We start from the raw sequence: 50,904 nt of genomic DNA, 5'->3' as shown, positions 1-50,904 counted from the left end.
CCCGCTCGCCTGGAGGTCGAGCAGGCGGCGCTGCACCTTCGGGTCAGCCTTCACGTCGGGGCTCCTTGTCGTCCGGCCGGGGCGCGGCGGCGTGAAGGCCCACGGGTGCAGGCGGCGGCGGGGCCGCGCCGGCTCGGTACCGCCGGTGTGGCGGGCAGCGTCGTCCCTGGACATGGTCAAACCCCCGCTCTGGCGCGGACGCGCCCTCGCCAGGAACAACGAGCCCGGTGCCGGGGAGGTCGCTGTCGGCCACCCGTCCGGGTCACCGGACCCGCTGTGACCAGGGAGAACGCTCGGCGTCGGAGCACGCGTTGCGGAAGCACCGGCCGGGTGCTGGGAGGTCAGCGGCCGCGGCGGGGCAGCGGGAGATGACCGGGGAACAGGTCGGCGCCGAGCGTCACCCCGGCCGCCCGTAACGCGGCGATCAGCGCGTTCTGCACCAGGTACGAGTCGGGTAGCTGCCACCGGGCCTGCTCGGGCGCGACCACCCAGCGCACCGTCCCCTCGGGCAGCCGGGTCGGTGGCGCGGGGATCCACGAGCCGGGTCCGTGGCGTACCACGTGGAAGCAGTGCTCCAGCTCGGGCCGCAGCGGGTCGCCGGGGCGTACCAGGAACATCCAGCGGCCGGTCGGGGTGACCAGCGCAGGGCCGCGTACGCCGAAGCCGGCGGGGTGGGTGGCGACCGCTTCCAGGACCTGCCGGCCCAGGTGGGCGGCGACCTCCAGGACGTCGAAGGCGCGGCCGGTGGGCAGCAGGATGCCGTGCGGGCGGTTACGCCACCAGGTGGCCACCCGGGCCGGGTCGGCGCTGGCGGCGTGTTCCCAGTCCTCCAGTGCCGGGTGGCAGCCCACTGTGGGACAGCCGGCCCGCCCGCAGACGAAGCGGCTGTTCGCCAGGCAGGCGCCGGGGGTGACCGGCCAGCCGTGCAGCGCGTACCGCACCGCGACGCGGCGCAGCCGGACCCGTTCCAGCGGCGAGAGGTGAGCGACGCGCGGTCGGACGTTCCTCCACATGTCTGTCGTCCCCTCTGGTCCCGCCGAACCGTCCACAAGCCACACGTCGAAAGCCGTCACTGCCGTAACCCACGCTCGTTGAGGTGACTAACGGTCGGTGCAACTTGCACGAAAACTACGAGAACTGGCTGGACGGTGGACGCACAACCTGTGCGATCGGCGCGAGCCTGAGGGACGTGGGGGGACCGGCCGGCGCCGTGAGGGGGAGGGAGCGGGAATGGACGAACTGCCCATAGGCCGGCGGGTGGCGTACTGGCGGAGCCGCCGCAAGATGTCCCAGCAGGTCTTCGCCGACCGGCTCGGCAAGTCCAAGAGCTGGGTGGACAAGGTGGAGCGCGGCGTCCGCCGGCTGGACAAGTTCTCCGTGCTCTACGAGATCGCCGACATCCTCCAGATCGACGTGCAGTTGCTGCACGGCAAGGACCCGGAGCGGCGTACCGACGCGCTCAACTGCATCGACCAGGTCGAGGTGGAGGAGATCCGCACCGCCCTGGAGCGGTACGACTCGATGAGCGCCTACTTCGACGCGGCGCCCTACCCCCCGCCGCTGGCCGACATGCGCAAGGCGGTGAACCACGCCTGGCTCACCTACCAGTACGGCCGCTACGGCATGCTCACCCGCGCGCTGCCCAAGCTGCTGCGCGACGCCCAGGCGGCGGACGCCGGCTACGCCGCCGGTGACCAGGTACGCGAGGCCGCCCACCTGCTCGGGCAGGTCTACCAGATCGCCTCCTCGGTGCTGCGCAAGCTCGGCGAGTGCGACCTCGCCTGGCTCGCCGCCGACCGGTCGATGGCGGTGGCCCAGCGGGCCGACGACCCGCTGCTGGCCGGCATCGCCACCACGCGCGTCTGCAACGCGCTCGTCGCGATGGGCCGCCCCCGCCCGGCGCTGGAGCTGAACGTCCGCATCGCGGGGCGGCTCGCGCCCGGCGGCGACAACGACGTCCGGCCGGAACGGCTCTCCGTGTACGGGATGCTGCTGCTCCAGGGCGCGATGGCGGCCGCCCGGATCGGTGACTCGGCGACAGTGGACGACCTGCTGGCCGGCGCGGGCGAGGCGGCCACCATGCTCGGCGGCGACCACAACCACTACTGGACCTCCTTCGGCCCGACCAACCTGGAGCTGCACCGCGCGGCGGCCGCGGTCGAGCTGGGCGACGGCGGCCGGGCGGTGGAGACCCACATGCGGCTGTCCGAGCCGGCGTTCAACGCGCTGCTGCCGGAGCGGCGCGCGCACCACCTGCTCGACCTGGCCCGCGGCTACTCCCAGATCGGTGACGTCGCCAACGCCGGGGACATGCTGCTGCGCGGTGACCGGCTCGCGCCCTCCGAGATCCGGTGTCGGCCGATAGCGCACGAATTGATGTCCGAGATTCTCCGTCGCACACGTGGTGCGCCGCCTCCGCCGATCGCGGAGTTGGCTGAGCACATGGGAGTCGGAGTATGAGCGGTCCGAAGACCGCCAACGGGCACCGGCGGGTGCTCTACGTCATCGCCTGCGGTTCGCCGCTGGCCCGTCACGTCGGCCGGCTGGTCGACCTCGCCCAGCGTGAGGACTGGACGGTCTGTGTGGTCACCACGCCGGACGGCGCGAAGTTCGTCGACCGGACGGAGCTGGCCCGGCAGACCGGCCACCCGGTCCGTACGCACTACAAGAACCCGGGTGACCCGGACGTGCTGCCCCCGGCCGACGCCATGCTGGTGTGCCCGGCCACCGTCAACACGATCAACAAGTGGGCGGTCGGCATCACGGACACCCTGGCGCTGGGCCTGCTGATCGAGGCGCAGGGGATGGGGGTGCCGATCGCTGCCGTCCCGTACACGAACGAGGCGATGGCCGCGCACCCGGCGTTCCGGGCCAGCCTGGACCGGCTCGTGCAGTGGGGCGTCCGGATGGTCTTCGGCGACCACGTCGTACGCCTGCACCCGCCCGGCACGGGGGACCGGCGCGCGGACGCCTTCCCCTGGGACGCCGGCCTGGCCGCCCTGCGCGGCGCGGACCGGCCGGTCGCCCCGGTCGGCTGAGAGGCGCGGTGGGCACGGCCCTCGGCAGACGCCGGGGGCCGCGCCCGGCGACGGTCGGCGTGTACCGGCCCGGACGCCGGTAAGCTGGCCGCCCGTGAGCACAACCGGATCGCCGCACACCGTCGCCGACGTGGTGGCCGCCCTGGACCGCCGTTACCCGCCCGCGTGGGCCGAGGAGTGGGACCGGGTCGGCCTGGTGCTGGGCGAGCCCGACCACCCGGTACGCCGGGTCGCCTGCGTGGTGGACGTGGTCCCGGAGACCGTGGACGAGGCGCTCGACGCCGGCGCGGACATGATCGTCGCGCACCACCCGCTGCTGCTGCGCGGCGTCTCCTCGGTGGCCGCCACCACGTACAAGGGCCGGATCGTGCACCGGTTGATCAAGGCGGACGTCGCGCTGCACGTGGCGCACACCAACGCCGACGTGGCCGACCCGGGGGTCTCCGACGCGCTCGCCGCCCGGTTCGGGCTCACCGGGCTGCGTCCGCTGCACCCGCCCCGCCCCGGCTCGCCCGCCGCCGGGCCCGGCCGGGGCATCGGCCGCATCGGCGAGCTGCCCACCCCGATGACGCTCGCCGAGCTGACCCGGCTGGCCGCCGCCGTGCTCCCGGTCACCGCCTGGGGAGTTCGCGCCGCCGGGGATCCCGGGCGTATGGTTCGTACCCTCGCCGTCAGCGGCGGCTCGGGGGACGGCTTCCTCGCCGAGGCGACCGCGGCCGGGGTGGACGCGTTCCTCACCGCGGACCTGCGCCACCACCCGGCCGGGGAACACCTCGCCGCCGGTGGCCCGGCGCTGCTGGACGCCGCCCACTGGGCGACGGAGCGACCCTGGCTGGACGACCTGGCCGCCTACCTGGCCGCCGAGCTGGACGTCGAGACCGTGGTGTCCGACCTGGACACCGACCCGTGGACCGTGCACGCCGCCGCGCCCCGGCCGGACGACAAGGAGCCCCGACGTGAAGGCTGACCCGAAGGTGCAGCGCCGCCTGCTCGACCTCCAGGCGATCGACACCGCGCTGGCCCAGCTCGCGCACCGCCGCCGCACCCTGCCGGAGCGCGCCGAGCTGGAGGCCCTGGCGCGTGAGCTGTCCGCGCTGGAGGACGAGCGGGTCCGCGCCCAGGTGGCAGTCGACGACCTGGACCGGGACATCGCCCGGATCGAGAAGGACGTCGACCAGGTGCGCGCGCGCAAGAGCAAGGACGAGGCCCGGCTGGCCTCGGGCAGCGGCCCGGCCCGCGAGCTGGAGGCGATCCAGCACGAGCTGGTCTCGCTGAACCGCCGGCAGAGCGACCTGGAGGACGCCGAGCTGGAGCTGATGGAGCAGCGGGAGACCGCGCAGGGTGTGCTCGACGGCATCGAGAGCCGGCTCGCCGAGGCCCGTGAGCGCCGCGCCGCGACCGAGCAGCGCCGCGACGAGACCCTGGCGGAGATCGCCAAGGAGGAGGAGTTCAAGCGCACCTCCCGCCAGCCGCTCGCCGGTGACCTCCCGTCGGACCTGGTCGGTCTCTACGACAAGATCCGTGAGGACACCGGCATGGGCGCCGCGCTGCTCACCGGAGGCCGCTGCGGCGGCTGCCGGCTGGAGCTGTCCGGCGCCGACCTGGCCCGTATCCGCAAGGCCGACCCGGACGACGTGGTCCGCTGCGAGGAGTGCCGGCGGATCATGGTCCGGACCAACGAGTCGGGACTGTAGCCGTCGTGGCGGCGCGCGCGGTCGTGATCGAGGCCGACGGCGGCTCCCGGGGCAATCCCGGCCCGGCCGGCTACGGCGCCGTGGTCCGCGACCCGGAGACCGGTGAGGTGCTGGCCGAACGGTCCGAGGCGATCGGTACGGCGACGAACAACGTGGCCGAGTACCGGGGCCTGATCGCCGGGCTGGAGGCCGCCGCCGAGCTGGGCGCGGCCGAGGTCGAGGCGCGGATGGACTCCAAGCTGGTGGTCGAGCAGATGTGCGGCCGCTGGCAGATCAAGCACCCCGGGCTGCGTCCGCTCGCCGCCCAGGCGGCCGGGCTGGTCAGCCGGTTCGCCGCCGTACGTTTCACCTGGGTGCCCCGGGAGCGCAACCGGCACGCCGACGCGCTCGCCAACGCGGCGATGGACGCCGCCGCCTCCGGCGCCGCACCGGCAGCGGCGGCGGCCGAGGCGCGGGAGGCGACTGTCGTGCGCGCCACCGGCACCGACCCGGCCACCATGCCCGCCTCCTGGGAGCCGCGCCCGACCGAGGAGGCCACCCGGCTGATCCTGGTGCGGCACGGCGAGACCGAGCGCACCGTGCAGAAGCGCTACTCCGGCCGGGGCGACGTGCCGCTCACCGAGCGCGGCCGGGCCCAGGCCCGGGCCACCGCCGCCCGGGTGGCCGCGCTGGCGCCGTCCGTCGCCGCAGTGGTCAGTTCCCCGCTGTCGAGGTGTACGGCCACCGCCGAGGCGGTCGCCGCGCAGGTCGGCAACCCGCCGGTACGCACCGACGACGACCTGATCGAGTGCGACTTCGGCGTCTGGGAGGGGCACACGTTCGCCGAGGTACGCGAGGGCTGGGCGGCCGAGCTGGACGCCTGGCTCGCCTCCACCCGGGTCGCGCCGCCGCGGGGCGAGTCGTTCGTGACAGTCGCCGAGCGGACCGGACGGGCGGTCGACCGGCTGCGGTCGGCGTACCCGGGGGAGACGGTCGTGGTGGTCTCCCACGTCTCGCCGATCAAGCTGGTGCTGCGCGACGCGCTCGCCGCCGGCGACGCGTTCCTGCACCGGCTCTACCTGGACACGGCCGGCATCTCGGTGCTGGACCTGTACCCGGACGGCGGCGTCGCGGTCCGCTCGGTCAACGACACCTCGCACCTCACGGACGTCTGACGGCCGCTCGGCGCATGCTGGCGGCCGTTCGGCGCATCGACATCACCCGATCGGACGTGACCCCCGTCACAGGGTCGTAGCCTCCGGCCGTCACATGGCCCGCTACGAATGCCCGGAGGGGTGTCACATGTCCGCACCGGAACCGGAGGCGCTCGACACGGCGCGATCCAGGGCGAAGGACAAGAGTCCCTGGAACTGGTTGCTCTTCATCCCGATCGTGGTGCCGCTGATCCCGGCACTGTTCAACGCCGACTCGCCCCGGCTGTTCGGCTTCCCGCGTTTCTACTGGCTGCAACTGGCCTGGATCCTGCTGGGCGTCGGCACCACCACGCTCGTCTACCAGATGACCAAGAAGCGGGGTGACCGCTGATGTGGCGGGACCACCTCACCGAGATCATCGTCTTCACACTGCTGTTCCTGCTGGTCAGCGCCATGGGATTCGTGGCGGCCCGATGGCGCAGACCGACCGACATGGCCCACCTGGACGAGTGGGGACTGGGCGGGCGCAGCTTCGGCGGCTGGATCACCTGGTTCCTGGTCGGCGGTGACCTCTACACCGCGTACACGTTCGTGGCGGTCCCGGCGCTGATCTTCGGGGCCGGCGCGGCGGGCTTCTTCGCGGTGCCGTACACGATCGTCATCTACCCGCTGGTGTTCCTGGTGCTGTGCCGGCTCTGGTCGGTCTCGCACCGGCACGGATTCGTCACCCCCGCCGACTTCGTCCGCAACCGGTTCGGCTCGCCGATCCTGGCGCTGCTGGTCGCGATCACCGGCATCGTCGCCACCATGCCGTACATCGCGCTGCAACTGGTCGGCATCGAGGCGGTGCTCAAGACCATGGGCGTCACAGGGGACAGCGCGCTGGCCCGGCACCTGCCGATCATCATCGCGTTCGCCATCCTGGCCGCGTACACGTACCAGTCCGGGCTGCGCGCCCCGGCGCTGATCGCGTTCGTCAAGGACTCGCTGATCTACATCGTGATCCTGGTCGCGGTGATCTGGCTGCCGTACAAGCTCGGCGGCTGGGGCGCCATCTTCGACGCGGCAGACGCGAAGTTCCAGGCGTCACCCGCGCCCGGCGACGGCATCCTGCTCAACCAGAACAACCAGATCCAGTACGTGACGCTGGCGTTCGGCTCGGCGCTGGCGCTGTTCCTCTACCCGCACAGCATCACCGGTGTGCTGGCCAGCCGGAACCGCGACGTGATCAAGCGGAACATGTCCGCGCTGCCCGCGTACAGCCTGCTGCTGGGGTTGATCGCGCTGCTCGGCTACATGGCCATCGCGGCGAACGTGAAGCCGTTGCCCGGCGCGAAGGAGGGTACGACCGACGGCAACACTGTGGTGCCGCTGCTGTTCGACCAGCAGTTCCCGGACTGGTTCGCCGGGGTCGCGTACGCCGCAATCGGCATCGGCGCGCTGGTGCCGGCGGCGATCATGTCGATCGCGGCGGCGAACCTGTTCACCCGCAACATCTACAAGGAGTACCTGAAGCGGGACGCCACCCCGGCGCAGGAGGCGAACGTCTCGAAGATCACCTCGCTGGTGGTGAAGGTCGGCGCGGTGGCCTGCATCGTCTTCCTCGACCCGCAGTTCTCCATCGACCTCCAGCTCATCGGCGGCGTGATCATCCTCCAGACGCTGCCCGCGGTGGCGCTGGGCCTCTACACCCGCTGGTTCCACAGGGGCGCGCTGATCGCGGGCTGGGCGGCCGGCATGGGCCTGGGCATGTGGATGCTCTACCAGATCGGCAACCCGGCGACCGGAAAGAAGCACTTCGCCGGATCGGCGTTCCCGCTGGAGAAGTTCGGTCTCGACACGCCGAAGACCATCTACGTGGGCATCGTTGCGGTGCTGGTGAACCTGGTGGTGGCCGCGCTGCTCACGCTGGTGCTGCGCGCCGCCAGGGTGGCCGACGGGCCGGACGGCACCACGCCGGACGACTACTTCGCCGACGAGGGCGACCCGCGCGTGACGGCGACCGCCGACCGCGGAGACTCCGCGCGGGAGCCGGTGGCGTGAAAGGAAGGGCCCCTTATTAACGCATTCTGCATAATAAGGGGCCCCTCCTAACACCTCAGCGGCGGCGGTTGCGCGCGTCGAGCGCCTCGTTGAGGCGGTGCAACATGTCCGCCAGCGTCTCCCGGTCCGCCTCGGGCCAGGCGGCGAGGATGTCGCCGTACAACCGGGTGCGGGCCGCCCGGACGGCGGCCATCCGCTGGAGCCCGGCCGCCGTCGCGGAGATCACCGTGCCGCGCCCGTCGGCCGGGTCGGGGGTACGCGAGATCAGCCCGTCGCGCTGGAGCGCGGAGACCTGCCGCGTGACGGTGGAGCCGTCCAGGTTCAGCCGCGCGGCGAGCGCCGAGACGTTCTGCGGGCCGGCCGCGTCCAGGTGGCGCAGGATCACGTACGCGGCGCGGTCCAGCAGCCGGTGCTCCATCGTGCCGGTGCCCCGGCGGGTGGCCTCACCCAGGCGCATCAGCAACGCGACCTCGGTTTCGATCCGGCCGAGGGTGACCTCGGGAGCGTGGACGTCGTCACTCATAGCTGTATGATACAAGAAAAATACCTGTACGATACAGCTATCTGGGAGGTTGCGGAGTGGATCACCGATCCGAGCCCAACCGCAGTGCCATCTACGCCACCACGCTCGTGGCGTTCCTCGCGATCGCCGGCATCGCCGTGGTCGACCCGATCCTGCCCGCCATCGGCGAGGCGATCGGCGTCACCGCCTGGCAGGTCGAGCTGCTCTTCACCGCGTACATCGCGGTCATGGCCGTCGGCATGATCCCGGCGACGCTCGCCAGCGGGCGGTTCGGTTTCAAGCCGGTGCTCGTCACCGGCGTCTCGGTCGTCGGCCTGGCCGCCATCGGAGCCTCGTTCAGCAACGACATCGTGCAGCTCTCCGTGCTGCGCGGCGTCTGGGGCCTGGGCAACGCGATGTTCTTCGCCACCGCCATGGTCGTGCTGGTCAACCTCGCGAACGACAGGGAATGGGTGGTCGGCCTGTTCGAGACCGCCCTCGGGCTCGGCTTCGCGGTCGGCCCGCTGATCGGCGGCCTGCTCGGCGAGGTGAGCTGGCGGCTGCCGTTCTTCGTCTGCGGCGTGTTCATGGTGCTTGCGCTCGGCGTCGCCGCCCGCAAGCTGCGCGAACCGGCGAACAAGCAACAGCCGGTACGCCTCGGCCAGATCTTCGCCACCTACCGCAGACCCGCGTTCGTGACGCTGTGCGTGGTCACCGCCGCGTACAACTTCGTCTTCTTCGTCGTGCTCGGCTACACGCCGCTGTTTCTGCGCCTCGACGTCATCCCGCTGGGCCTGGCGTTCACCGGCTGGGGTCTCGGCCTGGCGGCCGGCATCCTGCTGATCGGGCACCGGCTGGCCCACCGCATCGGCGCGGTGCAGACAGTCGGCGTCGCACTGCTCGGCCTGCTGGTCTGCATGGTCCTGTTCGCCACCTCCACCGGCACCGCCATGTCGCTCGTCGTCCTCGTCGTCGCCGGCCTGTTCATGGGCCTCGCCAACGCCAACCTGACCGACCTGGCGCTCGGGCTCGGCTCCGCCGACCGGCGCGTCGCCACCGGCGCGTTCAACCTGGTCCGCTGGGGCGCCGCCGCGCCCGCGCCGATCATCTCCGGCAAGCTGGCCGAACACAGCCTCGCGCTGCCGTTCTGGGTCGGCTTCGGGGTGCTCGCCGCCGGCGTGCTCGCGTACCTCGCGTTCGGGCACCTGATGGCGGCCGGCTACGGCGAACGGGTCATCTGGAACCGGGCCGCCCGCCGCGCCGAGCACGCACCGGAGGAGCCGGTGGGGGAGGCCTACTGACGGGTCCGGTCTTGCCGGGTGGCGTCAGGTCAGCGCGCGCCACAGCAGGTAGAACCCGATGGCGGTGCCGAACACCACGATCACCGTCTTCAACACCACCTGCGGAAGCCGGCGGGCCAGCCGCGCGCCCGCGTACCCGCCGAACAGGGTGGCCGGCGCGACCACCGCGACGGCCGCCCAGTTCACCGGGCCGAACAGGGCGAACACCACGAGCGTGGTCAGCCCCACCACTGCCGAGAGCAGATTCTTCACCGCCGACACCCGGGCCAGCGTCGCGTCCAGCACCAGCGCCAACCCGGCCACCAGCATCACCCCGAGGGCCGCGCCGAAGTAGCCTCCGTACACAGTGCCGAGCGCGACCATGGTCTGGACCGTGACGGTACGGCGGCGCGCGCCCAACCGTTCCGGATGGCCGACCAGCCGACGCAGCGGACCCTGGAACGCGAGTACGGCGGTCGCGCCCAGCACGAGGAACGGCACCACCAGCTCGAACGCGCGCGCCGGAGTCGCCAGCAGCAGCGCGCACCCGGCGATCGTACCGAGGACGGCGGTGGGCAGCAGCGACCACAGCTCCCGCCCGCGCGGCAGGTCCACCCGGCTGCCCGCCACGCTCGCCACGTACCCGGGGAAGACCGACACCGAGTTCGAGACGTTGGCCGCCACCGGCGGCAGGCCGGTGGCGATCATCGCCGGGAACGTGATCAGTGAGCCACCACCGGCCACCGCGTTCACAGTGCCCGCGGCGAGACCGGCGGCGAGCAGGAGCGCTGCGTCGGAGAGATCCATGGTCCCCCGAGGCTAGTCGGTCGGGCGGCGAGCGCGCACCGCGCCAGTTCGGACGCGCACCGCGCCAGTTCGGACGCGCACCGCGCCAGTTCGGACGCGCACCGCGCCAGTTCGGACGCGCACCGCGCCCGTTCGGGCGCGCATCGCGCCAGTTCGGGGAAGTGGCGGTATCCCGGGCCGGTTGATGCCGCCACCTCCCCGAAGTGGCGGACGAGATGGTGGGCGGGGTGGAAATGGGCGCGGCGGGTCCGTCGTTAGGATGAGGGCGCGACGGACGAGTCGACCGGGCGGTCGCGTCGACGGGCTCCGGCCCGTCGCCGAGGAACGTCCGGACTCCACAGGGCAGGGTGGTTGCTAACGGCAACCCGGGGTGACCCGCGGGACAGTGCCACAGAAAACAGACCGCCGGCCCGTAACGGGACGGTAAGGGTGAAACGGTGGGGTAAGAGCCCACCAGCACCCCGGGTGACCGGGGTGGCTCGGTAAACCCCACCCGGAGCAAGGCCAAGAAAGGGCCGTCACCGCAAGATGACGACCCGCGCAGACGCTTGAGGGCTGCCCGCCCGATGTCTGCGGGTAGGCCGCTGGAGCCTGCCGGCAACGGCAGGCCGAGATGGATGGCCGCCGCCGGTGCGCCTACGGGCGTGCCGGGCACAGAATCCGGCGTACAGGTCGACTCGTCCGTCGCCCACCAGCTCAGAGACCTGATCAAGGCTCTGGGCTGGTTCTTTGTCTGGTGCCGTTGGTTGACCTTGGTCATCGTTGGGTGGCGTTTGACGGCCTGGCCACGGCCTGGGACGGCCTGGAGACGGCCTGAGTGCTGGCTCAGCTGGCCTCGGCTTCGGTCCGGTCGCTGTGACGTCGTGGCCATCTCCCGGCCTGGGCTCGATGGTCTCGGGAGTCGAGCCGGCGGCTGTGGGGGAGGGGCGGGCACCTCCTGGCGGTGGAGATGGCGCCGCGACCCGGTGACTCGGTGGCAAGCCAGTCCCGGGGTTGGACTGGCGCGGCAGCCGGAAGCCATGACGCACGACCAGGCCGACCCGCTGGCTTCCGTAGCGGCCTCTGGTGGTCCCATTCGTGGATGCGGTGGGATGAGTGCGTGCCGGAGCTGCTGGAGCACCTGGGGGAGATGGGTCTGGTCGGGCTGGTCAAGATTGATGGCGAGCGGGAGCGCAAGCCCTGGACCGTGGTGATCTCGGGTCAGCGGCTCGCTGGTGCCTCGATCAGGGTCGACGGTCACAGCCTCGACTACTGCCTGAAGCATGCGGTTGCCGCGCTACACGAGCGCTTCCCGGACGAACTCGCGCTGAGCTGAGATCTCCGACCCGTGGGGCGGTGTCCCGGCGGCTGTCGGTGGCTCACCGCCCCGGCGCCGTAGGCGGCCGGGGCGGCTTGCCGCCGGCCGGGCTTGCCGCCCCGCACCGCGCGGCGCGGTGCCTTGATCACCCTGCCCTGGGAGGACCCGTTCAGCGACGAGAGGGCGACGGTGCCTCTGATCTTCACCACCACCCGACGAGGTGCGATCAAGCGGGCCACCTTCGACGGCAAGAGCTGGCGTCCAGCGGTGGAAGCGGCCGGCATCGTCCCGACCCGGGCGACCGGGATGCACGCGCTTCGCCACTTCTACGCCTCGGCGCTGCTCGACGCGGGGGAGAGCATCAAGGCCCTCGCCTCCTACCTCGGGCACTCCGACCCCGGCTTCACGCTCCGGGTCTACACCCATCTGATGCCGCCAGCGAGGAACGCACCCGGAACGCGATCGACAGCCTGTTCGGCTCGGCTGCTGGGGAAACGCGTCCGTGACAGCGGCCTACCCCGGGCCCAGACTCATCCGGGTGGAACTCGTTGAGTTGGGCGCCATCGCGGCCCCATCCGGTGTGCTGGTTCTCGCGACGGTCAGTCACCTCGACTACATCTGGCCGGACGTCGCAGAGCGGCTCTCCGATCGCGCAAGGGCTGTCGCTGCCACCGGTGGTGGTCACATCCACGAATGGCTGTTCGAAGCGGTCGCCGTACCTGTCGACCCCGGGCGTCGTCTCCCCGTGCTGGCGGCTACCCAGCCGTCTCCGTGGTTCGGCGCGCCGGCCATCACGATGCTTGAGGTTCGGCTCGGCGGAGATACGTCCAGCCGGCTGCTCGGTGACCTGCCGGCCGATCGATGCGGCATGGTCCTGGGCGACGCCGTCGCCTTGGATTCGTGGGTCGACCGGGACTTCGACAACTTCGTTCGTTCCGCCGCAAACCATCCGCTGCGTGTCGTCCCGATCGAGGTTTCCGGCTGCACCGTCCTCGGGGTCGGCTGGGAGGAGGGCGACCACTCGATGCGGCACCGAGGTGAGCGGGCCTACGGTCACGTCTACCCGGTGACGGTCGTCGGCGATCACCCGTTCGGCAGCGCTCTCCGGTGGGACGTCGACCCCGCCGAGGTCCGGCCGTCGGCGGCTCGATGATGGCTTCGAGGTGGCTCTGACGGCCTAGCGACGGCCTACAGCGGCCTTCGCCAGGCTCCGCCCCTGGTCAACGGGGGTGCGATGATCTTAATCCGGCGTACAGGTCGACTCGTCCGTCGCCCACCAGTCCAGAGCTTTGATCAAGGTTCTGAGCTGGTTCTAGTAACGTCGACGGTCGTCGTTGGTCAGCAAGCTCTCGCTGTGCCGACGTCGCCCGTCGTCCCGGCGGTGCTGCCTCCGCGCGGCGTCGTCCAGCCAAACCGGCCGCACGTCGTCGGGATCCTCCGATGGCCGCCGTCTGTACCGGTCACCCGCTATCGGAACTCGTGGATGACCTCGATCGAACCCACGATGTGCGCGTTGAACTCGTCGAGTTCGTCGGCTGCAACCCACAGCATCGGAGCGGCGGATCCACCGAAGGACCGTGTCGAGTAGCGGCCCAGGAAGCCCGTCTCGACGTGGAAGCGGGCCACGTAGCGCACGGGTCCGAACAGGTTCCAGTTCTGCGCAGCCCTGACCGCGAAAGCCTCGTCGAGCATCGGGAAGAAGTGAGTTTGCTCCGGCGAGAGTGGCGGCCACCTGCGCCCCCCTGCCTCGCGGACGAGGTCAAGTTCCTGCTGTCCCAGGGGGCGCCACAGCACTGTGGTTACGTCGCTGCTCACGTCGCCCCCGCTGCCGTGGTCGGTCGTCATACCGGACAGTCCCGCCGGATCGAATGGAGGAGCGGAACTGAGCGCGTGACGGAGACTTCGGATCTTGCCACGAGCACCGACCACTGTCAGGCATCGAAGATGACCTTGCTCAGACTGATCGAGACCACTCCCGGACAGTATTCGCTGCTGCTGGATGCCGGGACCACTCCAGTCGACAGTGTGATCGGGGAGCTTGGTCACGAGCCCAACGGGTACTTCTGGGCAGGCGTCGCGGAGGTTCTTGTCAGCACCGAGGCCCCGACGCTCGAAGGTCGATTCGCCTACGACCCTGAGGCCGGCATGTTCTGCGCCTACGGCACCGATCGAGGCGCGCTGCAAGAGCTGGAGGCCTTGATGAAGGTGGTAGCCACCGGCGGCGAACGTATGCGGCGGCTGGTCAACAACGCCGAAGCGCGCGGGTTCGAGTTCGACGACTGACAGCGGAAGCGGGCGGTTGACGAGGGAGACGTAGCGCTCCACGCGGTGTCCACCCCGGCAACCTCCTCGACGATCGCGAGACTCTGGCTCCGGAGTGGCCGCCGAATTCGCAGGAGTGCCAGGCGGTCGTGGCGCTAGCATCGGCCACCCGTCACTGTCGCGGCGGGCTCAGGGGAGGAGAGGCGATGGCGGACGTATCGGTCGATGTGCCGTCGCCCCTGCGTACGTGCATCGCCTTCTGCGAGGTCGAGTGCGTTGTCGGATGCTGCGGGATCGATGCCGTCTCCACGGACCCCGACCTGATCGAGGAATGGTGTCGCCAGGTGGGCTCGGCCGCGGTGATCGAGGCTCGGCTTCAACTCATCGAGCTGATCGAGGTGGTCGAGGACCGCTCCCGTTGCGTCGCGTCGGACGTCCTGAACCACCGCACGCATGACGAGGCCGCGCGGCGTGAGTTGCTGGACTTCCTGGCCGCGCTCGACGCCGGACTGGCTGCCGGGGATGCGTCCGTGAGCGGTGCTGACACCTAGGGAGCCGGTGGCCGGTCCGGGAACGGCTGGGTAGCCCGGGGGCCATCAGGACTTGCGATGATCCGGTGATGACCTCCTACGTGTCCCACACCACCGTGGACTGTGCCGACGCCTACGCCCTGTCCCGCTGGTGGGAAGCCGTCCTCGACTACCGGGAGGACCCGGACGATCCGAACGAGCCCGGCCACGAGGAGTGCATGATCTACTCGCGGGACGGGCGGCACCGCCTGCTCTTCATCGAGGTGCCGGACGCCAAGCAGGTCAAGAACCGCATCCACCTCGACCTGCGCCCGGTCGAGGGGACGCGCGACGAGGAGTTGGCCCGGCTGACCGGGCTGGGCGCGGCGGTGGTGGCCGACCGGCGTGAGCCTGACGGCACCGGCTGGGTGGTGCTCGCCGACCCGGAGGGCAACGAGTTCTGCATGCTCCGCAGCGACGCCGAGGTGGCCGCCAGCCGACCGTGACAGGTCCATCCCACTCCAGCGATCTTGGAGTTGTGGCGCCCGGAACGGCCCTTCCGCGCAGTTCGCGAGGTGCCACAACTCCAAGATCGACGAGTGCCGGAGCGCGGGGCGGCGGAGCGGCGGGGCGCCGCGCGGCGGGACGGCGCGGGGCACGGGGGCCGGTGTGGGACGCTGCGGGGGTGATCGAGCTTGCGGACATCCAGGCGGCCGCCGACCGGATCGCCGACGTCGTCGTACACACCCCGACCGTGCCCAGCCCGGGACTGACCGAGCTGCTCGGCGTACCGGTCACCGCCAAGCTGGAGCTGCTGCAACGTACCGGCTCGTTCAAGGCCCGTGGTGCGGCGGCCAAGCTGCTCGCGCTCGACGACGCGGAGCGGGCGGCCGGAGTGGTAGCGGTCAGCGGTGGCAACCACGGCATCGCGGTCGCGGTGATGGCCGGCGCGCTCGGGGTGGCGGCGACAGTGGTCATGCCCCGGACGGCGCCCGCCCGCGCGGTCGAGGTGGCCCGCGCCGCAGGGGCGGACGTCCGCCTGACCGAGGACATGGCCGGCGCGTTCGCGCTGATGAACCGGCTGCGGGACGAGGGCGTCACGCTGCTGCACCCGTTCGACGACCCGATTGTGCTGGCCGGGCAGGGCACTGTCGGGCTGGAGTTCGCCGACGACGCCGGTGAGCTGACCGACGTGCTGGTCAGCATCGGCGGTGGCGCGCTGATCTCGGGCGTGGCGGCGGCGCTGCGGGCGCGGCGGCCGGGGGTACGGATCTGGGGCGTCGAGACCGAGGGCGCGCAGGCGATGTCGCAGGCGCTGGCGAAGGGCGGCCCGGTCGAGGTGCCGCTGTCGTCGATCGTCACCACGCTCAGCGCGCCGAGCGTCTCGCAGCTCACCTATGACCATGTGACCGCGCTGGTCAGCGACGTCCTCGTGGTGTCCGACGCCGAGGCGGTGCGGGGCACGCTGGAGCTGGCCGAGCACGCCAAGGTGTGGGCCGAGCCCGCCGCCGGGTGCCTGCTGCCTGCCGCCCGCCGGGTGGTCGAGCGGGTGGGCGCCGACGCCCGGATCGGCCTGGTGGTCTGCGGCGGCAACGCCACGGTGGCCGACGTGACCGCGTGGGCCGGCCGCTTCGGCCTCTGACCCGCCGCGCCGCGGCCGCCGCGACCGCCGCGCCGCGACCGCCGCGGCAAGCGCGCGACCGCGCCGCGCGACCGCCGCGCCACACGAACGACAGAACTCGGGGGTACGCCGGCCGCCTCCGGTCCGGACGGGTGGGACCGGGACGACCGGCGTACGTCAGGACGTGGCCGGGCTGACGCCGTCGAGCAGTTCGGCGAGCCGGGCCGCGGTGGTCGGGGCGTGCAGGTGCAGCCGCGCCACGTTGATGGTGTCCGTGCCGACCACGGCGAGCAGCGCCTCTCCGTTGATCGCGTACACGCTGAGGTAGCCGCCCGCGTTGCGCACCGTGGACTGCTGGAAGTCGCCCTGTCCGAGCCGGAACCCGACCTGGCGGCCGAGTCCGTACGTGGTGGCGGCGAGCGCGGCCAGGTCGTCCGGGTCGGCGCCGTTCTGCAGGTTGTGCGTGACGAGCAGGCCGTCGACGCCGCCGAGGACGCAGCCGTGCACGCCGGGGATCTGCAGCCGCAGCGCGGAGAGTTCCTGGGCGATGGCCGGGTACGGCAGCGCCGGGTTGCCGGCCAGCGACTGTGGAAGCGCCCGTGGTGGCGGCAGGGTGCCGGCTTGGGCGCGCGTACGGCGGGGGAGGTCGTCCACCCGGCTCACAGTTCCAGGCTCTCCTCGATCGTGCGCAGTTGGTGCCGCGCCATCGCGAGGTTGGCCCGGCTCTTGCTCACCATCAGGTAGAGGAACAGGCCCTTGCCGGTGCGGTTGCTCAGCGGGCGGATCAGGTGGTACTGGCTGCCGAGCGTGATCAGGATGTCCTCGATCTCGTCGTCGAGCTTGAGCATCTCGATGGTGCGCAGCTTGGCGCGTACGACGTCGGTGTTGCCGGCGGCGGCGACCGTCAGGTCGATCTCGCCGGTGCCGCCGGCGACGCCGAGGGTCATGCCACTTGTGTAGTCGACGAGCGCGGCCCCGATCGCGCCGTCGATGTTCATCGCGTTCTTCAGCGCGATGTCAAGGTTGCCCACGATTTTCTCTCCCCAGCTCGGGTCGCTGTCCGCTGGAAGCGCGACAGCGGATTCGTCCGTCGAGGCTCGCATATGGAGTCGCGCGATGCACCCGGGCCACCGGTGATCCACCTGAGCGGGCCCTGCCGGACCGGCCACCGGTTCCGCCGAAGGGGACACACCGTCCCATTGTCGATCACCGTTCGTCCTGCTACCTCGGGTGCGCCCGCCCTATGTAGAGTTCCGATAGAGTGCCGCTGTGCGACTGACCATCCCGGTGGCGAAGGTGCTCTCGGCGCTGCTCGCCGAGCCCGAGGCGCCGCGTTACGGCCTCGACCTGATGCGGCTCACCGGCCTGCCCAGCGGGACGCTCTACCCGGTGCTGCACCGTCTCCAGGCGGCGGGCTGGCTCGCCGCCGACTGGGAGGACGTCGACCCGGTGACCGCCGGCCGCCCGGCCCGCCGCTACTACCGCCTCACCGGCGAGGGCATCCGGTCGGCCCGGCTGGCGCTGGCCGAGCTGCGTGCCCTCGTACCCTCCGAACGTGCCGGCGGCGCGGACCCGGCCGGGGCGCCGGCGTGGTGACCCGGCGGGTGGCGGCGCTGCTGCTGCGGGTCGCGGTACGCCGGTGGCCGGCGGAGCTGCGTGCCGACCTGGCCCGGGAGTGGGCCGCCGAACTGCACGAGCTGGCCCGCACCGGCCGCCGCTGGGGGATGCTCCGGTTCGCCGCGAGCCTGGCGGCCCGCCGGGCGGCCACACCACTGACCGGGCGGGCCGGGTCGCGGCGGCTGGGGCGTACCGCAGGGGTGTTGCTGCTCGCGCCGCCGGCCTGCGTCGCGGTGCTCGTGCTCGCCGGCGCGGTGATGGCCCTGACCCACGGGTGGCTGGAGATGCGCGTGCCGTGGGCCGCAGCCGCGCAGCTGCCGACCTGGTCGGCGCTCACCGCGCTGCTCGGTACGGCGCTCGCGCTCGGAGTCACCCGGGCCGCACGCCGGACCGTACGCGTGGGGGCGCTGCCCACCGCGCTCGGCGTGGTGCTGCCGATCGCCGCGACGGTGACCGCGACGCTCGCGCTGCTCGCCGCGCGAGGTGAGAGCCGGGTGTGGGAGACGGTGCCCGGGCTGCTGCTCTGGCTGGCGCTGCTGACGGCGGCGCTCTGGACCGCCGGGGCGCTGGCCCGCCGGGGCCGGGTCCGGCTCGCGTGGTCGGCCGGGCTGCTCGGCGCGCTGGTGGCGGCCGACGCGGCGGTGGTGCTCGCGGTGGTTACCTCGATCCCGGCCACCGCGCCGGTGGCGGACGGCCTGCCGCCGGACGCGGTGGACCGGATCTCCGCGCCGCTCTGGCTGTTCACCTGCTGGACCGACTCGTCGTTCGGGCTGCCCCGGCCGACCGGGTGGGAACGGTTCCTCATCACCGACCGGGTGCTCGTCGAGCCGATGTTCCATCTGGCCTGCACGCCCTACGCCCTGGCGTACGCGATCGCGGCGGCCCGCCCGGCGCCCGCCGCCGTACCCGGTCCGGAGCCCGTCCCGGCACCCGCCTGAGCGTCAGGCGTTCCAGCTCAGCGCCCGGCCGGCCCGCTCGTAGTGCCCGGCCAGTTCGGCGTCGAGCCGCGCGGCGCGCGCCTCGGTGAGCGTCACCGCCGGGTCCTGCCAGGGCCTCGCGCCGAGCATCCGGTGCCGCAGGCCGCTCGGCGGGTGCGTGGCGAACAGCGAGGTGTCCTCCCGGACGGTGAGCTGGCGTTCCAGCGACAGCCGCTCGGCGGCGGCGTCCAGCGCGCGTCCCGTCTCCACCCGCCAGGTGCCCGGCCCGTGGCCGCCGCGTACCGCGTTGCGTACCGCCGTGGCCACCTCCCGGACCAGGGCGTGCAGCTCCGGCGCCTCCCGTTCGGTGAGCACGTCCAGGTTCCGGTCGAGCCGGCCGAAACGCGGCCGCAGCGCCACCGCGAGCGCGATGAGCGCCACGCCGCCGACCACGGCGAGGTTCGGGAAGGGATACGCGAACAGCAGCCACACCCCGTTCGGACGAGGGCGGGCATGTCCGGGGTCTTCCGCCGTTCCCCGCCGCAACCGCCCCGACCAGGTCTAATGTGGAGAAGGACGTGACTATTTGTGCCGTTCCGGTGGCGGCCGGGCGGTTCCCGGTGCACAGTGATCGCATGAGCGACGACGGAAGTGGTGGGCACTACTACTGGTGCACGCGACACCACCGGGTCGAGACCGATGCCGACGTGTGCCCCGCCAAGCACGTTCTCGGACCGTACGCCTCAGCCGCCGACGCGGACAACGCCCTGCAGACAGTGCGGGAGCGTAACGACGCGTGGGACGCCGAGGACGCCCGTTGGGCCGGGGAGGGCCGCTAGACGGCGCGGGAGGGCCCGCGTCGAGGTGATCCGTGCTCCGCGAGGGCGAGAGCACGTCCCCAGGAAAGGGAACCGAGATGGCCGAAGCACAGCAGGCCACCCGCCCGGCCGCGAAACGGACGACCGCGAAGAGGACCGCCGCGGGCAGGACGACGACGGTCACCAAGGCGTCGCCGAACGCCTCGGGCGCCGGCGCCGGACGGACACCGGCGAAGAAGGCGGCGGCCAAGAAGGCGGCCGCCAGGAAGGTCGTGTCGGCGGCTCGTAAGGCGCCGGCCACCAAGGCCACCACCAGCAGGACGACGGCGAAGAAGACCGCCGCTCGTACGGCGCCGGCCGGCCGGGCCACCGCCAAGACCGCGCCGGCGAAGAAGACCACGGCGAAGAAGGCGACCGCGACGAAGACCACAGCGGCCAAGAAGACGGCGGCGAAGAAGACCACAGCGGCCCGGAAGACCACGACGCCCCGGACCACCGCGACGCCCCGGACCACCGCGACCGCGAAGAAGGCGCCGGCCCGCAAGACGACGGCGGCGAAGAAGACGACGACGGCGGCCAAGAAGACCACCGGCGCGCGGAAGGTCACCTCGGCGGCGAAGAAGACGACCGCCGCCAAGAAGACCACAGCGGCGAAGAAGACCACAGCCTCGACGCGTCCCACGGCGCGCAAGGCGGCGGCGAAGAAGGCGCCCGCCCGCAAGACCACCACCGCGCGCAAGACCACCACGACGGCGAAGAAGACCACCGCCGCGAAGAAGGCGCCGGCCCGCAAGAGCACCGCAGCCAAGAGCACCACCGCACGTAAGGCGCCGGCCCGCCGCGCCTGACGCCGCGGACACCGCTCCCTCCCGGGGAGCGGAACGTGCGGGGCGCTGTCAGGATTGACCGCGTGGTGATCCGACGCGTACTGGCGCCCCGTATCGACTTCGGCGCGCTGCGCCGCGAGCTGGGACTGCCCGAGGGCTTCCCGGCCGCGGCGCAGCGCGAGGCCGACCTGGCGGCCGCCGCGCCGCCGCCCGCAGTCGCCGACCGGACCGACATCCCGTTCGTCACCGTCGACCCGGCGACCTCGCGCGACCTCGACCAGGCCATGCACCTCACCCGCCGTCCCGGCGGCGGCTACCGCGTCCGGTACGCGATCGCGGACGTCCTGACCCACGTACGCCTCGGCGGTGACCTGGAGGCCGAGACGTGGCGCCGCGGGCAGACGGTCTACCTGCCCGACGGCAACGTGCCGCTGCACCCGCACACGCTCAGCGAGGGGGCGGCCAGCCTGCTGCCCGACGTCGACCGGGCCGCCGTGCTCTGGACCGTCGACCTGGACGCCGACGGCGGCACCGCCGCGGTCACGCTGGAGCGGGCGCTGGTGCGCAGCCGGGCCAAGCTCGACTACGGCGGCGTGCAGCGCGACGCCGACGCCGGCCGGCTGCCCGAGCCGATCGCCCTGCTGCCCGAGATCGGGGCGCTGCTCACCGCGCGGGGCCTGAGCCGGGGCGCGATCAACCTGCCGCTGCCCGAGCAGGACGTCGAGCCCGACGGCGACGGGTGGCGGCTGGTGCTGCGCGGCCCCGGCCCGATGGAGGAGCACAACGCGCAGATCTCGCTGCTGACCGGGATGGCCGCGGCCGACATCATGTTGGCCGGCCGGATCGGGCTGCTGCGCACCATGCCGCGCCCCCGCCCGGAGGCGGTCGAACGGCTGCGGCTCGCCGCCGGCCCGCTCGGTGTGCCCTGGCCGGACGGCACACCCGTGGGTCAGGTGCTCGACGGGCTGGACACCTCCCACCCCCGGGTGGCCGCCTTCGTCGACCAGGCCGCCGAGCTGATGCGCGGCGCCGCGTACACCGCGTTCGACGGTGACCTGCCCGAGCAGCCCGAGCACGGCGGGGTGGCGGCCGCGTACGCGCACGTCACGGCGCCGCTGCGCCGCCTCGCCGACCGCTACGCCACCGAGGTCTGCCTGGCGCTGCACGAGGGCCGCGAGGTGCCCGAGCAGGTCCGGGCCGCGCTGCCGAAGCTGCCCGAGGTGATGGCCGCGACCGATCGCACCGCGGGCGCCGCCACCCGCGGCGTTGTGGAACTGGCCGAGGCGGTGCTGCTCGCGCACCGGGTGGGGGAGACGTTCGAGGCGGCGGTGCTCGACGTGGACGAACCGCGTCCGGCGGGTAACGGCCGTCCCGGCCGTCCGCCCGGCGGCACGATCGCGCTCGACGAGCCGCCGGTGCGCGCCCGCTGCACCGGTGAGCTGCCGCTGGGCGAACGCGTCCGGGTACGCCTCACCGCCGCCGACCCGGTCCAGCGCCGGGTCGCCTTCGAACGGGCGTGACCAGCGCGGCGATTGTCACAGCATCGGGATGCACCGCTCGCGGCCCCGCTTTGCGAGGATGAGCGCATGGCTTACGACGCGACCACGCTGCCCGACGTCTCCGGGCTGACCGTCGGCATCATCGGTGGCACCGGCGACCAGGGACGGGGTCTCGCCTACCGGTTCGCCCGGGCCGGGCAGACCGTGCTGATCGGCTCCCGCACCGCCGAGCGGGCCACCCAGGCCGCCGCCGAGATCGCCGCCCTGCCCTACGTACCGGAGAGTGCCGTCGTCTCCGGCGGCGACAACGAGGACGTCGCCCGGCGCAGCGACGTGGTGATCGTGGCGGTGCCGTGGGACGGGCACGCGGCCACAGTCGCCGCGCTCGCCGGACCGCTGGCCGGCAAGATCGTGGTGGACTGCGTCAACCCGCTCGGCTTCGACAAGCAGGGCCCGTACGCGCTCACCGTCGCCGAGGGCAGCGCCGTTCAGCAGGCCGCCGCACTGCTGCCCGAGTCCCGGGTCTGCGCCGCGTTCAACCACGTCAGCGCGCCGCTGCTGGCCGACCCGGAGATCGACCGGATCGATCTGGACGTGCTGATCTGCACCGAGGACCGGGAACTGGCGGGCGTGGTCGGCGCGCTGGCCGCGCGGATCCCCGGCATGCGGGGCATCTACGCCGGGCGGCTGCGCAACGCCCACCAGATCGAGGCGTTCACCGCCAACCTGATCGCGATCAACAAGCGCTACAAGGCGCACGCCGGCATCCGGGTCACCGACCTCTGACGCGTCGCGCCGCCGTCGCGGCGGCGCGTGTTAAAAAGGGGCCCCTTCTCTACGCCAGGCGTTAAGAAGGGGCCCTTCCTTACACCTCAGAAGGTGTGCTCGGCCGCGGGGAACTCGCCGCCGCGTACCTCGTCGGCGAACCGGCGGGTGGCGTCGGTGAGCGCGCCCGCCAGGTCGGCGTACCGCTTCACGAAGCGCGGCGCCCGGCCGGTCCGCAACCCGGCCATGTCCTGCCAGACCAGCACCTGCCCGTCGGTGTCCGGGCCGGCCCCGATACCGACGGTGGGGATGGGCAGCTCGGCGGTGACCCGCTTGGCCACCTCACCCGGCACCATCTCCAGCACCACCGCGAACGCGCCCGCCTCGGCCACCGCCCGCGCGTCGGCGAGCACCTCCTCGGCGGCCTCGCCCCGGCCCTGCACCCGGTAGCCGCCGAGCGTGTGCTCGCTCTGCGGGGTGAAGCCGATGTGCGCCATCACCGGGATGCCGGCGCCCGTGATCGCCTCGATCTGGGCGGCGCAGCGTCGCCCGCCCTCCAGCTTCACCGCGTGGCAGCCACCCTCCTTCATGAACCGCACAGCGGTGCGCAGCGCCTGCGCCGGTCCCTCCTCGTACGAGCCGAACGGCAGGTCACCGACGATCAGCGAGTGCTTCGTGGCCCGTACCACGGCACGCACCAGCGGCAGCAGCTCCTCGGCGGTCACCGGCAGCGTGGTCTCGTAGCCGAAGACGTTGTTCGCCGCCGAGTCGCCGACCAGCAGCACCGGGATCCCCGCCTGGTCGAAGATCGAGGCCGTGTACTGGTCGTACGAGGTCAGCATCGCCCACCGCTCGCCGCGCTCCTTGGCGGCGATCAGGTCGCGGGTGCGTACCCGCCGGGTGGCCGGCCCGCCGTAGAGGGCGGTCACCTCGGCCGGGGTGGACTCCACCATGACAATCTCCTTCCTCGAGGCCGCGCACGCGGTCCCCGGGTTCCCCGCGATCGTCGCACCGGGCGGCGGGCCGCGGGCAGGTCGGAGTGGAGGATGTCACTCCCCGGCCGGGGGAGCGGTCAGCCGTCCTCGCGCCACCGGTTGGTGATCGGCAGCCGCCGGTCCCGCCCGAACGCCTTCATGGAGATCTTGGTGCCGGGCGCGGACTGCCGTCGCTTGTACTCGGCGGTATCCACCATCCGCAGCACCTTGTCCACCACGGCCGGGTCGTGGCCGGACTCGACCAGGCCGTCGCGGCCCAGGTCGCCGTCGACGTAGCCGATCAGGATCGGGTCGAGCACGTCGTAGTCGGGCAGCGTGTCGCTGTCGAGCTGGCCGGGGCTCAGCTCGGCCGACGGCGGCTTGCCAATCGAGTTCTCCGGGATCGGCGGCGTCTGCCCGCGCCGCACCGCGTCCGTGTTGCGCCACTTCGCCAGCCGCCACACGAGCGTCTTCCAGACGTCCTTGACCGGGTTGTATCCGCCCACCGAGTCGCCGTAGAGCGTCGAGTAGCCCACCGCCAGCTCGCTCTTGTTGCCGGTGGTGAGCACCAGGTGGCCCTCCTGGTTCGACAGCGCCATCAGGATCACGCCGCGGACCCGGGCCTGGAGGTTCTCCACCGCCACCCCGGACAGCGACATGTTCGCCAGGAACGTGTCCACCATCGGCTGGATCGGCTCGACCCGGTAGTCCAAGCCGGTGCGCTTCGCCAGGTCCTCGGCATCGGTGCGGGAGTGCTCGGAGGAGTGCTGGCTGGGCATCGAGACGCCGACGACCCGCTCCGGGCCCACGGCGTCCACCGCGATGGCCGCCGCCACCGCCGAGTCGATGCCACCGGACAGGCCCAGCACCACCGAGGGGAAGCGGTTCTTGTCGATGTAGTCGCGCAGGCCCAGCACCAGCGCGTGCCACACCTCGGCCTCGTCGGCGACCGGCTCGATGATCCCGCCGTCCGCAGCCGGACCGGACGGCGCGGCCGGGATCGCCGGGATCTCGTGGCGGGCCACCCGCATCCCGTCGGCCGGCGCGACGGTCCCGCCCGGCGCCCCGGTCGCCGCCGGCAGTTCCAGGTCGTGCACCAGCAGGTGCTCGACGAACTGCGGCGCCCGGGTCAGCAGCGTGCCGTTCGCGGCGACGACCATCGAGTCGCCGTCGTAGACCAGCTCGTCCTGGCCGCCGACCATGTTCACGTACGCGATGGCGGCCCCGGCCTCGGCGGCGCGCCGGCGCACCAGCGGCAGCCGCACGTCGTCCTTGTTCAGCTCGTACGGCGAGCCGTTGATGCTCAGCACCAGCCCGACGCCCGCCTCCCGGGCCACCGCGAACGGCCCGCCGGCCTGCCACAGGTCCTCGCAGATGGTCAGCGCCACGTCCACCCCGCCGACGCGCACCACTGTCAGCGTGTCACCGGAGACGAAGTAGCGGTCCTCGTCGAAGACGCCGTAGTTGGGCAGATGGTGCTTGAAGTAGGTGGCCACCACCTCGCCCCGGTGCAGCACCGCCGCCGCGTTGCGGGCGCCCCGGCCCGGTTCCGCGTCCGAGCTGACCTGGGGAGGGCCGTCCGCGTCCAGGTAGCCGACCAGGACCGGCAGGTCACCGAGGCCGTCGGCGGCCAGGTCGGCGGCGAGCCGGTGCAGCGCGGCGCGGGACGCGGCCACGAACGAGCGGCGGAACACCAGGTCCTCGACGGGGTAACCGGTGAGCATCAGCTCGGGGAACAGGACGAGCTGGGCGCCGGCGTCGGCGGCCTGACGGGTCCACGAGCGGACCAGGCCGGCGTTTCCGGCGAGGTCGCCTACCGTCGGGTTGACCTGGCACAGGGCGAGACGCAGGGTGGGCATGCGTTTATCTTCCCCCAGCCGTCCGGGCCGAATCCGACAGGTCGCGGGAGACCGGGGCGGCGCAGCGCGCGTCCCGCCCGGCCGGACACGGCGGGACGGCCGGCCGGGGAAGGCGTAACGTCGGCGTAACGAGCCCGGTGGAGACTGGGCGGTCAGGCCGGGCCGGCCCGACCGGTGCGGACGTACGTGTCACGAGGGGTGGAAGTGGACCGTCAGCAGGAGTTCGTCCTCCGCACGCTGGAAGAGCGGGACATCCGTTTCGTCCGGCTGTGGTTCACCGATGTGCTCGGCACGCTCAAGAGCGTCTCGGTGGCCCCGGCGGAGCTGGAGGCGGCCTTCGAGGAGGGCATCGGCTTCGACGGCTCAGCGATCGAGGGCTTCGCCCGGGTGTTCGAGTCGGACATGGTGGCCATGCCGGACCCGACCACGTTCCAGGTCTTCCCGTTCGAGGGCGGGGTCAGCGGCGAGAGCGCCCGGATGTTCTGCGACATCATGCTGCCCGACGGCAGCCCGTCCTGGGCCGACCCGCGGCACGTGCTGCGCCGGATGCTCTCCCGGGCGGCCGACAAGGGCTTCACCTTCTACACCCACCCGGAGATCGAGTTCTTCCTGCTGGAGAACGGTCCGCAGGACGGCTCGGTGCCCACCCCGGTGGACACCGGCGGCTACTTCGAGCACACCACGCACGCCGTCGCGCGGGACTTCCGCCGCCAGGCCGTGCTGGCGCTGGAGCGGATCGGCATCTCGGTGGAGTACAGCCACCACGAGGTCGCCCCGGGCCAGCAGGAGATCGACCTGCGCTACGCCGACGCGCTCACCACCGCCGACAACATCATGACGTTCCGGCACGTGGTGAAGGAGGTCGCGCTCTCCACCGGCGTGCAGGCCAGCTTCATGCCGAAGCCGTTCACCGACCAGCCGGGCAGCGGCATGCACACGCACCTGTCGCTGTTCGAGGGGGAGCGCAACGCGTTCCACGACGCCGGCGACCCGATGAAGCTCTCCAAGGTCGCGAAGTCGTTCATCGCCGGGCTGCTCACCCACGCCCGGGAGTACACCGCCGTCACCAACCAGTGGGTCAACTCGTACAAGCGGCTGTTCCCGCAGGCGCTGCCGGACCGGATCACCGAGAGCCCCGCGTACGTCTGCTGGGGTCACCTGAACCGGTCCGCGCTGGTGCGGGTGCCCGCGTACGGCAAACCGAACTCGGCCCGGGTCGAGGTCCGCTCGCTGGACTCCGCGACCAACCCCTACCTCGCGTTCGCGGTGATGCTCGGCGCCGGCCTCAAGGGCATCGAGGAGGGCTACGAGCTGCCCCCGGGCGCCGAGGACGACGTCTGGTCGCTGAGCAGCGCCGAGCGCCGCGCCATGGGGTACGAGGCGCTGCCGGAGAACCTGGCCGAGGCGATCGACGTGATGGCCGGTTCGGAGCTGGTGGCCGAGGTGCTCGGCGAGCACGTCTTCGACTTCTTCCTGCGCAACAAGCGCTCCGAGTGGGAGCAGTACCGCCGCGAGGTCACCCCGTACGAGCGGCAGCGCTACCTCTCGCTCTAGATCACGCTGGCGCGGTGCCGCTATCGTCTGCGGCACCGCCCCGGCACCACCGCCGGGCGGCGTGAGCCGGGGAGGCGTTGGTGCTGGGAGATCTGCTCGACGGGGCGTGGCAGAGCATCGTGTTCGGGATGGTCGGGGTCGCCCTGATGGCCGCCGGATTCCTGCTCGTCGATCTGCTCACCCCGGGCAAGCTGCGGGAGCTGATCTGGGTGCGCCGCAACGGCAACGCCGCGCTGCTGCTCGCCGCCAACCAGCTCGGCATCGCCGGCATCGTCTTCACCGCCGTGCTGACCAGCTACAGTTCGTTCACCAAGGGGCTCGCGTCCACTGTGGTGTTCGGGCTGGTCGGCCTGTTGGTGATGGCGCTGGCGTTCCTGGTGCTGGACCTGCTCACCCCGGGCAAGCTGGGCGACGTCATCGCCGCCGACGAGCCGCACCCGGCGGCCCGGGTCAGCGCCGCCACCCACTTCGGCGCCGCGCTGATCGTCTGCGCCTGCATCGCCTGAGGGGTGTCGTACCCCCGGGTTAGCGTCCGGGGGTGAACCGCACCGACCGCCTCTACGCCCTGGTCGAGGAGCTGCGGGCGGTCTCGCCGCGCCCGCGCAGCGCGTCCTGGCTGGCCCGCCGCTTCGAGGTGAGCACCCGCACCGTCGAGCGCGACATCTCCGCGTTGCAGGGCGCCGGGGTGCCGATCTGGGCCGAGCCGGGCCGCGCCGGCGGCTACGTGGTCGACCGGGCGCGCACGTTGCCGCCGGTCAACCTGACACCGGCCGAGGCGGTGGCGATGGCCGTCGCGCTGCACCGGCTCGGCGGCTCACCGTTCGCCCCGGCGGCCGGCGCCGCGCTGCGCAAGCTGGTCGCGGTGATGCCGCCCGCCGCGGTGGCCGAGGCGCACCGCCTCGCCGGCCGGGTGCACCTGGTCGGCGACGGGCCGGGCACACCCGTCCCGGCCGCCGTCGCCGACGCGGTCGCCGCCGGGCGGGTCCTGCGCCTGCGGTACGCCGACCGCGGCGGTGCCGATTCGGCGCGCGACGTGGAGCCGCTGGCCTACCTGGGCAACTCGGTGCACTGGTACCTGGTCGCCTGGTGCCGGCTGCGCGACGGTGTGCGCTGCTTCCGCACCGACCGGATCGTGTCGGTGCACCCGCTCGCCGAGCCGGTGACCCGGGAGTTGCGTCCCGGCGACCTCGACGTGCCGGTCGACCGGGTGCGCCCGCTCGCCCTGGTCTGATCCGGGTGGAAACACCGACAGGACGCTGTCGTGGCCCGATACGAGGCTGAATCCTGACGACGCCGGCCGACCGCCGGCGCGAATCTCAGGAGGAAGCATGTCCAGCAAGCCCGTGACCTGGTTCGAGATCGGCTCCGACCGCCCGGACGAGGCGCAGCGGTTCTACTCCGAGCTGTTCGGCTGGAGTTTCGACGAGCAGGGCGGCCCGGGCCTGTCGTACCGGCAGACGACGGCCGGCGGTGAGCGGGGGATCGGCGGCGCGATCCGGGACACCGACACCGGCAATTACGCGATCTTCTACGCCGAGGTGGCGGACGTGCCGGAGACCTGCCGCCGGGCGGAGGCGACCGGCGGCACCGTTCTGACGGCCCCGGTGACCACGCCGGCCGGTCTGGTGCGTGCCCTGCTGCGCGACCCGTCGGGCAACCTGCTCGGCGTCTTCACCCCGCCCGCCGCGGGCTGAGCGCGCGCCCCTGCTCCCGGCCTGGCCGTCGCCGGCCGGGAGCAAGCCGTTGCGGGCGGTGCAACCTGTTACGCCCGTGTCTACTGTGAACTACTGGTTTCGTGGAATCGAAGCTGGTAACTTCCTGGCACCACGCGTCGCAAGTTCTTGCAACGCCTTCATCCCCTTGCGCCCGTCGTGCGGGCGTGGGTGTCAGGAGAGCGCCATGAGGGGCACCACCACCAACCGCCGCCGGTGGGGAGCGCTCGCGCTCGCCGCCGGCGTGCTCGCCGCGCTGCTGCCGTTCACCGCCGCCGCGGCGGCGAACACCGTCACCGTCTACTACCAGCCACCGGCCGCCTGGGGCGCGTCCGTCAACATCCACTACGGCGTGGACGGGCAGGCCTGGACGCCGGTGCCCGGCGTGCCGATGGACACCGCCTGCGCCGGCTGGCGTCGCAAGACCGTCGACCTGGGCGCTGCCACCGGCGCCCAGGTCGTCTTCACCAACGGCAGCGGCGTCTGGGACAACAACAACGGCGCCAACTATCGCCTCGGTGCCGGCACCGTGACCGTCGCCGCCGGCCGGATCGGCACGGGCGACCCGTGCGCCACCCCGTCGCCGTCCGGCACCCCGACTCCGAGCCCGTCCGCCACTGTCGCGCCGAGCCCGACGCCGGGGAACACCGCCGAGGTCTGGTACCACCTCACGCCGCGCGGCTGGACCGCCGCGAACCTGCACTACCGGCCCACCGGCGGCGCCTGGACCACCGCGCCGGGCGTCGCCATGGAGGCGCGCTGCGCCGGCTGGGCCCGCCGGATCGTCGACCTCGGCACGGCCACCGGCCTGACCGCCGCGTTCAACAACACCGCCGGCGCCTGGGACAACAACGGCGGCGCGGACTACACCCTGGGCGCGGGGCGCAGCGTCGTCGACAACGGCCGGGTCACCGCCGCCGCCGCGGACCCGTGCGCGCCGGTCACCCCGGACACCACCCCGCCGTCCACGCCGGGCGGCCTCACCGCCGTCGCCGACGGTCTGGCGGTCACCCTGACCTGGACCGCCGCCACCGACGACCGGGGCGTCACCGGGTACGAGCTGACCCGCACCGGGGGAGCCGGCGGCACCACGGTCACCAGCGCCACCACCCGGCACGTCGCGTACGACCTGCGGCCCGGCACCGCGTACACCTGGACCGTGCGGGCCCTGGACGCGGCCGGCAACCGGTCGGCGGCGAGTGCGCCCGCCTCCGCGACCACCGGCGCCCCGCAGACCGGCGGCACCCCGCTCGGCGGCGACCCGCGCGAGGACACCATCTACTTCGTGATGACCGCCCGGTTCGCCGACGGCGATCCCACGAACAACCGCGGCGGCAGCCAGCACGTCGCCTCCGGCAACGCGGCCAACGACGACCCGATGTTCCGGGGCGACTTCAAGGGGCTGGTCGACAAGCTCGACTACATCAAGGCGCTCGGCTTCTCAGCGCTCTGGATCACCCCGGTCGTGCTCAACCGGTCCGACTACGACTTCCACGGCTACCACGGCTGGGACTTCTACCGGGTGGACCCGCGGCTGGAGAGCGCGGGCGCCTCCTACCAGGACCTGATCAACGCCGCGCACGCCAAGGGCATCAAGATCTTCCAGGACGTGGTCTACAACCACAGCTCCCGGTGGGGTGCCAAGGGCCTGTTCACGCCCACCGTCTACGGCACCCGCGACGACCAGTGGAAGTGGTACTACGACCAGCCGCAGGCCGGCCGGGAGTACGACCCGATGGTCGAGGCGACCGGGAACGACCCGGCGCTCACCCCGGCGCAGAACGCCAAGGCCAAGGGCCGGCCCTACAACGGCGACGTGTGGTCGTCCGCTGCGCCGGCCGGCAACCAGTGCCTGAACTGGGGTACGCCGACCGGCGGGCGCAGCCCAGAGGGCTACACGCTCTACCAGTGCCAGTGGCCGGTCCCGACCAGCAAGATCTTCCCCGCCGACAAGTACCACCAGTGCTGGATCGGCAACTGGGAGGGCGAGGACTCACGCAGTTGCTGGCTGCACGAGGACCTGGCCGACTTCAACACCGAGAACGCCGCCGTGCAGCAGTACCTGATCGACGCGTACAACAGGTTCATCGACATGGGTGTGGACGGCTTCCGGATCGACACCGCCGTGCACATCCCCCGGGTCACCTGGAACCGGCGCTTCCTGCCCGCCATCCAGCAGCACGCGGTCGCCCGGTTCGGCGAGAAGGGCAAGGACTTCTACGTCTTCGGCGAGGTGGCCGCGTTCGTCAACGACAAGTGGAACCGCGGCTCGGTCAACCACTCCGCGCAGTTCTACACCTGGAAGGAGCGCAAGGAGTACAGCCCGGACGACGTCCGCGCCGCGATCGAGCAGTACGACCACGAGCAGCTGCTCGGCCCGAACGGGCAGCCGACCACCGACAACGCGTTCCTGCGCGGCAACACGTACCACGCGCCGGACCGCTCGCAGTTCTCCGGCATGAACGTCATCGACATGCGGATGCACATGAACTTCTCCGACGCCGGCAACGCGTTCGGCAACGGGAAGGACTCCGACGACAGCTACAACGACGCCACGTACAACGTGGTCTACGTCGACAGCCACGACTACGGGCCGAACAAGTCCTCCACCCGGTACACCGGCGGCACCGACGCCTGGGCGGAGAACATGAGCCTGATGTGGACGTTCCGCGGCATCCCGACGCTCTACTACGGTTCGGAGATCGAGTTCCGCAAGGGCGCCCGGATCGACTGCGGGCCGACCTGCCCGCTCGCCACCACCGGGCGGGCCTACTACGGCGACCACCTGGCCGGCAGCGTCACCGCCGCCGACTTCGGGGTGGTCGGCTCGGCCGGCGGGGCGGTGGCCACCACGCTCGCCCAGCCGCTGGTCAAGCACGTGCAGCGGCTCAACCTGATCCGGCGGGCAGTGCCGGCCCTGCAGAAGGGGCAGTACTCGACCGAGGGTGTGAGCGGCGCGATGGCGTACAAGCGGCGCTTCACCCAGGGCACGGTGGACAGCTTCGCGCTGGTCACCGTGTCCGGCGGCGCCACGTTCCGCGGGGTGCCGAACGGCCGGTACGTGGACGCGGTCACCGGCGACGTGAAGACGGTCACCGACGGCACGCTCACCGCCGCGGCCGGCGGCAAGGGCAACCTCCGGGTCTACGTGCTCGACCTGCCCGGCAACCCGGCGCCGGGCAAGATCGGCGCGGACGGGCCGTACCTGCGCTGACACGGGCGCGGCGGGGTGGCGGTGCGAGTGCACCACCACCCCGCCGCGGTCCGAGGGGATCAGGCGTGGGTGGCCCCGCCGGGCGCCGGCCAGGAGGAGGGAACGGCCGGTGAGGGGCGGCGGGGCCACCGCGTCACTTGCCGCCCTGGCCCTCCTGCTCGGCCTCGGCGCCCTGGTCGGCCTTGCCCTCCGGGCCGCCCTTGTCGCCACCCTTGCCGTGGTGGCCGGGCCTGCCGTCCGGGCCGCCCTTGCCCGGGCCCGGGAACACGCCCGCCTCGGCGGCCTTGAGCACCGCGTCGGCCTGCTCCTGGGTGAGCTTGCCGTCGGTGACGGCCTGGTCGAGCCGCTCCTTCAGCGCGGCCTGCCGGTCCTCGGTCGACGGCCGCTCCGGCCGCTCCGGGCGATCGCCCTGGCGCTGCTCGTGCAGCTTCTCCAGCGCCGCGGCGACCTTGTCGGTCGAGACGCCCAGCTCCTTGGCGAGCGCCTCGGCGAACTCGGCCTGCCGGTCGGCGTGCTTCTGGCGGCGGTCGTCACCCTGGTCGGTGGTGCTGCTGGCGCTCGAAGACGGGTTCGGGCTCTTGTCGTCGGCGAGCGCCACCGTCGGGGCGGCGATCCCGACGCCGAGCACGCCGGCGGCGGCCAGGCCGGCCAGCAGGTGCTTCTTCGACATCGTGCGGATCATGCGATTCTCCTGTTCGGTGGTGGTGCGATGACGTCACCGACAGTGGTCGCCGGAACTGAGGGCCACCCGTGGCGAACCTGTCAGCGAGCTGGCAATCCCGTCCGGAAGGCCCGAATTATTCGTGTTGCCGGGGTGCCGGAGCGCCCGCGAGGCTGGGCGAAACCCGACGAAAGGCCACTCGATGACACAGCCCGCCATCCGCGAGATCCCGCTCACCGGGCCGGGCTCCGGGCCGTACTCGATCACGGTCGGGCCCGACGGCGCGCTCTGGCTGGCGTTGGCCGGCTCCGGCGGCGTCGCCCGGCTCGGCCTCGACGGTGAGGTACGGACCTACCGCGACGGCCCGCCCGGCAGCCGCCCGCTGATCATCGTCGGCGGCCCCGACGGCGCGCTCTGGTACACCCGCTCGGGCGACGACCGGCTCGGCCGGATCACAGTCGACGGCGAGATCGGCTCGGTGGCGCTGCCGCCCGGCTGCGGCCCCTGCGGGCTGGTGGTCGGTGCGGACGGCGCGCTCTGGTACGCCGGCATGAGCGACGACACGATCGGCCGGGTGAGCGTCGACGGGGAGGTGACGTCCTTCCCGCTGCCGGTGACCAGGGGTTTCCCGTCGATGCTGGCGGCCGGGCCGGACGACGCGCTCTGGCTCACGCTCAACCAGGCGAACGCGATCGCCCGGGTCGGCCTGGACGGGTCGGTGACTGTGCATCCGCTGCCCACCGAGGCGGCCGGGCCGGTCGGCATCACCCGGGGCGGTGACGGCGCGCTCTGGTTCGTCGAGATCGTCGCCGGGCAGATCGGCCGGATCACGCCGGACGGGCGGATCGACGAGTTCCCGCTGCCGGACCGGGCGGCGCGCCCGCACGCGATCGTCGCCGATCCGGCCGGTGGCTGCTGGTTCACCGAGTGGGGCGCCAACCGCATCGGCCACATCGACCCGGACGGTCACATTACCGCCCACACCCTGCCCACCCCGGCCTCGGAACCCCACGGCCTCACGGTCACCCCCGACGGCGCGGTCTGGGCGGCCTTGGAGATCGGCGCCGTGGCCCGCCTCACGCCCTCGCCGCGTTGATCATGAGGTTGGCGGCAGTTGTGGATCTCTGAACTGCCGCCAACCTCATGATCGCCGGGGTGGGCCTCAGCCTTGGCGGACGGCGGCGGTTGCCGTCAGGGTGCCTGTGGTGGCGTCCAGGGTGGCGGGGGTACCCACCGGGACGGTGAGCTGGTTGGGGCCGTGGCCGATGGGCAGGCCGCCGAGGACCGGCACGCCCAGGTCGCCCAGGCGGTCGGTGAGCACGTCCACGACAGTGGTGTCCCAGCCGTCCGCGCACTCGGTGAACTGGCCGACAGCCACCCCGGCGATTCCGTCCAGCGCACCGCAGCGGCGCAGGTGGGTGAGCATTCGGTCGATCTTGTACGGCGGCTCCTGCACCTCCTCGACCAGCAGGATCGCCCCGGTCAGGTCGGGCATGTCCGGGGTGCCGATGGACGCGGTGATCAGGCACAGGTTGCCGCCGAGCAGCCGGCCCTCGGCCCGGCCGGGCACCCGCACCGGGAACGTCTCCTCCGCCTCGACCGCCGTCACAGTCACCGGCTCGGCGCTGGTCAGCGCGGCGTGCAGCGACTCCGCCGAGCGGATCGGCGTGCGCTCGTCCCGCCACGCGGCGCCCGGCCCGTGCACCCCGGCCAGGCGGGCGCCCCGCCAGAGCGCGAACTGCAACGCGGTGATGTCGGAGAACCCGGCCACCACCTTCGGATCCCGGCGTACCGCCGCCATGTCGATCAGGTCGACCACCCGCTGCGCGCCGTAGCCGCCCCGGGTGCAGATCACCCCGCGGATCTCCGGGTCGGCGAACGCCGCGTTCAGGTCCGCGGCCCGCAGCGCGTCGTCGCCGGCCAGGTAACCCCGCCTGGCGTACGCGTTCGGCGCGGGCACCGGCCGCAGCCCCCAGCCGGTGAGCAGCTCGATGCCGCGGGCCACCCGTTCGGGACGGGTCGGCCCGGACGGGGACACCAGCATCACCGCGTCGCCGGGACGCAGGGCCGGTGGGCGCAGGCAGTCGTCAGGCACGATCGGAGCCTAGGGCCTGCCGGACCGTGCCCTGTCGGGCGTACCGGTTAGCCTCGACGTCGTGGCGACCGCGCTGGTGATCGAGAACGACCCGACCGACGACCTCCGCCGCCTGGGGGAGTGGCTCACCGAAGGGGGCCTTGAGCTGCGCGTGCTGCGTCCGCACGCCGGTGATCCGCTCCCCGGCGACCTGGAGGGATACGCCGCGCTCGTGGTGCTCGGCGGCGACCAGCAGGCATACCCGGGGTCCGACGGCGGCCCCGGCGCGCCCTGGTTCCCGGCGCTGGAGGGGCTGCTGCGCAAGGCGGTCCGCGGGCGCGTGCCCACGCTCGCCGTCTGCCTCGGCGCGCAACTGCTGGCCACCGCGCACGCCGGCCGGGTCGAACGCAGCCCGTCCGGTCCGGAGGTCGGTCCGGCGCTCGTCGGGCGGCGCGACGCCGCCGAGGACGACCCCCTGTTCCGGTACGTGCCGCTGATGCCCGACGTCCTCCAGTGGCACGCCGACGAGATCACCGAACTGCCGCACGGCGCGACGCTGCTCGCCGCGTCCACCCGCTACCCGCACCAGGCGTTCCGCCTCGGCGACCGGGCCTGGGGCCTGCAGTTCCACATCGAGTGCGACACCGCGATGATCGCCGAGTGGTCCCGCGACTCGGCCGTGCTGGCCGAGCTGGGCTACGACCCGGAGCTGGTGGTGGCGGCCTGCGACCGGGTGATGGCCGACGTCGAGGAGGCGTGGCAGCCGTTCGCGATCCGGTTCGCCGCGCTCGCGCTCGGCGAACTCGGCGACGACAACCCGCGCCGTAGCCTGCCGCTGCTCGGAGCCTGACGGTGACCCGGCCGGCCCGCGGGCGCCTGGCCCGCTACGGATTCGCCGAGGGTGACGGCGCCACCCGCGCCGCGGATCTGCTCGGCCCGGACGGGCTCGCCCTGTGGCGGCCCGACACCCAGGAACCCGCCGACGAACGCGCCGCCGAACTGCTCGCCGCGCTGTCCCGCGCCGCCGACCCGGACCTGGCCCTGCGTCAGCTGCACCGGCTGGTCGAGTCCGAGCGGCGCTCCGGCGACGAGGTGGCCGTACGCGACGCCCTGGCCGCCGACCCCGGGCTGCGCCGCCGGCTGATCGCGGTGCTCGGCGCCTCGTCCGCGCTCGGCGACCATCTGGTCGCCAACCCCGGGCAGTGGGCGGTGCTGGCGACCGAGCCGGACGGGCTCGCCCCCACCGCGGAAGGGCGGCTCGACCTCGGCGTCGCCGCCCGGCTCACCACCGTCACCGGCGCGGTCCCGCTGCTGCGGCAGGCGTACCGGCTCGCGCTGCTGCGGATCGCGGCGGCCGACCTGACCGGCGGGCGCGGCCTGGAGCAGACCATGGCGGCGCTGTCCGGGCTGGCCGACGCCACGCTGGCCGCCGCCTACGACATCGCCGCCGACGAGCTGCCGGCGGGCACACCGCGCCCCCGGCTGGCAGTGGTGGCGATGGGCAAGTGCGGCGGCGACGAGCTGAACTACGTCTCCGACGTCGACGTCATCTTCGTCTCCGCCACCGACGACGACCTGCCCGCCGCGACCCAGATCGCCACCCGGCTGATCCAGATCTGCGGGCTGGTGGCGTGGCCGGTCGACGCGGCGCTGCGCCCCGAGGGCAACCGGGGGCCGCTGGTGCGCACGCTCGCCAGCCACCTCGCCTACTACAAGCGCTGGGCGCGCACCTGGGAGTTCCAGGCGCTGCTCAAGGCCCGCCCGGCCGCCGGCGACCTGGAACTCGCAAAGGAGTGGATCGACGCGCTGGCCCCGCTCGTGTGGACCGCCGCCGAACGCCCCGAGGCGGTCGAGGACGTCCGGTCCATGCGCCGCAAGATCCTCGACAACGTGCCGCCGAAGGAGCTGGAACGCGAGATCAAGCGCGGCCCGGGCGGGCTGCGCGACATCGAGTTCGCCGTCCAGCTGCTCCAGCTCGTGCACGGCCGGGGCGACGAGTCGCTGCGGGTGCCCGGCACCGTGCCGGCGCTGCGCGCGCTCGTCGCCGGCGGCTACGTGGGCCGCGCCGACGGGGAGGCGCTCCTGCGCGGCTACCGCTTCCTGCGCGCCGTCGAGCACCGGCTCCAGCTCCAGGCCCTGCGCCGCACCCACACCGTGCCGACCGAACCGGCCGCGCTGCGCTGGCTCGCCGCCGCGCTCGGCTACGCGGCCACGCCGGGCCGCAGCGCCGTCGAGGAGTTCCGCGCCGAGTGGGTCACCCACGCCACCGAGGTACGCCGGCTGCACGCCAAACTGCTCTACCGGCCGCTGCTCGAATCCGTGGCCCGCGTACCGGCCGAAGGGCTGCGCCTCACGCCCGAGGCGGCCCGGCACCGGCTGGAGGTGCTCGGCTTCGCCGATCCGGCCGGCGCGCTGCGGCACCTCCAGGCGCTCACCGGCGGGGTCAGCCGGACCGCCGCCATCCAGCGCACGCTGCTTCCGGTGCTGCTCGACGAGTTCGCCGACGCCCCCGAACCGGACCGCGGCCTGCTCAACTACCGGCAGGTCTCCGACAAGCTCGGCAGCACCCCCTGGTACCTGCGCCTGCTGCGCGACTCCGGCCCGGTGGCACGCCGGCTGGCCCGGGTGCTGTCCTCGTCCCGGTACGCGGCCGACATGCTGGCCCGCGAACCGGAGGCGCTGCGGCTGCTCGCCGAGGACAGCGAACTGACCCCGCGTCCACGGGAGACGCTCGTCGACGGCTTCGCCGCCGCTGCCGCCCGCCACGACGACCCGGTCGAGGCGATCCGGGCGGTCCGCGCGCTGCGCCGCCGGGAACTGGTCCGGATCGCCGCCGCCGACGTGCTCAGCCGCGCCGGTTCGCTCGCCCCGCTCACCCCGCGCCCGGTCGGCGGCGGGGAACGCCGGCCCACAGTGGTGGACGTGACGGCTGTCGGCACCGCGCTGTCGCACGTCGCCGACGCCACGCTGGCCGCCGCGCTGCGCGCCGCCCGTACCGTCCACCCCGGACCGCCCGGCCTGCGCTTCGCGGTGATCGGCATGGGCCGGCTCGGCGGGTACGAGTCGAACTACCTCTCCGACGCCGACGTGCTGTTCGTCTACGACCCGCCGCCCGGGGTGGAGGAGAGCGCGGCGAGCGCAGCAGCGCACGCCATCGCCGAGGAGTTGCGCCGGCTGCTGTCCGCGCCCGCCCCCGACCCGCCGCTGGGCGTCGACGCCGACCTGCGCCCCGAGGGCCGGCAGGGCCCGCTGGTCCGCAGCCTGGCCGCGTACGCGCAGTACTACGCGCGCTGGTCCCGGGTGTGGGAAGCGCAGGCGCTGCTGCGCGCCCGGTTCGTCTGCGGCGACGCCGACCTGGGCGCCGAGTTCGAGGCCATGATCGAGCCGGTGCGCTACCCGGCCGAAGGGCTGAGCCGCGAGCAGGTGGTCGAGATCCGCCGGATCAAGGCGCGGGTGGAGACCGAGCGGCTGCCCCGGGGCGCCGACCCGGCCACCCACACCAAGCTGGGCCGGGGCGGGCTCGCCGACGTCGAGTGGGCGGTGCAGTTGCTCCAGCTCCGCTACGCCGGTCAGGTGCCCGCCCTGCGCGGCACCCGTACGCTCGACGCCCTCGCCGCCGCCCGCGACGCCGGGCTGCTCGACGCCTCCGACGCCGCCGAGCTGGCGGCCGGCTGGACGCTCGCCGCCGAGGTGCGCGACGCGTTGATGCTGGTACGCGGCCGGGCCGGCGACCAGTTGCCCCGGCACGGGGTGGAGCTGGCCGGTGTGGTGCGGTTGCTGGGGCGCGAGGACCAGGGCGAGTTCCTCGACGAGTACCTGCGCACCGGCCGCCACTCCCGCACAGTCGTCCAGCGCATCCTGGAGTCCCCCCTCTAGACCCGAGCCCGGATGCCGGCCCGGGTGCCACGGCGTGCCGGGGCCTCGCTGACCGCCTTCGCTGCTCCTCTACCGAGGCTTGTCCCGACACGCGAGCCATGCGTTCCGCATCTCGGCAGCGCCGAGAGATCTTGGTAGCAAACGGCCCCTATGGGGGCCTTTTCGTACCAAGATCTCTACCCGGGTCAGCTCGTGAGGGTGTAGGTGCCGGGTTGGGGGACCGTCACGGTGGTCCACTTGCCGGCTCGGGTGACCGTGGCGCCGTTGGAGACGGTGAGCCAGCGGTCGTGGCGTACCCGGATCGGGATCGGGCCGGGGGCGAGGGCGCGGAACGTGATCGAGGCGCCGTCCTGGCTGATCAGCTCACCCGGCGCGCCGACGATCGGGGTGGGTTCGGCCACCGCGTACAGCTTCCAGTGCCGGTTCGACCAGACCTCGGTCAGGTACGGCTGGCCCAGCTCGACCAGCTTCGCCTCGGATCGCCCCACCCAGGAGAACTCGGCATCGGGCACTGCCACGTACTGCACCGCGTTGTCGGCCAGCCAGTCCCGGTAGGTGATCGGGGTCAGCGGGACGCCGGTGCCGTCCGCGCCGGGCACAGTGGTGAAGAACAGTGCGTTGCGGTCGATGTCGGCCTGCCGCAGCCAGCCCCGGGCCAGTGGTACGTCCCCCATGTGGGCCGCCTCCCAGTAGTTGCGGGTCGGCGGCACCTCCACCCGTCCGGTGAGCCCGCGCCGGGCCAGTTCCGCGCGCAGCGGAGCGAAGTACGCCGGGTCGGCCGTCGGATCGTCGGCGCTGCGCAGGTCGGCGGTGACCACCGGCGGCTGCCACCAGCAGACGACGGCGAGCAGGGCGGCAAGCCCGGCCGCTCCGACGGCCCGGCGGGACCGACCCTGGCCGAGCCGGCCAATGCCATGCGCGTCGCTGTCGGGACGGCCCGCGCCGAGTCGGCCCGCGCCGAGTCGGCCCGCGCCGAGTCGGCCGCCGAGGCGGCTCGCGGTGAACCATGCGGGGGGCGTCGCCGCGGCGGCCAGCACCGGCAGCGCGAACATCACCACCAGGCGGGTGGCGTTCAGCCCGACCGGTGTGTGCAGCAGCGCCGACGCCAGCACCCCGGCCGCGGACAGCAGCGCGCCCACCCGCACCGGCCGGTACGCCACGAGAGCCGCCACCACCAGGCTCGTCACCACGGCGTGCACGGTGTCGGCCGTGCTGATGTTCATCCAGCCGCCCTCGCCGAACAGCAGCCCGGTCACTGCCAGCGGCACCGCGGCCGGTACGGCGAGCAGCAGGCCGTCGGCGTACCGGCGGGACAGCAGCAGCGCGACGCCGGCGAGCCCGACGAACAGCCCGGCCACCGGGCTGGCCGCCGAGGCGAGCAGCGCGGCGGCACCGGCGGCGACGGCCGCCCAGACGTTCCGGCCGCCACCGGCAGCGCCGGGACCGGCCGGCCCGGCAGCGACACCATCGGCAGCGGCGGCGGGACGGGTGCGGCGGGCGGGGACCGTGAGCGCGAGCAGCGCGGCCAGGCCGAACGCGACGCCGAGGGCGTACGTGACCCGGCCGGACACCAGGTTGCCGGCGATCGTGACCACGCCGACCAGGCTGCCGAGCAGCGGGCGGGGCACCCGGGTGCGTACCAGCAGGGCGGCGAACGCGGTGGCGGAGGCGAGCAGGGCGAGCGCGCCGGTGACGCGTACCCCGAGCAGTGCCATCAGCGGCGGCGAGACGAGGCTGTAGCCCCACGGGTGCACGCCGCCGTACCAGCGCAGGTCGACCAGGGCGGCCCCGTGCTCGGCGAAGAACCCGGCGCGGGCGACCTGCGCGGACAGGTCCGAACCGGTGGCCGGCAGCGTGAGGTAGAGCACGGCGAGGACGAGCGCCGACACGGCGGAGACCGCCACCACCCGACCGCCCCGCATGCCCACCTCCTGATCGCGAACCACCGTACTGGCAGCATGTCGGACGTGCCTCACCACCTCTCGCGCTGGATCGGCCTGGCGGGTTCGGTGCTGCTCGCCGTGGCCGCGTTCCTCGGCGGCGCCCTGCCCGACGGCGAGTTGCGTCCCACCCCGGTCAGCATCTGGCAGGGCCCGAACGGGCCGCTGATCATCGGGTTGTGGCTGGTCGGCACCGCGCTGCTGGCGTGGGCCTGGTGGTCGCTGCGGGACCGGGTGCCGTCCTCCCGGTGGGTGCTGGTCACAGTCGCGCTGTGGCTGCTGCCGATGCTGGTCGCGCCGCCGCTGGGCAGCCGGGACGTGTACGCGTACGCCTGCCAGGGCGCCAGCTTCTCCGCCGGGATCAACCCCTATGAGCAGGGCGTCTCAGCGCTGCCCTGCCCCTGGCTGGACACCATCTCCTACATCTGGCGGGACACCCCGGCGCCGTACGGGCCGCTGTTCGTGCTGCTCGCCGGCGCGGTGGTGGAGGCCACCGGCTCGCTGCTCGCCGCCGTCGCGCTGTTCCGGGTGCTGGCCGTGGCCGGGGTGGCGCTCACCGCGTGGGCGCTGCCGGTGCTGGCCCGCCGCTGCGGGGTGCCGCCACGGCGGGCGCTCTGGCTGGCGCTGGCGAGCCCGCTGGTGCCCGTGCACCTGGTGTCCGGCGCGCACAACGACGCGCTGATGATCGGCCTGCTCGTGGCCGGGCTGGCGGTGGTGGCCGCCCGGCCGGGCCGGCCCGGACCGCTGCTCGCCGGTGGGGCGCTGCTCGGACTGGCCGCCGCCGTCAAGATCACCGCGCTGGTCGTGATGCCGTTCGCCGCGCTGGCCGCGATCGTCGGGGCGTACCGGATCAGGACGCTGGTGCGCGACGGCGGGTGGGTGGTCGGCGGCTCGCTCGCCGCGCTCGCCGCCGTGACCCTCGCCTCCGGGCTGGGGCTGGGGTTCGTCGGCGGGCTGGAACAGGGCGGGCTGGTGGTGGCCTGGACGTCGCCGCCGACGGCGGTGGGGCAGACCGTCGGCTACCTGCTGGCGCCGTTCGGCGTGCACGTCGACGCGCTGCCGGTGACCCGGGCGATCGGCATGGTCGTGCTGGTCGTCGTGCTGATCTGGCTCTGGTTCCGGTCGTTCCGTCGCGGTGAGCCGTTCTGGCACGCCGGGCTGGCGCTCACCGCCACCGTCGCGCTCTCCCCGCTGTTCCACCCCTGGTACTGGCTGTGGCCGCTGGCCGTGCTCGCCGCCACCGCGCACCGCACGCTCTGGTTCTCGATCGTCACAGTGGTGTCGTCGTTCCTGGTGCTGGCCGACGGCACCGGTTTACCCCGGTACACCAAGATGCCCGGTGCGCCCTTGATGACCCTGTTCGTGATCGGGGTGGTCGTGTGGTTGGTACGGTCGGCTCGCAAGGGCCGGCAGCCGGTTCCCGTGGACTGAGGAGTGTGCCGGTGAGCGAGCCCGACGGACCCGTCCGGCCGATCGCCGCCGGTCTCGCCCGCTACACCGGCCTCGCCGGTGCCGTGCTGCTCACCGTCGCCGGATGGCTCGGCGGCGCGCTACCGGGCACACCACCGCGCGGCACGCTCGCCGCGATCTGGGCCGCACCGCACGGGCCGGTGACGCTCGGCTGCTGGCTGGCCGGGACGCTGCTGCTGGTGGGCGCCTGGTGGTCGCTGCGGTGGGGCGCACCGTCCGGCCGGTGGGCGTACGTGACCGCCGGGCTCTGGTCGCTGCCGCTGCTCGCCGCGCCGCCGATCGGCAGCCGCGACGTCTACTCGTACGCCTGCCAGGGCTGGACGTGGACGCAGGGGCTCAGCCCGTACCGGATGGGGGTCGCGGCGGCCGGCTGCCCGTGGACCGACTCGGTGTCGCCGATCTGGCGGGACACCCCGGCGCCGTACGGGCCGTTCTTCGTGCTGCTGGCCGGGCTCGCGGTTCTCGCCGGTGGCGGCCTGATCGGGACGATCGTGGCGCTGCGGCTGGTCGCGGTGGCCGGGGTGCTGCTGGCCGCGCTCTGCCTGCCCGGCCTGGCTCGCGCCGCCGGGGTGCCCACCCGCCGCGCCGCCTGGCTGGTGCTCGCGTGCCCGCTGGTCGGGATCCACCTGGTGGCGGGCGCGCACAACGACGCGCTCGCGCTCGGGCTGCTCCTGCTCGGCCTGCTGGTGCTGGTCCGCCTGCCGGGCAAGCCACGCGCGCTGCTGGTCGCCGGGGTGCTGCTGGGCCTGGCCGTGGCGGTGAAGGCGGTCGCCGTCGTGGTGCTGCCGTTCGCGGCGCTCGCCGCCGTGCTCGGCCGCTACACCTGGCGGGCGCTGCTGCGCGACGGCGGGCAACTCGCCGCGTCGGTGCTCGGCACGCTGCTGGTCGTGTCGCTCGCCACCGGCCTCGGGCTGGGCTGGGTGGAAGGGCTCGGCCACAGCGGCGACTCGCAGCAGTGGACCTCCCCGCCCACAGCGATCGGCTTCGTGATCGACTACGCCGGTGAACTGGCCGGGCAGCGGCCGGCGGCGGTGCCGGTGGCCCGGACGGTCGCGCTGGTGCTGCTCGCCGGGACGCTCGTCGCGCTCTGGTGGCAGGCGTGGACGGCGCTGCGGCGGCTCAACGACGCCCGGCAGCGGGTGGCCCGGCTGACGCTGGCCCGCCCCCGGGTGGCGCTGCTCGGCGCGGGGCTGGCGCTCGCCGCCACGGTGCTGCTCGCCCCGGTCTTCCACCCCTGGTACGCGATCTGGCCGCTGACAGTGCTCGCGGTCGCGGCGGTGCCGCTGGCCCGGCAGGTCTGGTTCGTGGCGCCCTGCGCGGTGGCCTCGGCGCTCACCCTGCCGGACGGATCCAACCTGGCCCGGTTCAGCAAGGCACCGGGCGCGGTGCTGATGACGGCGCTGGTGGTGGTCGTGGCGGTCGTGTGGACGTTCCCACGCGGTTCTAGGAGATGACGGCAGGCCAGCGGTGCCTGCGCCACTCGTCCCAGGTGGCGAACCCGGCCGGTGGATCGTCGACAGGTTCACTGCCGTCCAGTTCCCCCGGCGTCGGGATGCTCATGACGGCAGCCCACGTGGCGAGTTCCTCGTCGGACATGTGCCAGGTCGTGTGCGGCTCCTCGGCCTGCCGCCGGTCAAGCCGTTGCCGCTGCTCGGCCGGTGTGAGCTGGAAGTAGCGCATCGTCACCGACGCTCCGAGGTCGGCTGCTGCCTGTCGTAGAGCCGAGCGCTCATCTCGGCCCCAGAGGCCGAAGTCGATGACGACGTTGACGCCGAGTTCGAGCGCCCGCAGCGCGATCTCGATGAGCCGTCCCTCGATGACGTCCGAAGCCGACGGCGGGTTCGCCAGCCCGTAGAGGGCCTTCACCCACTCGTCCTTCGTCAGACGAAGGGCCTTCTCCTCGACCTCTATGCGCCGCGCCTCCGTGGTCTTCCCGGTGCCCGGCAGTCCTACGGTCAGGAACAGCGTCGGTCGTGTTGTCATCACTACCCCTACGAGCGGTCGCCTCATCATCGCTGACATCCGGCCATGCCACGATCAGCACGTGCCGCTCGACACGAAACGGCGGCCACGCCGGCTGTGAGCCGGCATGACCGCCGTCCGTCAGGTCGGACCCGATTCGTGCAGGTCGGCGCCTTGATCTACCTCAGCAGTCGAAGTACATCGCGAACTCGTGCGGGGTCGGGCGCAGACGCACCGGGTCGACCTCGTTGGCCCGCTTCCAGTCGACCCAGGTCGAGATCAGGTCCGGCGTGAACACGCCGCCGTCGAGCAGGTAGTCGTGGTCGGCCTCGAGCGCGTTGAGCACCTCCGGCAGCGAACCCGGGACCTGCTTGACGTCGCCCCACTCCTCCGGCGGCAGGTCGTAGAGGTCCTTGTCGATCGGCGCCGGCGGCTCGATCTTGTTCTTGATGCCGTCCAGGCCGGCCATCATCATCGCCGAGAACGCCAGGTACGGGTTGCTCGACGGGTCCGGCACCCGGAACTCGACGCGCTTGGCCTTCGGGTTGCTGCCGGTCACCGGGATGCGGGTGCACGCGGAGCGGTTGCGCTGCGAGTAGACCAGGTTGACCGGCGCCTCGAAGCCCGGCACCAGACGACGGTAGGAGTTCACCGTCGGGTTGGTGAAGGCCAGCAGCGACGGGGCGTGGTGCAGCAGGCCGCCGATGTACCAGCGCGCGGTGTCGGACAGCCCGGCGTAGCCGGTCTCGTCGTAGAACAGCGGCTCGCCGCCACGCCACAGGCTCTGGTGGGTGTGCATGCCGGAACCGTTGTCACCGAACAGCGGCTTCGGCATGAACGTGGCGGTCTTGCCGGCGGCCCAGGTCTCGTTCTTGACGATGTACTTGAACAGCTGGAGCTGGTCGGCGGCGTGCAGCAGGGTGGAGAACTTGTAGTTGATCTCCGACTGGCCGGCGGTGCCGACCTCGTGGTGCGACCGCTCGACCGTGAAGCCGCCGTCGACGAGACGCCGCACGATCCGGTCGCGCAGGTCGGCGTAGTGGTCCACCGGCGGCACCGGGAAGTAGCCGCCCTTGTAGGCGGTCTTGTAGCCGCGGTTGCCGCCCTCCTCGATGCGGCCGCTGTTCCAGGCGCCCTCGATCGAGTCGATGTAGTAGAACGACTGGTGCGCCGAGGTCTCGTGGCGGATGGAGTCGAAGATGTAGAACTCCGCCTCGGCGCCGAAGTAGGCGGTGTCGGCGATGCCGCTGGCGGCGAGGTACGCCTCGGCCTTCTTCGCGACGTTGCGCGGGTCGCGGGAGTACGCCTCGCGGGTGAACGGGTCGTGGATGAAGAAGTTGAGCGCGAGCGTCTTCTGGGCCCGGAACGGGTCGATGAAGGCGGTGGCGACGTCCGGCAGCAGGAGCATGTCGGACTCGTGGATGGCCTGGAAGCCGCGGATCGAGGATCCGTCGAAGGCGAGGCCGTCGGTGAAGACGCTGTCGTCGAACGACTCGACCGGCAGGTTGAAGTGCTGCATCACGCCGGGCAGGTCACAGAAACGTACGTCGACGAACTTCACGTCCTCGTTGGCGAGGTATCGCAGGAGTTCCTCGGAATTGGCGAACACACGTCCTCCTGGCAGGTCCACTCCGTTAGCTGGCTACTGGCGACGCTATGGCCGGGGGGTTGCCCGACCGTGTCTCGTCTGTTTCCGCCGTGTTACGTCGCTTGCGGAGCGTCATCCCGGCACCCTCTGATGCCGAATGTCGTATTTTTCGTCAGGGGCCGCGGTGGCGCTACCCTGGCCGCTGTGACCGATACCGCCGCCACACCGGTGCCGCCCGCCACCGACCCCGCCTTCACCCCGCCCAGCCTCGGCCGCCGCTTCGGCGCCCTGATCATCGACTGGGTGCTGTGCCTGATGGTCGCCCGGGCCTTCTCCGACCCGGTGCGCGACGGCTGGCCGCCGGTCCTGGTGCTGATCCTGGAGTACGGCTTCTTCATCGGCCTGTTCGCCCAGACCCCCGGCATGTACCTGACCCGGCTGCGCTGCGTGTCCTGGGCCGACGGCGGCCGGATCGGGCCGCTCCGCGGACTGCTGCGCGGCTTTCTGCTGGCCCTCGTGGTGCCGGCGCTGCTGATGGACGAGCACCGGCGCGGCCTGCACGACCGGCTCGCCGGGTCGGTCGTCACCGACGCCCCGCGCCGCTGACCCGCACGAGAAAGGAGCCGGCCCCGCACGGGACCGGCTCCTTTCTCGCGTACGCCGGAGGTCAGCGACCCCGGGTCTGCCGGAACGCGCCACGCGCCGGCCGCATGTTCTTCGGGATCGCGCCCTTGGGCATCTGCGGCCGCGCGGTGAGCGCCTTGAGCCGCTTGTCGAGCGCGTTGACGTCGTTGGGGGACAGGGCGCGGGGCAGCCGCATCAGCGTCATCCGCAGCTTGCGGACCGGCAGCTCACCCTCGCCCTGCCCGATCACGTAGTCGTGCAGCGGAGCGGTGCCGATCACCTTCGCCAGGCGGCGCTTCTCCTGGCCGAGCAGGCCGCGTACGCGCTGCGGGTTGCCCTCGGCCAGCAGGATCACACCCTGCCGGCCCACCACCAGGTGCACCATGTCCATCTGGGTGGTGGAGCTGACCGCCGGGGTGACCCGCCAGTCGCCGCGCATGCTCTCCATGATCTGCGCCGCCGCGCCCGGCTGCCCCTCGGCGGCGTTCATCATCGCCTTGTTGGAGCGCAGGTTGAGCACGATCAGCACGGCGAGCAGGGCGAGCAGGATGCCGATCGGCAACCAGATCCAGCCCCAGGCGATCACCGCGACCACGGTGAGCGCGAGCGGGATCAGCACCGCCGCCGCGGTCAGCGGCGCGAACCACTTGTCCTGCTTGGCGGTGAACCGGAACACCATCCCGATCTGCTTCAGCCGCTGGCCGAACGAGACCTTCTCCTGGGGCTTTGCCATACCGCAGAGTCTAGTGGTCGGCGCGCACCCCGTTGATCCGTGGCCGCCCCCTGCGCCGTGGGCTGAGTACCTTACCGCCGCGCCGTCCCGAATCGGCCCGCCGGTAAGGAGGCGGGACGGCCGAAGATCAGGCGGCGTACCCATGCCCCGGGGGCACCTTCGCGCGGAGAGTCGATCTCGACAGGGACACACCGCACGACAGGGAGATCCGAGATGTTCGGCAACGACGCAGACCTCATCCTCAGCATCCACCGCAGCCACGCCGCCGAGCTGCAGGCCGACGCGGCCCAGGACCGGCTCGCCCGGTCGCTGCCACGCCGGCACCCGCGCGGCTGGCTCAGCCGCCGCCAGCACAACGCCCGCCCCGCCGACGCCCGCCGGTGACCGCACCGGCGGCCGTCGCCGGGCTCGCCGGTGCGGCCGGTGCTGTGGGTCGTGGGGAGTTCGCCGGTCCGGCCGTCCCCGGGAATGTGGGCGCGGCCGGTGCCGTGGGGGAGTTCGCCGGTCCGGCCGTCACGGGGGCGGCCGGACCGGCGGCCATCCGCCGTCCGATCGGCCCGGTAGGGCCGTCGGAGGGCCGTGGCATGCTCGACGGCGTGACCGTACGCGCCGCCAGCACCGTCCTCGTCGGCCGCCGGCCCGAGCTGGCCGCGCTCGGCGACGCGCTGGCCCGGTCCCGGACCGGCGAGCCGGCGACGGTGCTCGTCGGCGGCGAAGCGGGCGTCGGCAAGACCCGGCTGCTGGAGGAGTTCGGCACGCAGGTGGACGCCGCCGGCGCGCGCCTGCTCGTCGGCCAGTGCCTGGAGCTGGGCGAGGCGGGCCTCCCGTTCGCCCCGTTCGCCGCCGCGCTGCGCGACGTGCTGCGCCACGACGGGCCGGCCGCCTTCGCCGGCTACGAGGCGGAGTTCGCCCGGCTGCTGCCGGAGCTGGCCCGGATGCCCGCCGGCGTCGCCGCGCCCGCCGGGCCAGCCCTCGCCGACACCCCGCGCGGCTACCTGTTCGACCTGGTCGCCGAGCTGTTCCGGCGGATCGCCGAGGAACGCCCGCTGGTGCTGGTGATCGAGGACCTGCACTGGGCCGACCGGTCCACCCGGGATCTGATCGGCTTCCTGGTGCGGGCCGCCCGCGCCACCCGCCTGCTGGTGGTCTGCACGTACCGCACCGACGAGCTGCACCGGGGGCACCCGCTGCGGCCGTTCCTCGCCGAGCTGGACCGGGTCCGCGGCGTGGACCGGATCGAGCTGGGCCGCCTCGACCGCGACGGCACCGCCGCCGTGCTGGCCGACCTGCTCGGCACCGAGCAGGTCGCCCGGACCGTCGACGACGTGCACGAACGCACCCAGGGCAACCCGTTCTTCATCGAGGAGCTGGCCGCCGCCGGTGGCCCGGTCGGCTGCGCGGCCATCCCGGAGACGCTGCGCGACCTGCTGCTGGCCCGCGTCGACCGGCTGCCCGAGCCGGCCCAGCGGGTGCTGCGGATCGCCGCCGCCGGGGGCACCCGGTTCGCCCACCAGCTCCTCGCCGAGGTGGCCGGCCTGCCCGAGGCCGAACTGGAGGACGCGCTGCGCGCCGCCGTCGCCGGTCAGCTCGTGGTGGCCGACCCGGACGGCGACTACGAGTTCCGGCACGCGCTGGTCCGCGAGGCCGTGCACGACGACCTGCTGCCCGGCGAGCACGCGCGGCTGCACGCCCGGTACGCCGCGGCGATCGAGGCTCAGCCGCACCTGGTCGCCGCCGGTCGCGCGCCGGCCGAGATCGCCCACCACTGGTACGCGGCACACGACCACCCGCGCGCGCTCACCTCGGCCCGGGTCGCCGCCGAGGCGGCGGCCGAGCGGTACGCGTACGCCGAGCAGAGCCGGCTGCTGGAGCGCGTCCTCGAACTCTGGGAGCAGGTGCCCGACGCCGCCGACCGGCTCGGCATGGACCATCTGCGGGTGCTGGAGGACACGCTCACCGCGGCGGTGACCGCCGGAGACCTCAGCCGGGCGCTCACGCTCACCCGGGCCGCGCTGGCCGAGGTCGACGCCGACGCCGAACCGCTGCGCGCGGCGCGCCTGCTCGACCACCGGGGCCGGTTGTTCGCGCTGCTCGGCAAGAGCGACGGCGCGGCCGAGCTGCGCGAGGCGTACCGGCTGGCGGCGGGTGCGCCGCACGGCCCGGAACGGCTCGGTGTGCTCGCCGACATCGCGTCGCACCTGATGAAGGTCGACCCTCGGGAGGCCGCCTCGGTCGCCACCGAGGCCGCGGCCGGCGCGTCCGAGGTCGGCACCGACCTGGTGCTGCTGCCCACCCGGATCGCCCTGCTGCACCGCATCGACGGCACGCCGGAGCTGGGGCTGGCCGAGCTGCGCCGGGTGGAGGCGCGGGCCCGTGCGGCCGACGACTCGTGGGCCCTGGTCAGCGCACTGGTCTTCCTCTCCGACGTGCTCTACGAGCTGGGCCGCTACGACGAGTCCGAACAGGCGGCCGCGGCCGGGGTGAGCGAGGCGCGCCGGGTCGGCATCAGCCGCTCGATCGGGGCGTACCTGCTGTCGAACCGGGCCGAGGCACTGATCGCGCTGGGCCGCTGGGACGAGGCGGACGCCACCTGCGCCGAGGCCGCCCGCATCGACCCGCCCGGCGTGTCCGGGCTGCACTGGCTGCAACTGCGCGCCGGGCTCCACCTGGCCCGCGCCCATCCGGGCGCGGACGAGGTCGTCGGGCGGGCGCTGGCGTTCCTCGGCCGCCCGTACCTCTGGCCGAACCACCGGCTGCCGCTGCACGAGCTGCGCGTGGAGGCCGCGCTCGCCGCCGACGACAAGCCCGAGGCGGTACGCGCGGCGCGCGCCGCCCTGGCCGACGCGCACCTGGCCGACCTGCCCCGCGAGGGCTGGCCGGTGCTGAACGCGCTGGCGCGTACCGCCGCGCTGACCGGGGACGCGACGCTCGCCGCCGACGTGTCGGCGGTGGCCGCCGCGCTGCCGGCCCGGCACCCGGCCGAGCACGCCCACGCCGCCCACGTCACCGCGATCCTCGGCGGGACGGCGCCCACCGGTCCCGCCGACGCGCTCGCCGCGTGGCGGGCGACGGTGGCGGCGTGGCGGGCGGCCGGGCAGCCGTACCCGCTGGGCCGGGCGCTGCTCGGGCTGGCCGAGGCGGCCGCGGCAGCGGGCGAGCGCGACGAGGTGGCCGCCGCGGTACGGGAGACGGCCGAGTTGGCCGCCCGGCTGGGTGCCACCCCGCTGGGCGAGCAGGCGGCGACGCTTGCCCGCCGGGTCGGGCTGCGCGGCACCGGGCGACCCGGGCCGGACCTGCTGACCAGCCGGGAACAGGAGGTGCTGCGGCTGGTCGCCGAGGGGCACAGCAACAGCCGGATCGCCGAGCGCCTGTTTATCTCACCGAAGACGGCGAGCGTGCACGTGTCCCGGATCATCGCCAAGCTCGACGTGACCAACCGGGTGGAGGCCGCCGCGCTGGCGCACCGCCTCGGCCTGCTCGACCCTCCGCCGCCCGCCCCGGCACAGCGCCGCGCCCGGTAGCGCGCCGGACCATCCCGCTTCGCGTCAGGACGCGTCAGGCCGATCGAGCGCCGGGCCAGCCGACCGTCACAGCCGAGCGCCGGGCCGGGCCGGTAGCCGGGCCGGGCCTGCGTCAGTGGCGGGGCAGGTAGATCCGCCAGCCGGCCACGGTGACGACGTCGAGCGTCCCCGATTCGGCGCCGAGGCGCTCGTCCAGCCGCGCGGCCAGCGGCGAGCCGGCCGGTGTCACCCACGCCGCGTCCGGGTCGGCCGACACCTCCCGCCGGTACGCGGGCAGCCTGTCGAACCCGGGGGTCAGGTCGTCGTCGACCACGGCGCAGAGCACGTTCTCGCCTGTCGCGTAGGTGAGCCGGTTGCACGTCCAGTAGCCGCCGCGGACGTTCCGCACGTCGAGCGCGCCGAGCGTGTCCACCAGCGACCGGTGCCGGTCGGCCTCGGCGTGCACGCCCGGCGCGGTCCGCGCCACGTCCACAGTGGCCGCCACGCCGGTGCCGAGCACCCCCGCGATAACCG

General features: G+C 73.2%; 49 protein-coding genes, 1 other RNA gene and 1 pseudogene. 35 read left to right on the top strand and 16 right to left on the bottom strand.

Annotated features, from left to right (window positions below):
- Positions 1-341: 341 nt before the first annotated feature.
- Positions 342-1,013: a bifunctional DNA primase/polymerase gene (locus tag ABD52_RS09395; RefSeq protein ID WP_030273152.1), complete on the bottom strand. Its 672-nt coding sequence runs from the start codon at positions 1,011-1,013 to the stop codon at positions 342-344.
- A gap of 217 nt (positions 1,014-1,230) precedes the next feature.
- On the opposite strand from ABD52_RS09395, the gene ABD52_RS09390 reads away from it, so the two are divergent.
- The 7 genes from ABD52_RS09390 to mctP all read left to right on the top strand — a co-directional run bounded on the left by ABD52_RS09390 (position 1,231) and on the right by mctP (position 7,908).
- Entirely contained in the window at positions 1,231-2,460 is a 1,230-nt protein-coding gene (locus ABD52_RS09390; protein WP_013287790.1) for a helix-turn-helix domain-containing protein, read from the top strand.
- The gene (locus ABD52_RS09385) at positions 2,457-3,038 is read left to right on the top strand and encodes a flavoprotein (RefSeq protein ID WP_047891551.1); all 582 of its coding nucleotides are present in this window, start codon (positions 2,457-2,459) and stop codon (positions 3,036-3,038) included. The genes ABD52_RS09390 and ABD52_RS09385 overlap by 4 nt, the downstream gene beginning before the upstream one ends.
- A 94-nt stretch (positions 3,039-3,132) precedes the next feature.
- Positions 3,133-4,005, top strand: a complete 873-nt coding sequence (locus ABD52_RS09380; protein WP_013287788.1) for a Nif3-like dinuclear metal center hexameric protein — start codon at positions 3,133-3,135, stop codon at positions 4,003-4,005.
- The gene (locus tag ABD52_RS09375; RefSeq protein WP_047891550.1) at positions 3,995-4,732 is read left to right on the top strand and encodes a zinc ribbon domain-containing protein; all 738 of its coding nucleotides are present in this window, start codon (positions 3,995-3,997) and stop codon (positions 4,730-4,732) included. The genes ABD52_RS09380 and ABD52_RS09375 overlap by 11 nt, the downstream gene beginning before the upstream one ends.
- Before the next feature lie 5 nt (positions 4,733-4,737).
- A complete protein-coding gene (locus tag ABD52_RS09370) occupies positions 4,738-5,886 on the top strand; it encodes a bifunctional RNase H/acid phosphatase (RefSeq protein WP_047891549.1) in 1,149 nt (382 codons plus the stop codon).
- Between the two features lie 127 nt (positions 5,887-6,013).
- Positions 6,014-6,256 (top strand): DUF3311 domain-containing protein, encoded by a 243-nt coding sequence (locus ABD52_RS09365; RefSeq protein ID WP_047891548.1) that lies wholly within the window; start codon positions 6,014-6,016, stop codon positions 6,254-6,256.
- Positions 6,256-7,908: a monocarboxylate uptake permease MctP gene (mctP, locus tag ABD52_RS09360; protein ID WP_013475662.1), complete on the top strand. Its 1,653-nt coding sequence runs from the start codon at positions 6,256-6,258 to the stop codon at positions 7,906-7,908. Before ABD52_RS09365 ends, mctP begins: the two co-directional genes overlap by 1 nt.
- A gap of 55 nt (positions 7,909-7,963) precedes the next feature.
- Here the strand turns inward: mctP and ABD52_RS09355 are convergent, their stop codons facing one another.
- Positions 7,964-8,431, bottom strand: a complete 468-nt coding sequence (locus ABD52_RS09355; RefSeq protein ID WP_013287783.1) for a MarR family winged helix-turn-helix transcriptional regulator — start codon at positions 8,429-8,431, stop codon at positions 7,964-7,966.
- 56 nt (positions 8,432-8,487) lie between these two features.
- Here ABD52_RS09355 and ABD52_RS09350 point away from each other — a divergent pair, with 56 nt between their 5' ends.
- Positions 8,488-9,711 carry an MFS transporter gene (locus ABD52_RS09350; protein ID WP_047891547.1) on the top strand — a complete coding sequence of 408 codons (1,224 nt, stop codon included), beginning with the start codon at positions 8,488-8,490 and terminating at the stop codon, positions 9,709-9,711.
- Between the two features lie 24 nt (positions 9,712-9,735).
- On the opposite strand, the gene ABD52_RS09345 is transcribed toward ABD52_RS09350, so the two are convergent.
- A complete protein-coding gene (locus ABD52_RS09345) occupies positions 9,736-10,497 on the bottom strand; it encodes a sulfite exporter TauE/SafE family protein (RefSeq protein ID WP_030273139.1) in 762 nt (253 codons plus the stop codon).
- A gap of 275 nt (positions 10,498-10,772) precedes the next feature.
- Here ABD52_RS09345 and rnpB point away from each other — a divergent pair.
- The 4 genes from rnpB to ABD52_RS37410 all read left to right on the top strand — a co-directional run bounded on the left by rnpB (position 10,773) and on the right by ABD52_RS37410 (position 12,947).
- Positions 10,773-11,181: RNase P RNA component class A (rnpB, locus tag ABD52_RS37415), an RNA gene on the top strand.
- 415 nt (positions 11,182-11,596) lie between these two features.
- On the top strand, positions 11,597-11,812 hold the full coding sequence (locus tag ABD52_RS09340) for a hypothetical protein (protein WP_235437420.1): 216 nt from the start codon (positions 11,597-11,599) through the stop codon (positions 11,810-11,812).
- Between the two features lie 171 nt (positions 11,813-11,983).
- Positions 11,984-12,346, top strand: coding sequence for a tyrosine-type recombinase/integrase (locus ABD52_RS09335; RefSeq protein ID WP_235437419.1), 363 nt, complete (start codon positions 11,984-11,986; stop codon positions 12,344-12,346).
- Positions 12,333-12,947: a hypothetical protein gene (locus ABD52_RS37410; protein ID WP_184975347.1), complete on the top strand. Its 615-nt coding sequence runs from the start codon at positions 12,333-12,335 to the stop codon at positions 12,945-12,947. The genes ABD52_RS09335 and ABD52_RS37410 overlap by 14 nt, the downstream gene beginning before the upstream one ends.
- 314 nt (positions 12,948-13,261) lie before the next feature.
- Here the strand turns inward: ABD52_RS37410 and ABD52_RS09325 are convergent, their stop codons facing one another.
- Positions 13,262-13,639: a hypothetical protein gene (locus ABD52_RS09325; protein WP_047891544.1), complete on the bottom strand. Its 378-nt coding sequence runs from the start codon at positions 13,637-13,639 to the stop codon at positions 13,262-13,264.
- 45 nt (positions 13,640-13,684) lie between these two features.
- Here ABD52_RS09325 and ABD52_RS09320 point away from each other — a divergent pair, with 45 nt between their 5' ends.
- The 4 genes from ABD52_RS09320 (at position 13,685) to ABD52_RS09305 (ending at position 16,207) form a co-directional block, all read left to right on the top strand.
- Positions 13,685-14,077: an immunity 51 family protein gene (locus ABD52_RS09320; protein ID WP_235437418.1), complete on the top strand. Its 393-nt coding sequence runs from the start codon at positions 13,685-13,687 to the stop codon at positions 14,075-14,077.
- 185 nt (positions 14,078-14,262) lie between these two features.
- Positions 14,263-14,607: a DUF6331 family protein gene (locus ABD52_RS09315; protein WP_013287776.1), complete on the top strand. Its 345-nt coding sequence runs from the start codon at positions 14,263-14,265 to the stop codon at positions 14,605-14,607.
- Positions 14,608-14,675: 68 nt separating this feature from the next.
- On the top strand, positions 14,676-15,071 hold the full coding sequence (locus tag ABD52_RS09310) for a VOC family protein (RefSeq protein ID WP_047891543.1): 396 nt from the start codon (positions 14,676-14,678) through the stop codon (positions 15,069-15,071).
- Positions 15,072-15,250: 179 nt separating this feature from the next.
- Positions 15,251-16,207 carry a threonine/serine dehydratase gene (locus tag ABD52_RS09305; RefSeq protein WP_013287774.1) on the top strand — a complete coding sequence of 319 codons (957 nt, stop codon included), beginning with the start codon at positions 15,251-15,253 and terminating at the stop codon, positions 16,205-16,207.
- A gap of 156 nt (positions 16,208-16,363) precedes the next feature.
- Here ABD52_RS09305 and ABD52_RS09300 read toward each other — a convergent pair whose 3' ends face one another.
- Both ABD52_RS09300 and ABD52_RS09295 read right to left on the bottom strand, forming a co-directional pair.
- A complete protein-coding gene (locus ABD52_RS09300; RefSeq protein WP_030273129.1) occupies positions 16,364-16,849 on the bottom strand; it encodes a roadblock/LC7 domain-containing protein in 486 nt (161 codons plus the stop codon).
- Positions 16,846-17,217 (bottom strand): hypothetical protein, encoded by a 372-nt coding sequence (locus ABD52_RS09295; RefSeq protein ID WP_013287772.1) that lies wholly within the window; start codon positions 17,215-17,217, stop codon positions 16,846-16,848. The genes ABD52_RS09300 and ABD52_RS09295 overlap by 4 nt, the downstream gene beginning before the upstream one ends.
- Positions 17,218-17,455: 238 nt before the next feature.
- Between ABD52_RS09295 and ABD52_RS09290 the strand changes: the two genes are divergently transcribed.
- Both ABD52_RS09290 and ABD52_RS09285 read left to right on the top strand, forming a co-directional pair.
- Positions 17,456-17,782, top strand: coding sequence for a PadR family transcriptional regulator (locus ABD52_RS09290; protein WP_013287771.1), 327 nt, complete (start codon positions 17,456-17,458; stop codon positions 17,780-17,782).
- Positions 17,776-18,741, top strand: a complete 966-nt coding sequence (locus ABD52_RS09285) for a hypothetical protein (RefSeq protein ID WP_235437417.1) — start codon at positions 17,776-17,778, stop codon at positions 18,739-18,741. Before ABD52_RS09290 ends, ABD52_RS09285 begins: the two co-directional genes overlap by 7 nt.
- 3 nt (positions 18,742-18,744) lie before the next feature.
- Here ABD52_RS09285 and ABD52_RS09280 read toward each other — a convergent pair whose 3' ends face one another.
- Entirely contained in the window at positions 18,745-19,212 is a 468-nt protein-coding gene (locus tag ABD52_RS09280; RefSeq protein WP_047891542.1) for a hypothetical protein, read from the bottom strand.
- 143 nt (positions 19,213-19,355) lie between these two features.
- Between ABD52_RS09280 and ABD52_RS09275 the strand changes: the two genes are divergently transcribed.
- The 4 genes from ABD52_RS09275 (at position 19,356) to npdG (ending at position 22,650) form a co-directional block, all read left to right on the top strand.
- Entirely contained in the window at positions 19,356-19,559 is a 204-nt protein-coding gene (locus ABD52_RS09275; protein WP_030273123.1) for a hypothetical protein, read from the top strand.
- Positions 19,560-19,636: 77 nt separating this feature from the next.
- The gene (locus tag ABD52_RS09270) at positions 19,637-20,386 is read left to right on the top strand and encodes a histone (RefSeq protein ID WP_222947130.1); all 750 of its coding nucleotides are present in this window, start codon (positions 19,637-19,639) and stop codon (positions 20,384-20,386) included.
- A gap of 62 nt (positions 20,387-20,448) precedes the next feature.
- A complete protein-coding gene (locus ABD52_RS09265) occupies positions 20,449-21,885 on the top strand; it encodes an RNB domain-containing ribonuclease (protein ID WP_047891541.1) in 1,437 nt (478 codons plus the stop codon).
- Positions 21,886-21,951: 66 nt separating this feature from the next.
- A complete protein-coding gene (gene npdG, locus ABD52_RS09260) occupies positions 21,952-22,650 on the top strand; it encodes an NADPH-dependent F420 reductase (RefSeq protein ID WP_047891540.1) in 699 nt (232 codons plus the stop codon).
- A gap of 86 nt (positions 22,651-22,736) precedes the next feature.
- On the opposite strand, the gene panB is transcribed toward npdG, so the two are convergent.
- Positions 22,737-23,582, bottom strand: coding sequence for a 3-methyl-2-oxobutanoate hydroxymethyltransferase (gene panB / locus ABD52_RS09255; protein WP_047891539.1), 846 nt, complete (start codon positions 23,580-23,582; stop codon positions 22,737-22,739).
- A 119-nt stretch (positions 23,583-23,701) separates the two neighbouring features.
- Entirely contained in the window at positions 23,702-25,462 is a 1,761-nt protein-coding gene (locus ABD52_RS09250; protein ID WP_047891538.1) for an NAD+ synthase, read from the bottom strand.
- 204 nt (positions 25,463-25,666) lie between these two features.
- Here ABD52_RS09250 and glnA (ABD52_RS09245) point away from each other — a divergent pair, with 204 nt between their 5' ends.
- From glnA (ABD52_RS09245) to ABD52_RS09225, 5 genes are all read left to right on the top strand, one after another.
- A complete protein-coding gene (gene glnA / locus ABD52_RS09245; RefSeq protein WP_013475676.1) occupies positions 25,667-27,016 on the top strand; it encodes a type I glutamate--ammonia ligase in 1,350 nt (449 codons plus the stop codon).
- 80 nt (positions 27,017-27,096) lie between these two features.
- Positions 27,097-27,522 carry a DUF350 domain-containing protein gene (locus ABD52_RS09240; protein WP_013287762.1) on the top strand — a complete coding sequence of 142 codons (426 nt, stop codon included), beginning with the start codon at positions 27,097-27,099 and terminating at the stop codon, positions 27,520-27,522.
- 32 nt (positions 27,523-27,554) lie between these two features.
- Positions 27,555-28,247 (top strand): YafY family protein, encoded by a 693-nt coding sequence (locus tag ABD52_RS09235; protein ID WP_047891537.1) that lies wholly within the window; start codon positions 27,555-27,557, stop codon positions 28,245-28,247.
- A 97-nt stretch (positions 28,248-28,344) separates the two neighbouring features.
- On the top strand, positions 28,345-28,710 hold the full coding sequence (locus tag ABD52_RS09230; RefSeq protein ID WP_047891536.1) for a VOC family protein: 366 nt from the start codon (positions 28,345-28,347) through the stop codon (positions 28,708-28,710).
- A 205-nt stretch (positions 28,711-28,915) separates the two neighbouring features.
- Positions 28,916-31,942: a carbohydrate binding domain-containing protein gene (locus tag ABD52_RS09225; protein WP_047891535.1), complete on the top strand. Its 3,027-nt coding sequence runs from the start codon at positions 28,916-28,918 to the stop codon at positions 31,940-31,942.
- Positions 31,943-32,075: 133 nt separating this feature from the next.
- Here ABD52_RS09225 and ABD52_RS09220 read toward each other — a convergent pair whose 3' ends face one another.
- Entirely contained in the window at positions 32,076-32,624 is a 549-nt protein-coding gene (locus tag ABD52_RS09220; protein ID WP_047891534.1) for a hypothetical protein, read from the bottom strand.
- A gap of 181 nt (positions 32,625-32,805) precedes the next feature.
- Between ABD52_RS09220 and ABD52_RS09215 the strand changes: the two genes are divergently transcribed.
- Positions 32,806-33,699, top strand: a complete 894-nt coding sequence (locus tag ABD52_RS09215; protein WP_047891533.1) for a virginiamycin B lyase — start codon at positions 32,806-32,808, stop codon at positions 33,697-33,699.
- 66 nt (positions 33,700-33,765) lie between these two features.
- On the opposite strand, the gene ABD52_RS09210 is transcribed toward ABD52_RS09215, so the two are convergent.
- Positions 33,766-34,701, bottom strand: a complete 936-nt coding sequence (locus ABD52_RS09210) for an LD-carboxypeptidase (RefSeq protein ID WP_041799087.1) — start codon at positions 34,699-34,701, stop codon at positions 33,766-33,768.
- Between the two features lie 58 nt (positions 34,702-34,759).
- On the opposite strand from ABD52_RS09210, the gene ABD52_RS09205 reads away from it, so the two are divergent.
- Together ABD52_RS09205 and ABD52_RS09200 are read left to right on the top strand one after the other, a co-directional pair.
- Positions 34,760-35,527, top strand: coding sequence for a type 1 glutamine amidotransferase (locus ABD52_RS09205; protein WP_030273091.1), 768 nt, complete (start codon positions 34,760-34,762; stop codon positions 35,525-35,527).
- A gap of 2 nt (positions 35,528-35,529) precedes the next feature.
- Positions 35,530-38,553, top strand: a complete 3,024-nt coding sequence (locus ABD52_RS09200) for a bifunctional [glutamine synthetase] adenylyltransferase/[glutamine synthetase]-adenylyl-L-tyrosine phosphorylase (protein ID WP_047891532.1) — start codon at positions 35,530-35,532, stop codon at positions 38,551-38,553.
- 185 nt (positions 38,554-38,738) lie between these two features.
- On the opposite strand, the gene ABD52_RS09195 is transcribed toward ABD52_RS09200, so the two are convergent.
- Positions 38,739-40,475, bottom strand: coding sequence for a hypothetical protein (locus tag ABD52_RS09195; RefSeq protein WP_047891531.1), 1,737 nt, complete (start codon positions 40,473-40,475; stop codon positions 38,739-38,741).
- Positions 40,476-40,520: 45 nt separating this feature from the next.
- On the opposite strand from ABD52_RS09195, the gene mptB (ABD52_RS09190) reads away from it, so the two are divergent.
- Both mptB (ABD52_RS09190) and mptB (ABD52_RS09185) read left to right on the top strand, forming a co-directional pair.
- Entirely contained in the window at positions 40,521-41,924 is a 1,404-nt protein-coding gene (gene mptB / locus ABD52_RS09190; protein ID WP_200905177.1) for a polyprenol phosphomannose-dependent alpha 1,6 mannosyltransferase MptB, read from the top strand.
- A gap of 11 nt (positions 41,925-41,935) precedes the next feature.
- Positions 41,936-43,417, top strand: coding sequence for a polyprenol phosphomannose-dependent alpha 1,6 mannosyltransferase MptB (mptB, locus tag ABD52_RS09185; RefSeq protein ID WP_047891529.1), 1,482 nt, complete (start codon positions 41,936-41,938; stop codon positions 43,415-43,417).
- Here mptB (ABD52_RS09185) and ABD52_RS09180 read toward each other — a convergent pair.
- Positions 43,407-43,946, bottom strand: coding sequence for an ATP-binding protein (locus tag ABD52_RS09180; protein WP_013287750.1), 540 nt, complete (start codon positions 43,944-43,946; stop codon positions 43,407-43,409). The two genes, mptB (ABD52_RS09185) and ABD52_RS09180, sit on opposite strands and share 11 nt — an antisense overlap.
- A gap of 163 nt (positions 43,947-44,109) precedes the next feature.
- Complete coding sequence (glnA, locus tag ABD52_RS09175) at positions 44,110-45,534, bottom strand: type I glutamate--ammonia ligase (RefSeq protein WP_013287749.1); 1,425 nt, start codon at positions 45,532-45,534, stop codon at positions 44,110-44,112.
- Between the two features lie 129 nt (positions 45,535-45,663).
- Between glnA (ABD52_RS09175) and ABD52_RS09170 the strand changes: the two genes are divergently transcribed.
- Positions 45,664-46,119, top strand: a complete 456-nt coding sequence (locus ABD52_RS09170; protein ID WP_047891528.1) for an RDD family protein — start codon at positions 45,664-45,666, stop codon at positions 46,117-46,119.
- A gap of 61 nt (positions 46,120-46,180) precedes the next feature.
- Here ABD52_RS09170 and ABD52_RS09165 read toward each other — a convergent pair whose 3' ends face one another.
- On the bottom strand, positions 46,181-46,870 hold the full coding sequence (locus ABD52_RS09165) for a DUF4191 domain-containing protein (RefSeq protein ID WP_047891527.1): 690 nt from the start codon (positions 46,868-46,870) through the stop codon (positions 46,181-46,183).
- A 213-nt stretch (positions 46,871-47,083) separates the two neighbouring features.
- Between ABD52_RS09165 and ABD52_RS40150 the strand changes: the two genes are divergently transcribed.
- Together ABD52_RS40150 and ABD52_RS09160 are read left to right on the top strand one after the other, a co-directional pair.
- The gene (locus tag ABD52_RS40150; RefSeq protein WP_013287746.1) at positions 47,084-47,254 is read left to right on the top strand and encodes a hypothetical protein; all 171 of its coding nucleotides are present in this window, start codon (positions 47,084-47,086) and stop codon (positions 47,252-47,254) included.
- A gap of 212 nt (positions 47,255-47,466) precedes the next feature.
- Positions 47,467-50,391, top strand: a complete 2,925-nt coding sequence (locus tag ABD52_RS09160; RefSeq protein ID WP_235437416.1) for an AAA family ATPase — start codon at positions 47,467-47,469, stop codon at positions 50,389-50,391.
- A gap of 112 nt (positions 50,392-50,503) precedes the next feature.
- Here ABD52_RS09160 and ABD52_RS09155 read toward each other — a convergent pair.
- Positions 50,504-50,904: pseudogene (locus ABD52_RS09155) on the bottom strand (DUF423 domain-containing protein); the annotation flags it as partial.

The organism is Micromonospora sp. RV43, assembly GCF_001029515.1.
Lineage (GTDB): Bacteria > Actinomycetota > Actinomycetes > Mycobacteriales > Micromonosporaceae > Micromonospora > Micromonospora aurantiaca.
This window is presented reverse-complemented; position numbering and strand designations above follow the sequence as displayed.

Coding starts and splice junctions, on each gene's coding strand:
- ABD52_RS09250 (WP_047891538.1), bottom strand. CDS start 25,462: ATGCCCACCCTGCGTCTCGCCCTGTGCCAGGTCAACCCGACGGTAGGC.
- ABD52_RS09195 (WP_047891531.1), bottom strand. CDS start 40,475: ATGCGGGGCGGTCGGGTGGTGGCGGTCTCCGCCGTGTCGGCGCTCGTC.
- npdG (WP_047891540.1), top strand. CDS start 21,952: ATGGCTTACGACGCGACCACGCTGCCCGACGTCTCCGGGCTGACCGTC.
- ABD52_RS09220 (WP_047891534.1), bottom strand. CDS start 32,624: ATGATCCGCACGATGTCGAAGAAGCACCTGCTGGCCGGCCTGGCCGCC.
- ABD52_RS09165 (WP_047891527.1), bottom strand. CDS start 46,870: ATGGCAAAGCCCCAGGAGAAGGTCTCGTTCGGCCAGCGGCTGAAGCAG.
- ABD52_RS09395 (WP_030273152.1), bottom strand. CDS start 1,013: ATGTGGAGGAACGTCCGACCGCGCGTCGCTCACCTCTCGCCGCTGGAA.
- ABD52_RS09355 (WP_013287783.1), bottom strand. CDS start 8,431: ATGAGTGACGACGTCCACGCTCCCGAGGTCACCCTCGGCCGGATCGAA.
- ABD52_RS09310 (WP_047891543.1), top strand. CDS start 14,676: ATGACCTCCTACGTGTCCCACACCACCGTGGACTGTGCCGACGCCTAC.
- mctP (WP_013475662.1), top strand. CDS start 6,256: ATGTGGCGGGACCACCTCACCGAGATCATCGTCTTCACACTGCTGTTC.
- ABD52_RS40150 (WP_013287746.1), top strand. CDS start 47,084: ATGTTCGGCAACGACGCAGACCTCATCCTCAGCATCCACCGCAGCCAC.
- ABD52_RS09345 (WP_030273139.1), bottom strand. CDS start 10,497: ATGGATCTCTCCGACGCAGCGCTCCTGCTCGCCGCCGGTCTCGCCGCG.
- ABD52_RS09390 (WP_013287790.1), top strand. CDS start 1,231: ATGGACGAACTGCCCATAGGCCGGCGGGTGGCGTACTGGCGGAGCCGC.
- ABD52_RS09270 (WP_222947130.1), top strand. CDS start 19,637: ATGGCCGAAGCACAGCAGGCCACCCGCCCGGCCGCGAAACGGACGACC.
- ABD52_RS09225 (WP_047891535.1), top strand. CDS start 28,916: ATGAGGGGCACCACCACCAACCGCCGCCGGTGGGGAGCGCTCGCGCTC.
- ABD52_RS09315 (WP_013287776.1), top strand. CDS start 14,263: ATGGCGGACGTATCGGTCGATGTGCCGTCGCCCCTGCGTACGTGCATC.
- ABD52_RS09275 (WP_030273123.1), top strand. CDS start 19,356: ATGAGCGACGACGGAAGTGGTGGGCACTACTACTGGTGCACGCGACAC.
- ABD52_RS09325 (WP_047891544.1), bottom strand. CDS start 13,639: ATGACGACCGACCACGGCAGCGGGGGCGACGTGAGCAGCGACGTAACC.
- ABD52_RS09365 (WP_047891548.1), top strand. CDS start 6,014: ATGTCCGCACCGGAACCGGAGGCGCTCGACACGGCGCGATCCAGGGCG.
- ABD52_RS09180 (WP_013287750.1), bottom strand. CDS start 43,946: ATGACAACACGACCGACGCTGTTCCTGACCGTAGGACTGCCGGGCACC.
- ABD52_RS09230 (WP_047891536.1), top strand. CDS start 28,345: ATGTCCAGCAAGCCCGTGACCTGGTTCGAGATCGGCTCCGACCGCCCG.
- panB (WP_047891539.1), bottom strand. CDS start 23,582: ATGGTGGAGTCCACCCCGGCCGAGGTGACCGCCCTCTACGGCGGGCCG.
- ABD52_RS09385 (WP_047891551.1), top strand. CDS start 2,457: ATGAGCGGTCCGAAGACCGCCAACGGGCACCGGCGGGTGCTCTACGTC.
- ABD52_RS09170 (WP_047891528.1), top strand. CDS start 45,664: ATGCCGAATGTCGTATTTTTCGTCAGGGGCCGCGGTGGCGCTACCCTG.
- ABD52_RS09215 (WP_047891533.1), top strand. CDS start 32,806: ATGACACAGCCCGCCATCCGCGAGATCCCGCTCACCGGGCCGGGCTCC.